This window comes from Actinokineospora bangkokensis (assembly GCF_001940455.1).
Taxonomy (GTDB): Bacteria; Actinomycetota; Actinomycetes; order Mycobacteriales; family Pseudonocardiaceae; genus Actinokineospora; species Actinokineospora bangkokensis.
In genome coordinates, this window is sequence record NZ_MKQR01000017.1 from 283752 (window position 1) to 341422 (window position 57671).

Genomic DNA, 57671 nt, shown 5'->3' on the forward strand with positions numbered 1-57671 from the left:
ACCACCAGCACCATCGAGATGGCGTTGCGCGCGGCGCTGGCGGCCACGTGCCCGGCCAGGATCGCCGTGGCGCCCACGTCCATCGAGCGGAACCGGTCGATGATGCCGCCGGTCATGTCGTTGCAGACGCTCACCGCCGTCAGCGCCGACCCCAGGCCCGCGCACAGCACGAGCACCCCGGGCACGACGTAGGTCACGTACGGCACGCCGACGTCGATCGCGCCGCCGAAGAGGAACACCGTCACCAGCATCAGCACCACGGGCAGCAGCAGCGAGGTCAGCAGCGCGTCGACCGTGCGCAGCGACAGCCGCACGCTGCGGGCGACCATCACCGCGGCGTCGCGGCGCAGCACGGCGGCCGCGCGCGGCGGGGCCGCGGCGCGGGGCAGGGTCAGCTCAGGCATGGGCGGGCTCCTCGGTGGCGCGGACCGCGGTCCCGGTCAGGGCCAGGAACACGTCGTCCAGGGTCGCGGTGTGGACGCTGAAGCGGGCGACCGAGCGGCCGTCCGGGTCGAGCTCGTCGAGCAGCGAGCGCACGTGCGCGGCGCTGCCGTCGGTGGGCACGCCGAGCACCAGCTCGTGCGGGTCGGCGTGCAGGGCGCGCGCGCCCAGCCGGGTCACCAGCAGGTCGAACCGCTCCCGGCTGGTCGCGACCAGGTCCAGCCGCTCCCCGGCGACCTGGTGCTTGAGCTCGGCGGCGGTGCCCTCGGCCACCACCCGGCCGCCGTCGAGCACGGCGACCCGGTCGGCGAGCTGGTTGGCCTCCTCCAGGTACTGCGTGGTCAGCAGCGCGCTCACCCCCGAGCGCACCAGCTCGGCGACGACCTCCCACAGCGACTGCCTGCTGCGCGGGTCGAGGCCGGTGGTGGGCTCGTCGAGGAAGATCACCGACGGCCTGCCGACCAGGCCCGCGGCGATGTCCAGGCGCCTGCGCATGCCGCCGGAGTAGGTGCCGACCCGCCGGTCCGCCGCGGCGGTGAGGTCGAAGCGCTCCAGCAGCTCGTCGGCGCGGTTGTGCGCGGCGCGGCGGGAAAGCCCGCACAGGCGGCCCACCATCACCAGGTTCTCCACGCCGGTCAGCGGCTCGTCGACCGCGGCGTACTGCCCGGTGAGGCTGATCGTGCGGCGGACCTCGTGCCGCTGGGACACCACGTCGTACCCGCCGACCCTGGCGCTGCCGCCGTCGGCGGCGACCAGCGTGGTCAGGATGCGCACCGTGGTGGTCTTGCCCGCGCCGTTGCTGCCCAGCAGCGCGACCAGGGTGCCCGCGGCGACGCGGAGGTCGACGCCGTCGAGGACGCGGACGTCCCCGTAGGACTTCGTCAGGGCGGCCGCCTCGACCGCCCACCGCTCCACCATGTCAGCTCCTCGCGCCGTGGGTGCAGTGGTTCCCGTTGTACGGGGCGGGGAACGGGGCGCAGAAGGCGCGCGGGGCAGGACTGGGTAACTGGGTAGTGGGCGCCGAGCGGTGCTCACTATCCGTTGCGACCGCCCTGACCGGGGAGCACCGCGCCGAGCGGGCCCCCGCACGCCGGATCGACTGCGGCGCAGGTCACAGCGCCGAGTTGAGCCTTTCAGACCACGACCGCCTAGGCCCCCCGGGTGACTCACTAGAAGTGATCCGAGCGCGACGGGGAGCCACCGCGGCGCCACTAGCGTCAGCCACGCCCACCCAGCCCGGTGCGGTCGCCGTGTAGCGGAAGGATGTTGCCTTGTCCAGCACGCAGGTCGATCCCGTCGCCACCCCCGCGTTCCAGCGCCCCGTGCTGCCGGTGGAGCGGTGGTTCCTGGCCTACCCGCGCGGGCGGGAGGCCGTCGTCCAACTCGTCGTCGAGGGCACGGGGGTGCTCGACCCGGAACAGGTGCGGGCCGCGGTGCGGGTCGCCGCGCAGGCCTGCCCCGGCACCAGGTTGCGCCGCCGCGGCGGCCGCTGGGAGGCCACCGGCCCGGTCCCCGCCGTCGTCGCCGTCGACGGCGACGCGCTGGACCGCACCACCTTCGAGGGCCTGCCCGAGCTGCGCGGGCTGCCCGCCGGGCCGAAGGGCACCACGTGCGAGGTGCTGCTGCTCACCGGGGCCCGCCCCGGCCTGGTGTTCCGGGCCGACCACGCGGTGATGGACGCGGGCGGCTGCGCGCTGTGGGCGGCCGCGGTGTTCCGGGCGCTGCGCGGCGAGGCCGTCGAGCCCGCCGACTCCACCGCCACCTACCTCGACCTGGTGCGCGCCGCCGGGCCGGTGGAGCGGCCCGGCGAACTCGCGCGCGAGTGGCCGCCGCCGGTGCCGATGCCGCAGCGGCGCACCGGGGTGCTGTGGCGGCGGCGCACCGTCGACGGCACGTTCCCGGCGGTGACGGCCAAGGTCGCGCAGGCGGTGGCGGACGCGACCGGGTTGCCGCGCAGCCGCTTCGGCGTCTCGGTGGACATGCGCCGCCACGACCGCTCGATCCGCTCGACGGCGAACTTCTCCAAGATCGTCACCGTCGACGCCGAGGCGGGCGGGGACTGGCAGGCCGTCTACACCGACCTGCTCGACGTGCTGCGGCGCAAGCAGGAGATGGTGGTGCTGCCCGACACCTTCGGCCAGCGGCTGCCCATCCCGGTGATGCGCGGGGCGATGGACGGGCTGGAGAAGCTGGCCGCCAAGCGCGGGCACCTGGCCACCGGCACGCTGACCCACCTCGGCCGCTTCGAGCTGGCCGAGTGCAGCACGCCCACCTTCGAGGCGCTGTCGGTGCTCACCCTCACCACCCCGGCCCCCGGCAGCGCGCTGGAGCTGGACATCGTCGAGAGCGGCGGGCACACCGAGCTGACCCTGGGCTGGTGGGCGGGCGGGTCCGACGAGCTGGCCGACGAGCTGCTGGACGCGGTGGTGGAGGCGCTGTCGCCGCGCGAGCTGCGCGAGTGGGCGGGCAACGACACCGACCGCGAGCTGCGCGACGCCCGCACGGTGGTCGAGCAGTTCCGCGACCAGGTGGCCCGCACCCCGCACGCGCCGGCCGTCAGCTCCCGCACCGAGGACCTGTCCTACGCCGAGCTGGACCGCCGCTCCGACGCGGTGACCGAGGCGCTGCTGGCGCGCGGCGTCGGCCCCGGCTCGGTGGTGGGCGTGCTGGCCGACCGGTCGGTGCTCGCCGTCGTCGCGGTGTGGGGGGTCATGAAGGCGGGCGCGGCCTACCTGCCGCTGGACGCCAAGCACCCGGCGGAGCGGGTGAAGTGGTTGCTGGGCAGCGCGGGCGCCCCGGTGTGCCTGGCGCAGCGACCGCACGACCTGGGCCTGGAGGTGCCCGAGGGGTGCGGGGTGGTGATCCTCGACGAGCTGCCGCACGCACCGCAGGAGCCCGTGCCCGCGGTGGTGCCCGCCGCGGCGGACCTGGCCTACGTCATCTACACCTCCGGCTCCACCGGCCAGCCCAAGGGCGTGGAGGTGCCGCACGACGCGCTGGCCAACTACGCCGAGTGGTGCGCCGACGAGTACGGCGTGGACGCCACCAGCCGGTTGCCGCTGCTGGTGTCGCTGTCGTTCGACGTCTCCGGCATCTCCCTGGTGGTGCCGCTGGTGCGCGGCGGCGCGCTGCTGGTGATGCGCGAGGAGCTGAACCACCTGGCGCTGCAGGAGGTGCTGGACGCCGGTGCCAACGTCATCGCGCTCACCCCCTCGCACCTGGACCTGATCAGCAGGCTCGACCTGTCCTCGGACGCGGTGCGGGTGCTCATCGTCATCGGCGAGCAGTTCCGCCGCTCGGTGGCGCTGCGGGCGCGCGAGCTGTTCGGCCCCGGCTGCCGGGTCGCCAACCACTACGGGCCCGCCGAGGCCACCATCGGCGTCACCAGCCACGACTTCGACCCCGACGCCGACACCGGCCCGGTGGTGCCCATCGGCAACCCCGGGTACAACACCACCGCGTTCCTGCTCGACCCCGACGGCCGGTTCGTCGAGCCCGGCGAGCCCGGCGAGCTGTACCTGGGCGGGGTGCAGCTGGCCCGCGGCTACCGCGGCCGCCCGGACCTGACCCGCGCCCGCTTCACCCGGCTGGCCGACGGCCGCCGCGTCTACCGCACCGGCGACATCGCCCGGCTGCTGCCCTCCGGCGAGCTGGAGGTCACCGGGCGCATCGACGACCAGGTCAAGATCCTGGGGCACCGGGTGGAGCCCACCGAGGTGTCGCAGACCCTTGAGCGCCACCCCGGCGTTGGCCGGGCGACGGTGGTGGTGCGCAGCCGCGGCGCGGCCAAGGTGCTCGCCGCCTACGCGGTGCCCGCCGCGGGCGGCCCGGTGCCCGAGCCCACCGAGCTGACCGCGTACCTGTGCGCCCGGCTGCCGGAATACATGGTCCCGGCGACGATGCAGCTGGTCGACGACATCCCGCTGTCGGTCAACGGCAAGGTCGACGCCAAGCGGCTGCCGGTGCCCCCGGGCGCCGAGCAGCAGGCCGGGCCCGCCGGGGTCACCGACGAGGTGGAGCTGGCGGTGCGCGCCATCTGGGCCGACGTGCTCGGCGTCGAGGCCGACCGGATCGACCGGGAGACCGACTTCCACCACCTGGGCGGCACCTCGCTCACCCTGCTGGCGATGGTCGGCGCGGTCGCCGGGGCGCTCGTCGCGCCCGAGGCCGAGGAGGCCTTCACCGCCCGCATCGCCGAGATCACCCGCGACCCCAGCGTCCGGCGGGTGGCCGACCTGGTGCGCTCCGCCAGCCCGGTCAGCACGCACGCCTGACACCCCCAGCGCCAGGAAGAGGAAGGCACATGAAGCTGCACGTCATCGCCATCGGGTCCACCGGGGACGTGGCGCCGTTCACCGGCCTGGGCGTGCGCCTGCGCGACGCGGGCCACGACGTCACCGTCGCCACCCACGCCCTGCACGAGCGCCTGATCCGCGACGCGGGCCTGGGGTTCAGCCTGGTCGCGGGCGACCCCCGCGACGTCAGCAACACCGACGAGGGCCGCGAGTGGCAGAGCAACGGCCAGGGCGCGGGCGGGCTGTTCAAGTTCCTCAAGCTCATGCAGGACGAGGTCCGCCTCTACAACGCGGGCATCGAGGAGGCCATGCTCCGCGCCGAGACCGACCTGTTCATCCTCTCCGGCACCTCCATCAACGGCTACCACGTCGCGGAGTCCCTGGGCGTGCCCAGCATCTGCACCACCCTGGTCCCCACCCTCCCCGCCGCCGACTTCCCCCCACCCCTGATGTCGGCCAAGTCCCTCGGCCGCCCCCTCAACAAGGCCGCGTCCTGGGCCATGACCGTCGGCTTCTCCCGCATGCTCGGCAAGCCCACCAACGAACTGCGCACCCGCCTCGGCCTGCCCCCCGTCACCGCCACCGGCCTCCTGCGCGAGTGGAAGCGCAAGGACTGGCCCGTCCTCCACGGCGTCAGCCCCCTGGTCGTCCCCCGCTCCCGCGAATGGCGCCCCGGCATGCAGGTCACCGGCTACTGGTGGCCCGAACGCCCCTCCGGCTGGGCCCCGCCCCCCGACCTGCTCGACTTCCTCGCCGCGGGCCCCCCTCCGGTCCTGGTGAGCTTCGGCAGCAACATGCCCAAGAACGCCGACAACCTCAGCGAGGTGGTGGCCACCGCCCTGCGCACCGCGGGCGTGCGGGGCATCGTGCAAGCGGGCTGGGCTGGGCTGGAGGCCCTCGACGACGACGTGCTGTCCATCGGGAACGTGCCGTACGACTGGCTGTTCCCGCAGTTGGCCGCTGCGGTGCACCACGGTGGGGCGGGCACAGCCGCCGCGCTGCTGCGCGCGGGCGTGCCCTCGGTACCGGTGCCCGCCATCGTGGACCAGGCCTTCTGGTCGGAGCGGTTGCGGCTGCTCGGCGTGAGCCCGGGTCCGATCCCGGCCGACGAACTGGACGCGGAGAACCTGGCGGCGGCGCTGCGGGTGGTGCTGGAGGACGGTCGCTACCGGGCTCGGGCGCTGGACGTGGCGGAGCAGGTGCGGGCAGAGGACGGGGCTGGGGTCGTGCTGCGCGTTGTGGAGGATGTGCTGGGGGTTGCTGCTGGGTGAGATTGCCCCGCCTCGCCTTCGGCTTCGGCGGTGGGAAGAGCCCGGTCGTTTGTTTGCTGGCTCGATGTGGTGGTTGCGCTTGACCGGGGCCCCTGCGGCGATCATGTGCTCGGGGTGGGGAAAAGGTGAGGCCTGCGGCCCCACCCCCCGCCGTGGGTAGCACATGATCGCCTCCCCCGGTCAAGCACAACCACCACATCGAGCAGGGCCGTAGCCGGGCCGCCGGATCCGTAGGTGGGTGCGCTGCTTTTGCTTTGCTCACAAAGCAACCACCCGCTAACCGGCGGCCCGGCTACGGGGGTGCTCGATGCGGTGGACTTGTTTGGGTGGGGAAGGCGATCATGAGCTACCCTGTCCGGGTTGAGCGGGGCTCTTTTGGCCCCAGCTTTTCCCGCTCTCTCAGCTCATGATCGCCGTAGGGGCCCCACCCAAACAGGTCCACCGCATCGAGCCCGCCACCGAACGACCGGCACTCAACGCCCGAAGCCGAAGGCGAGCAGCACCCCCTCTCCTGTAACATCCTGAAACACCCAGGAGAGGGGCAGCATGGAGAAGCGAGCCACGGTCCGCGAGGTGGCGGCGGCCACCGGCATGTCCATCGCCACGGTGTCCCGCGTGCTCAACGGCCAGGCCAACGTCGCCACCCACACTCGGGACCGCGTCCTGCAAGCCCTCCGCGAGCTGGGCTCCAACGCCCCCCAACCCCGCGCCACCCACCCCTCCCCGGGCTCGGTCTACGTCCGCTGCCCCTACCTGCTCACCGACTACTTCGGCCTCGTCGTCACCTCCATCGCGGAAACGCTCGCGCTGCACGACCTGGAAGTGGTGTTGGACTCCGGGGTGTCCAGCCAGAGCGCGCCCGCCCTCTCACGGCTCGCGGGCAGGCCGGGGACCAGCGGGGCCATCCTCGTGCTCCCGCCCGAGCCCGCGGAAGCGCTCGACGTCCTGCGGGCGGCGGAGGTGCCGCTGGTGGTGGTCGACCCGCGGGTGGAGCTGCCGCGGGACGTGGTGTCGGTGTCGGCGGCGCACTTCGCGGGGGCGCGCAAGCTCATGGCGCACGTGGTGGGGTTGGGGCACCGGCGGGTGGGGGTGCTGGGCGGGCCGCGGGAGTGGTTGGCGAGCGACGGGCGGTTGGCGGGGTACGCCGCGGCGCTGGCGGACGTGGGGGTGTTGGGGGCGCCGGAGCTGGTGCGGCACGTGCCGGAACCGACGGAGGAGTGGGGGCGGCGGGCGGCGGGGGAGCTGCTGGACCTCGGGGAGCGGCCGACGGCGCTGGTGGCGTTCAACGACAAGATGGCTGTGGGGGCGCTCAAGGCGGCGCGGGAGCGGGGGTTGGACGTGCCGGGGGACGTGTCCGTGGCGGGGTTCGACGACCTGGACCTGAGCCGGGCGACGACGCCGGGGCTGACCACGGTGCGGCAGCCGCTGCAGGAGATGGGGCGGATGGCGGTGACGCTGCTGGTGCGGCTGCTGCGGCGGCACGAGCTGGAGGCCACGCACGTGGAGCTGGCCACCGACCTGATGGTGCGCGGGTCGACCGGGCCCGCGCGGGGGTGACCGGTTCACCGGGCGACCGGGGCGGCGGTGGAGGGTTGACACCGACCCCCCGCTGTGTTTCTGTGATTTCTCAGCTCCGTTCCAGGTTTGTTTCACTTGTTACTCAAAGGATCCCGGGTCTGTCCCAACCCGGACGTCGTGAGAGGAGACCGCGGTGCCCCTGCACCACCGCGCCCTGCTCGGCGCGGGCCTCGCCGCCGCCTGCGCCGCCGCCACCCTGATCGCCTCGCCGCCCGCCCTCGCGGCGGGCGAGCAGGTCAACCTCTGGCTCACCACCACCTCCGACGGGGGCGGCCGGGCCGTCACCCGCGGTCTTCAGCAGCAGACCCCGTTGCAGTTCAGCTCCAGCAGCGGGGGCGCCACGCACACCATCACCGTCAACGAGGGCACCACCTACCAGCAGTTCGAGGGCGGCGGCGCGTCGATCACCGACACCACCGCCTACCTGTTCCGCGGCGGGCCCATCTCCGCGGCCACCCGCGACCAGGTGATGCGCGAGCTGTTCTCCCCCACCGACGGCATCGGGTTGTCGTTCGTGCGCAACCCGATCGGCGCCTCCGACCTGTCCCGGCCCGGCAACGTGTCGCTGGACGACACCTGCTGCGACCTCAACGACTTCGCCACCAACGGCTACGACGACGGCGTGCTGGCGCTGACGAAGCAGGCCCGCTCGCTCAACCCGCAGCTGACGGTGAAGGCCGTGCCGTGGAGCGCGCCCGGGTGGATGAAGGACAACGGGCGCATGGACCAGATGGGCTGGCTCAAGTGGGAGCACTACCCCACCTACGCCCAGTACCTCGCCAAGTACGTCCAGCGCTACAAGGCCGCGGGCGTGCCGGTCAAGTACCTGTCGGTGCAGAACGAGCCCAACTGCTGCCAGGCGGGCAACCCCACGGCGATGAACTACCCCGGCATGAGCTGGAACCCCTCGGGACTGGTGGAGTTCACCAAGAACCACGTCTTCCCCGCCCTGCGCGCGGCGGGGCTGGACACCAAGGTGCTCGTGCACGACTGGAACTACGGCGACTACGCCAACTTCGGGGCGGGTGTCCTCGGGGACCAGGGCCTGCGCGCCGACCCCCTCTTCGGCGGCATCGCCTGGCACGGCTACGGCGGTGACCCGGCGGTGGGCACCCAGGTGCACAACCAGTTCCCGACCGTCAAGCAGTTCTCCACCGAGCACTCCGGCGGCACCTGGGTGTCCAACCAGCACGACGAGGACATGGCCGACATCGTCAACTACGCCCGCAACTGGAGCGGCAGCCTCGTCAAGTGGAGCCTGGCGCTGAACCAGAACATGGGGCCGCACAACGGCGGGTGCGGGACCTGCACCGGCCTGGTGACCGTCCAGGAGGGAGGGTCGCGCGCGGGCCAGGTCGACAAGACGATCGAGTACTACACCACCGGGCACCTGACCAAGTTCGTCAAGCCCGGCGCCTACCGCATCGACTCCACCGCGAACAGCACCGTGCAGAACGTGGCGTGGAAGAACCCGGACGGCTCCAAGGCGCTCATAGTCCACAACAAGGGCGGTTCCGGCCAGTCGGTGAAGGTGAACTGGGGCAACCAGTCCTTCACCTACACCCTGCCCGCGCACACCACCGCCACCTTCACCTGGGCGGGCACCCCCGGCACCGGCACCCCGCCCGGCGGCACCGGTGGCACCATCACCGGCCTGGCGGGCAAGTGCATCGACGTCGCGGGCGCGTCCAGCGCGGACGGCACCCCCGTGCAGCTCGCCACCTGCAACGGTTCCGCCGCCCAGAGCTGGACCCGGCCCGGCGACGGCACCCTGCGCGCCCTCGGCAAGTGCCTGGACGTCAAGGACCAGTCCACCGCCGACGGCGCCCAGCTCCAGCTCTGGGCCTGCGGCGGCACCCCCAACCAGCAGTGGTCCTACAACGCCGCCACGCACGACCTCGTGAACCCCGCGGCCGACAAGTGCGCGGACGTCACGGGCAACACCTCGGCCGACGGCACCCGCCTCCAGATCTGGACCTGCACCGGCGCCGCCAACCAGAAGTGGACCGCCAACTGATCCCCCTGGTGCGGCAGGCCACCCCGGCCTGCCGCACCGGCCACCTCCGCCGGGCGAACCACCGGCACCGCTGCCGACCCGCCTCTGTCGTTCCCCCGTGGTACTCATAGTTCCTCGAAGCACACACGGGAACAGCCACAGGAGGTCGGGGCATGGCTGAGGCCACCGCGGTGGGCGAGCGGCGCGTGGTGGGCAACGTGCTGCGCGGCTCCATCGGCAACCTGGCCTCCGTCGCCACCTCCGACAGGGCAGGTGGCCGAGGTCGCGTACTCGCCGCCGACCGACAGGCCCTGCGTCAGGCGCGCGACCACGAGCAGGACGGGCGCCGCCACGCCGACCGTCTGAAGCGCGGGTTCTACTCCAGCTTCCAGTACGTCACCCTCTACACCTTCGCCACCTACAGCCAGAAGTTCCTGGAGAACACCGCGGGCATCCCGCGCAGGCAGGTCACGGTCATCCTGTTCCTGGCGATCCTGGTGGCGGCGGTGATGCAGCCGCCGGCGGGCAGGTTGTCCGACGTGGCCATCTTCGGCGGCACGGCGGAGCTGATCGCCCAGGCGCTCAAATCGGCCGGGCTGGAGCCGGTGTTCTTCTTCTACGTCGCGGGCACGGCCCTGGTGTCGCTGGTCGTCTACACCACCATGCGGGAGACCTCGCGCACCTCGCAGCTGCGGGGGGACCGGGAGGGGTGAGCACCGCCGACGTCCGCCGCCTCACCCTCGACGACCTGGGGGCGTGCCTGGACCTGACCGCCGACCGCGACTGGGCGCGCGACGAGCGCAAGTGGCGCCTGCTGTTCCGGGTCGGCCACGTGGTCGGCGTCGACGCGCCCGGCGGCGGCCTGGCGGCGGTGGCCGTGGGCAGCCGGTACGGCGAGCGCGCCACCGCCGTCGGCATGGTGCTGGTCGCCCGCGCGCACGAGCGGCGGGGGCTGGGCAGGCGCGTGGTCGAGCACGTCCTGGCGGGGTCGGGCACGCCGACCGCGTGGCTCACGGCGACGGAGATGGGCAGGCCGCTGTACGAGTCGATGGGCTTCCGGACGGTCGACCACCTCTCCACCTACACCGGCGTGCCGACAGGCGTGGCGAAGTCCGGGGTGTCGCGCGCCTGCACCGGCGCCGACCTCGACGATGTGGCCGCCCTCGACCGCGCGGCGTTCGGCGCACCCCGGTCTGCCCTCGTGGCCGCCCTGCCCGGATTCTGCGACGACCTGCGCGTGGTGGACGGGCCGGGCGGCTACGGCGGCACGTGGCCCAGCACCGGGGTGACCGTGTTGGGGCCCGTGGTCGCGGCCACCCCCGAGATCGGCGTGGGCCTGCTGTCCGACCTCGCGGCGGGGACGACCGGGGTGGTGCGCCTCGACGTCGGCGACCACCGGCCCGAGGTCCACGCCTGGGCCCGCGCGCACGGCCTGGAGCTGCGCCTCACCAGCGATGTGATGCTCCTGGGCCCGGACCTGCCGCCCGGCCCCGCCCGCACCACCACCGCCGCCATGCAGGCCCTGGGGTGATGGCGCGGGCCGGTGGTCAGCCGCGGGAGGCCCGGATCATCTCCTCGCGCTCGACGACCTTGATGCGCTCGCGGCCGTGCGGCACACCCAGGGAGCGCTCGTAGGCGTCGAGGTTCTTCCACCCCTGCCAGGTGGTGAACTCGATGCCGCGGTCGTGCAGGAAGGACAGCACCGCCGAGGGGTCGGGGTGCGGGGCGGGCCGCAGGGTCGGGGCGTCGGCGAGCAGCGACGCGACGGTCTCCGACGAGCAGCCCTTGGTGTGGCCGATGAGGCCGATGGGGCCGCGCTTGATCCAGCCGGAGACGTACACCCCCGGCACCAGGTCCTCGTCGACGTCGAGGACGCGCCCCTTGCTGTGCGGGACGGTGCCGGAGACGTGGTCGAAGGGCAGCTCGGCCAGGTGCGAGGACAGGTAGCCCACGGCCCGGTACACGGCCTGGACGTCCCAGTCGTGGAACACCCCGGTGCCGCGCACATCGCCGTCGCCGGTCAGCTCGGTGCGCTCGGTGCGCAGGCCGGTGACCTTGCCGTCCGCCCCGAGGACGGCGGTGGGGGCGTGGAAGAAGTGCAGGTGCAGCCTGCGCGGGCGGGTGCCGACGTCGCGGATCGCCCACTCCTGCAGGGTCTTGACCACCATGTCGACCTGCTTGGACGCGCGGATCGCGGCGATCGACCCCTCGTCGAACTCGATGTCCTCCGGGTCCACCACGACCTCGACGGTGGGCGAGTGGTCGAGCTCCCGCAGCTCCAGCGGGGTGAACTTCGCCTGCGCCGGACCGCGGCGGCCGAACACGTGCACGTCGGTCACCGCGCTGGCGGCCAACCCGGCGTGGACGTTGTCCGGGATCTCGGTCGCCAGCATCTCCTCGGCCGACTTGGCCAGCACCCTGGCCACGTCCAGCGCCACGTTCCCGACCCCGAGCACCGCCACCGACCGAGCGGTCAGCGGCCACGCCCGCGGCGCGTCCGGGTGCCCGTCGTACCAGGACACGAAGTCCGCGGCGCCGTGGCTGCCGTCCAGCCCGATCCCCGGGATCTCCAACGGCCGGTCCTCCACCGCCCCGGTGGAGAACACCACGGCGTCGTAGAACTGCCGCAACTCCTCCAGCTTCACGTCCCGCCCGTAGTCGACGTTGCCGAACAGCCGCACCCCCGGCTTCTCCAGCACCTTGTGCAGCGCGTCGACGATCCCCTTGATCCGGGGGTGGTCCGGCGCCACCCCGTACCGGATCAACCCGAACGGCGCGGGCATCCGCTCGAACAGGTCCACGCTCACCTCGGCCCCGGACTTCACGAGCGCGTCAACGGTGTAGATCCCGGCGGGTCCGGCACCCACCACGGCGATACGCAGCGGACGGCTCACGAAGGCTCCCGGTGTCAGGTCGGCGGTACTCCAGACCATCGTAGGTAAGCCTTACCTAAGAAAATTGTGACCCGCGCAACCCGTCCGCATCACCGCAGGTGGGACCAGGTGCCCCAGCCCACCGCGTCACCGGCCTCACACCCGCCTCGTCCGCGATCCCGACATTCGGACCCGCCGGTGTGCCGATCCGGACCACCAGGGAACGCCGCCGACCCGGGTGGGGCATACCCGGGTCGGCGGCGTGGGTGGTGAGGTGAGAGGTGGGCCTAGTCGTCGTCGCGGGGGGTGATCACCTGGGGCGACACGGACAGCTCCTCCTCGTGGTCGTGGAAGATGCCGTACTTGCGCTGGTGCTCCTTGTCCCCCTCGCCGCGTGCCCCGGCACCCATCGCCCCCATCGGCATCCCGCCGGCGGCGGTGCCGTTGCCACCGGAACCCGTGGCGGAGCGGGACGGCTGCGTGCGGGCCTGCGCCTTGGCGGACTCCACCTCCCGGGCGCTGACCAACCGAGCGCCGGTCCCACCTCCCTGGTGCGAGCCCACCGCACCACCGGTGAACGGCACGCCCCCGCCGACGGGAGCCGACGACACCCCGGCCCCGCCGCCGCCGGAGAACCCGGTGGAACTCGGGGTGTACGGGGTGATCGGGGAGAACGCGCTGCTCGACCGGGTGGTCTCCGGCATCTCGAACGAGCCGAGCGAGGAGGTGCGCGGCGGCACCGCGGCGGACACGCTCGGCGTGTACCCGGACGACCCCGATGACCCGGACGGCGCGGAGGCACCGCTGTAGGAGGACGGGGCACCTGGGGAACCCGAGCCCGACCCCGCCGAAGCGCTCTGCGTCGAGGCGGTGCCCTGGGCCCAGTCGTCGACCTGGTCGACGGCCGCGGCGGTCCCGGCGCCCTTCTGCTGGGCGCCCTCCCCCGCCGACGCGGCGGAGAAGGCGGCCTGGTCGGTGGCGGTGTCGGTGCTCTGGCCGCTGATGCTGGTGAGGGCCTGCTGGATCATCTGGACGACGGCCATGCCGCCCTGCACGATCTTGAGCAGGTTGTCGCCGCTGGCGAGCAGGGCGGCGAGCTTGGCGGCGATGCGCAGGGCGTACTCCACCGCGATCGCGATGCACGGCGGGATGGCCTCGACGACGCTCTGGCCCATCGTCTCCGCCGCCCTGGCGATGGCCTGGGTCATGATGGGCACGATCTGCGAGACCGCTTCGGCGATCAGCTCCAGCACCTCGGCGATGGCCTGGGCGACGACCTGGCCCGCGCCGATGATGGCGTTGCTGACCGAGGTCGACGCCTGGCCCAGGCCCGCGACGCCCTCGGCGTGCTGGTCGGCGGCGGTGCGGTACTGCTCGGCCGCCGGGCCCTCCCAGCCGCTGGTCTGCGCGCGGGTGGTGGCCCGGTACTCCTCGGCCACGTCCCCGATGCCCCGGCCCGCCTGGCCGAAGTCCTGGGAGCCCGACGACACCGAGGAGTGGTCGCCGCCCTGGAGCTGGGTCAGGCCGTCGCCGAGGAAGGAGACCATGGGGATGAACCAGCTCAGCCCGGCGGAGGCGAGGGCGCCCAGCGGGTTGGTGGCGGCGGTCAGCAGGCCCATCGGGGCCCCGGGCACGCCGAGGCCGGGGGCGACCCAGCCCTTGGCGTTGACGGCGTCGTCGGTCGCCCGCAGCCGGGCGACCATCTGCGCGGTGTCGCGGTCGGTCATCGGTACTCCCGGTCCAGCGTGGTGGCGTTGCCGCCGTCGGTGCCCTGGTAGCCCGCCGCGGTGCGGGCGATGCCGGTGCTGACCTCGGCCACCGAGGACGAGGCGGCGGTGACGGTGTTGGCGGTCTGGGTCATCGCGCCCTGCAACCCGACGGCGAGGAAGTTCGCGAACAGGCCCAGCGCGAGGTCGGACAGGCCGCTGGGCAGCCCGCCGCCGATGGCCGAGAGCCGGTCGGCCACCTCGTCGAGGCTGGTGGCGTGCCCACGCAGCTGCGTGGTGTCGACGTCGAAGTGCGTCATTTCGTGATCTCCGGGGGGTTGGCGAAGTAGTCGTCGTCGTCCGGGGCTCCGGCGGGGCGCACCCCCGCGGGCAGGAACTGCTTGATGACGTCGAGCGCGGGGCCCTCGCCGAAGTGCTCGGCGGAGATGCGGGCGACCTGCGCGCTCGCCGCGCGCCGCGCCTTGCGGGTGGTGTCGAGGATCAGCCGGGCCAGCTCGTCGGCCTCCAGCGCGCGGGCGGCCGGGGTCAGCCGCAGGTCCTCCAGCACCCCGCTGGCGCCCACCCGCACCTCGACCTCGCCGCGCCGCGAGGTGGCGCGCCCGCCGACCTCGCGCAGCCGCGCGTCGGCCGCCGCGGCGCGGGCGGCGACCTCGCCCACCCGCTGCTCGTACTGCTGGAGCCACTGCTCAGCGTCCATCGTCGTCCCTCCTGGCGATCGTTGCCACGGTCGTGAGCGCGAGGCCCAGGTCCTTCGGCCGCAGCGGGTTCACGCTGAACCAGCCGTCGGCGGTGCGGTCGACGCGCACCCGCCCGCGCGGCCCGTCCAGCCAGGACAGCTCGGCGCCGCGGCGGGTGGACCCGTCGGCGCCCCGGCGGGTCGCGCCGAGCTGGCCCGCGCCGGTCAGCTCCGGCAGCACCGCGGCGAGCTCACCGAGCACCGCCGGGTCCGCGCCGCCCGGCATGGCGGTGACCGGCTCGACGGTGATCGGCATGGTCACCGCCCCCTCCACCACGGGCACGAGCGCGGTCAGCTCCTCGACGAGCGAGCCCTGCGCGACGCGGCGCACCGACACCCCGTTCGCCGCGAGGTCACCGCTGACCTGCTGGGTGCAGATCAGCGCCCACGACCGGTAGACCAGCACCAGCACACCGAGCACGCCGCCCGGGCTGGTGAGCACCATGTCGACGGTGGAGCGGTGGTGGCGCAGCGCGCTGACCACCTCGGCGGCCACGCCCAGCGGGCCCCGCTCCCCCGCCAGCCCGCGCGAGCGCAGCGTCACGCCCGCGGCGGCCAGCAGCACCTCGCGCTCGCCCTCGATCCGCCCGAACCGCGGCACCCGCAGCGGGAACGGGAACGGGGTGCCCGCGTGGGTGGCCAGCAGGTCCAGCTCCACCAGGCTGAACCGGACACCGGTGTCCGGTGGCCGGGTGGCGGTGGCCGCGGCGGTCACCGGCCGGTCTCCTGCTCGCTGAACCGCCAGCCGATCTCGCGGTCGCCGTCCTGGTAGCGGCGCACGGTGTCGCCGAGGGCCTGGTGGTAGCTGGCCAGCTCGCCGTCGGCGGCGGTGACCTCGCCGGTGAGCCCGGCGGGCCCGGCCGCCTCGCGCAGCCGCGCCGCCAGGTGCAGCGCGGGCGGGGCGGTGCCCAGCAGCGGGGTGCGCTCGGCCAGCGCGCCCGCGGAGCCGACCAGGCCGGTCGTCTCGTCGCCGATGCCGACCAGCGCCCGCACCTGGCCCACCAGGGCGTCGGTGAGGACCTCGAAGCCGGGCTGGGGTGGCTGCTCAGAGACCAAGGTCGGGCTCCCTCTCCACGATGGCGCCGATCACCGGGTCGCTGGCCCGCTGGTCGAGCGCGAACAGGCCGGTGTCGACGTTGGGCAGGCGGGTGCGGTGCGCCTTCTCGTCGTCGGTGGTGGGGCGGGCGGCCATCGGCCCGCCCATGAACCCGCCGCCCGCACCGCCGCGGCGGGCCGCGGCCTCGGCCAGCGCCGCGCGCTCGGCGGCGAGCAGGCTGCCGACCGGGTTCGGGGCGGCACCGGCGAACCGGCCGCCCTCCAGCGCCCCGCCGCCGGTGCCGGGCGCGCCGCCGACGAGCCGCGACCAGGGCACCCCCGCCCCGGCACCGGTCCCGGAGCCGAGGGGGCCCGCGCCGACCGCGGTGGCGCCCCCGCCCCCGGCGCCCGCCGCGCTGGTCGAGCCGTCGAGGCCGTCGACCTGGTAGGAGCGGTAGCCGCCCGCGGCCTGCGAGGGCACGACCTGGGCGCTGCTGCTGTGCAGGGTGGACTCGTAGCGCTGCATCACCCGCACGGCCTCGGCCTTGGACACCCCCGCCACGGCGTCGGCGGTGAAGATGCGCGCCCCGCCGATGAGCACGGCGGCGATGGGGTTCATCGGGCCCGCGCCGACCGCGCTGGCGGCCAGCGTCATCGGGTCGGGGGTGGGCTTGGGCATGGTGTTGCGCGCGGTGGCCAGCGCGTCGCCCGCGTCGGCCGCGGCCTTCTGCACCGTGCCCGCCCTGGCCCCGGCGTTCCAGATCCGGTCCGACAGGTCGGCCAGCCGGTCGGCGGCGGACTCCGCGGCCCGGCCCTGCCAGTTGGCCCGCAGCGCGTCGGCCTCGCGGCGCAGCGCCTCGGCGTAGCTCGTCAGGGCCTCGCTGTGCTTGCCCCAGTCGGCGGCGACGGACCCGACCTCGCCGACGTCGGCGTCCTGCCAGAGCATCCCGTAGAGCTGCTCGTGGCTGTAGGCGTTCCAGTGGGTGCCCCCGGGCGGGGTCGGGGAGCCGAAGAACTCCGCCCACACGGTGTCCAGCGCGGTGGTCAGGGTGTGCGCCAACCGCCCCAGCGGCCCGTTCGGGCTGAGCACCGAGGTGACCGCGCTCGTCAGGTCGTCGACAGAATCGAACACACCCGCCACGGTGGCCCGGCGCCCGCGCGCGCACCAGGACAGCGACCGGCCACTTGTGGCCGATGGGGAAATTCCCAGGTCAGCGCGCGGTCCGGTGGGACTCGCGGATACCGCGGCGGGGCGGGGCGGACCGCCGCCTCCGGTGCGCCGGGGAACGGCGCCGTGCCGCGATGCCGAAACCGAGGCGCAGTCGGGTGTGGCCGCGGCGCCACCGGTCCGGCGGGGGCCGTCCCAGGTGCACCCGTTCGCCGGATGGCCAGGGTCGGGGGCTGCGGTTGTGATGGGGGTGTGATCAGCGCGGAGGCGGTCGTGCAGGGGCTCCCGTGGAAGTGGCGGGTGCAGGGTCAGGTGTTCCTGGTCGGGGGGCTCGGGTTCCTGTTCGACGCGTGGGACGTGACGCTCAACGGGTTCCTGGTCCCGCTGCTGGCGGCCGAGTGGGGGACCTCGCTGTCCACGGCGGCGTGGCTGGGGACGGCGAACCTCGCCGGGATGGCCGTGGGCGCGTGCTCGTGGGGTGTGGTCGCCGACGCGCTCGGACGGCGGCGGGCCTTCGCGGTGACCCTGCTGGTGTTCGCGGGGTTCTCCGTCGCCGGGGCGTTCGCCCCCGACCTGGTGACCTTCTGCGTGCTCCGGTTCTTCGCCGGGGTGGGGCTCGGCGGGTGCGTGCCGGTCGACTTCGTCATGGTGAGCGAGTTCACCCCGGCGAAGGTGCGCGGGCGCGTGGTGGCGGGGATGGACCTGTGGTGGCCGGTGGGCGCGACGATCGCGGGGGTCGTCGCTGCCGCGCTGCAACCCAACTGGCGGGCCATGCTGCTCTGCATGGTGGCTCCCGCGCTGCTCCTGTTCTGGTTGCGCCTGTCGGTGCCGGAGTCCCCGATGTACCTGGCCGCCAAGGGCCGGGAGGAGGAGGCGCGGCGAGTGGTCGACGACCTTGTGCGGCGCACGGGGGCCACACCGCGGCCGTACTCCGTCGCGGCGCCCGCGGGCACGGGCACGGTGAACCCGTTCCGCGGCCTGGTGCAGCTGTGGCGGGAGGCGCCGCGGACGACCGGGGTGCTGTGGGCGCTGTTCGCCGGGGTGTTCCTCGTCTACTTCGGAGCGCTGACCTGGCTGCCGTCCATCCTCAAGGCCCAGGGGTACGGCACCTACGCCGCGTTCCTGTTCACCGCGCTGATGAACGCCATCGGCATCGCGGGCGTCGTGGTGAGCGCGCTGCTGGTGGACGTGGTGGGGCGCAAGCGCTTGATCGGCATCAGCGGACCGGTCGCGGGCGCCGCCCTGGTGCTGTTCGGGCTGGCGCTGGACCTGCCGTGGTTGGCCCTGGTGTGGCTCGGCGTCTACGGGTTCGTCATCGAACTGGCGATCCCCGCGCTCTACGCCTACGCCACCGAGGTGTACCCGACCCGGCTGCGCGGGGCGGGCTTCGGCTGGGCGTCCACGGCCAGCCGGGTCAGCGCGGGCGTGGTGCCGCTGCTGCTGGGCGCGGTGCTGTGGCCCGCGCTCGGCATCGCCGGGGCGTTCGCCGTGCTGACGGTGGCCGTGGTGGCGGCATCGCTGTGGTTGGCCCGCGGCGGTGTCGAGACCGCGGGCGCCGAGCTGCCCGGCTCCGTCCCGGTTGGACAGCCGGAGGTCAGCTGAGCAGCGGCTCGACGCGGGACAGGGTCTCGCGCAGGTTGTCCTCGCTGATCAGCTCGTAGGCCTCGGGCATGGCCACCCAGCGCAGCGGGGCGGTCGGCTTCTCCGGCCGCGCCGCGCCCGGGGTGCCGGTGGCCAGGACGAACCGCAGGTCGGCGTGCTCGTGCGCGGCCTCCTTGGGCGACTCGGGCACGGGGACGACCACGACGTGCCGCAGCGCCGCGTCCGGCCACGGGCTCAGGTCGGCCAGGCCGGTCTCCTCCTCGCCCTCGCGCAGCACCACCGCCAGCGGGTCGACCTCGCCGGGGTCGCCGTGGCCACCGATCTGCAACCAGCTGCCCATCTTGGCGTGCCAGCGCAGCAGGACCCGCGACGAGGCGGGGTCGACGATCACCGCGGAGGCGGTGAGGTGCAGCGGGACCTCGCGCGACCACGGGTCGTCGGCGGCGGCGATCATCTCGCGGATGCGGGCCACGTCGGCGGCCTCGGTGTCGTCGGCGGGGCGGTAGGCCTGGAGCAGGGCGTCGGCGCTGCGCGGGGTCGACATGGGGGTGAGTCTAAGGTGCTCGCGGCTGGCCTCGCCTCCGGCACCGCGCGCGCCGGAACCGCTCACCCCTGCCCGTTGCCCGGCCGGAGGCAGTCGTAAGGGCGGTCGGTCGCGGGCTGGGCGAGGTAGGCCGCGGTCAGTTCGGCCGCCCCCGCCAGCGCCTGCGCCCAGGGCACGCCCGCCACCCGCGCCTCCAGCAGCGCGGCGAAGTGCACGTCCCCCGCGCCCACGGTCACCACGTCCCGCAGCGGGCGCTCCACCCGGTGCACGACAACGCCGTCGATGCCCGGCCCCACCGCCAGCGACCCCTCGGCGCCCAGCGTCACCACGACGTGGCCGTCGCCCGCCAGCTCCCGCGCGGCCGCGGCGGTCTCCCGGTGGTCGGGCAGGTCCCGGCCCGCCCACAGGCACAACTCCCGGTGGTTCAACGCCACCAGGTCGGCCCGGGAGCCCGGCACCAGCTTCGACACCTCCTCCGGGTCGGCCGACAGCAACCAGAACGGCTTGCCCGCCTCAGCCGCGGTCCGCCGCAGCCACGCGAGGTTGTCCGCGTGGGAATCGGTGCCCGAGGCGACCACGGCGGACTCCGCCACGTGGGCGACCACGTGCTCCCCCACGGCCCGCGGGGTCAGCGCGTCCAGGGCCTCCTGGCCGATGAAGTGCATGGCGGACACCGAACCGTCGACCAGTTCGGCGTGGAAGACCGGCAGGGGCGAGCGGACCGGCGCCGGGCGCCACACGGCGCCGTTGGTGGTGAGGTGGGCCTCGACGGCGGTGCGGAGTTCACCGGTGTAGTCGGCGGTGATGAACACGGGCCGGGTGCCGCGGGCGCCCAGCGCGCAGGCGACGTTGTTCATGACCCCACCCCAGCGCAGCGTGGCGGGGGCGCGGCCCGCGCCGAGGGGGCCCTCGTGCAGGAAGTCCAGCGCGACCGTGCCCACCAGCAGCGGGTGTTCCCGCATCAGGCCTACCCCCGGGTTCGGTGTGGAGTCGACGACCAGCCGGAAGATCATCCCACACCCGGGGGCCGGGGGGCGCGCGTCGGTCGCGGCCTGGTCGGGCGCGCCGGGGCCGTGCTAGCTTCCGAGCGGTTCCCAGACGGGGAGGACGAACGTGAAACGCTGGTCCACCAAGGATTTGACGGTCGTGCGGGAGCCCACCGACGGGCGCCCCGGGGAAGGGGTGATGCGCTTCTCCGACCGGTACTCGGTGTTCGACTTCGGGGTGCTGCCCGACGAGGTCCCGGGCAAGGGCGCGGCGTCGTGCGCGATGGCGGTGCGCTCCTTCGAGCTGTTCGAGGCGGCCGGGGTGCGCACGCACTTCCTGGAGCAGGTGGCCGACGACGCCATCCGCATCCGGCTGCTCGACGTGGACACCGACGGGACCAAGGGGCGCACCGGGCCGGGGCGCACGATCCCGCTCCAGGTCATCTACCGCCTGGCGCTGCCCAAGGAGTCCTCGGTGCACCGCCGCGCCCGCGCGGGCACCCTGGACCACGCCACCGTCCCGGCCTACGCCGACGCGGGCGCGCCCTGGCTGTCGCGGCCGATGGTGGAGTTCACCACCAAGTACGAGGAGACCGACCGGTTCATCAGCCGCGCCGAGGCCGAGCGGGTGGGCGCGGTGGACGCCGCCGACATCGCCGCGGTGGCCGAGCTGGCGGAGCGGGTCGCCGGGGTCGTCGACCGGCACTGCGCCGAGGTCGGGCTGACCCTCGTCGACGGCAAGGCCGAGTTCGGCTACGACGCCGACCGCGAGCCCATCCTCATCGACCACGCGGGCACCCCGGACGAGAACCGCTTCTACCTCGGCGGTGTCCCCGTCTGCAAGGAACTGCTGCGCTACCTGCACCCCGGGCTGCGCGAGGTGGTGCAGCGCCTGGTGGCCGACGGCGTGCCGCGCGCGCAGTGGCCCGCCCAGCCGCCACTGCCCGCCGAGTCCGTGGCCGCCACGGCGGAGGTGTACGCGCGGTTGGCCGAGGTGTGGACCGGCGGCGACCTCGACCGGCTGCACGAGGCCGTGCGCCGGTTCCAGGCCGCCGCGGGCTCCGACCTCGACGACCGCACCGGCCTGTGACCGCGGCGGACACCCCCGGCACGACTCCACACCGACAGGAGGAACGCGCGATGGCGCACGCCGAGCGGTTCGGCCCCGAGGGGTGGGCGGTGCGGGTCACCGCCCCCGCCAGGCTCAGCTTCACCCTGATCAACCTCGACGGGGAGTCCCTGCGGCGCAACGGGATCGCCGCCATGTCCGTGCGCGACCCGCACCTGGTCGCGCGCGTGGCCGCCGTCCCCGGCGACGGCGCGGGCACCGGCGGCGTCGAGGTCGTCGGCACCGAGGAGGAGACGGCCGTCGAGCTGGCGGGCAAGCTCGCGCAGCTGCGCGAGCTGTGGGACGGGCCCGCCGTGCGCGTCGACGTCGAGCGCCCGCTGCCCCAGCACAGCGGGTTCGGCTCCAAGACCACCTCGCTGCTGGCCATCGGCCACGCCTACGGCATCGTGTGCGGGCAGGACGTGCCGCTGCGCGAGCTGTCCCGGTTGCTCGGCCGCGGCCGCACCTCCGGCGCCAGCACCGGGCTGGCCGCCACCGGCGGGTTCCTCGTCGACGGCGGGCACCGCAACCCGCCGGAGTTCTTCGCCGCCCCGCAGGAGTTCCTGCGCCCCAGCCGGTTCGCCACCCCGGTCGCCCCGCCGGAGCCGGTGGTGCGGCTGCCGTTCCCGCCGTGGCCGATCCTGGTGCTGCTCACCGGGGGCAGGCACCTCGGCGGCACCGAGGAGCTGGAGTGGTTCAAGTCCGTCACGCCGATCCCGCACGCCGAGGCCGCCCGCACGGCGCAGCTGGTCTTCCTGGGCCTGGCCCCCGCTGTGGCCGAGGCCGACTACGACGGGTTCTGCGCCGCGGTCGACGCCATCACCTTCGGCAGCCACTTCAAGCGCGAGCAGGTCAAGGTCGCGGGCAGCGCGGTCGGTGACGTGCTCGACGCAGGCCGCGCCGAGCCGTCCATCGACGCCATCGCGCTCAGCGTCACCGGGCCGTCCTGCTTCGCCTTCACCCGCGACCCCGGGGCGGCGACGCGCTGGGCGCAGGGGCTGCGCGAGCGGGGCGCCATCCGCGACTTCTGGTTCACCACCGCGGACAACACCGGGTTGTCCGCGGGCTTCGCACCGTAGAGGAACAGATGACCACCAAGGAAACCGTCCCCGACGTGCTCGCCAGCCGGTACGCCTCGCCGGAGCTCGTCGCGCTGTGGGCGCCGCGCAACCGCGTGGTGGCCGAGCGCCGGATGTGGCTGGCGGTGCTGCGCGCGCAGGCCGAGCTCGGCGTGGCGGTGCCCGAGCGGGCAGTCGCCGACTACGAGGCGGTGCTCGACCGGGTCGACCAGGAGTCGATCCTGCGCCGGGAGCGGGTGACCCTGCACGACGTCAAGGCGCGCATCGAGGAGTTCAACGAGCTCGCCGGGCACGAGCACGTGCACAAGGGCATGACCTCGCGCGACCTCACCGAGAACGTCGAGCAGATGCTGGTGCGCGAGAGCCTGGCCGCCATCCGGGTGCGCGCGGTCGCGGTGCTGACCCGCCTGGCCGCGCTGGCCACCGAGCACGCGGGCACCACCATCGCCGCGCGCACGCACAACGTCGCCGCGCAGGCCATCCCGCTGGGCAAGCGGTTCGCCACCGCCGCCGACGAGCTGCTGCTGGCCGTCGAGCGCGTGGAGGACCTGCTGCGCCGCTACCCGATGCGCGGGATCAAGGGCCCGGTCGGCACCCAGCAGGACATGCTCGACCTGTTCGACGGGGACAAGGCCAAGGTCGCCGCGCTGGAGGACCGGGTGGCCGAGCACCTGGGCTTCGAGCGGCGGCTGACCAGCGTCGGGCAGGTCTACCCGCGGTCGCTGGACTACGAGGTGGTCTCCGCGCTGGCCCAGCTCGCCTCGGCGCCCGCCAGCCTGGCCAAGACGGTGCGGCTGATGACCGGGCACGAGCTGGCCTCGGAGGGCTTCGCCGAGGGCCAGGTGGGGTCCTCGGCGATGCCGCACAAGATGAACCCGCGCAACAGCGAGCGGATCAGCGGGCTGGTGGTGCTGCTGCGCGGCTACGCCTCGATGGCGGGCGAGCTGATGGGCGACCAGTGGAACGAGGGCGACGTCAGCTGCTCGGTGGTGCGCCGGGTGGTGCTGCCGCAGTCGTTCTTCGCCATCGACGGCCTGCTCCAGACCACGCTGGCGGTGCTCGACGGGTTCGCCGCGTTCCCGCGGGTCATCGCCGCCGAGCTGGACCGCTACCTGCCGTTCCTGGCCACGACGAAGATGCTCGTCGCGGCCGTGCGGACCGGGTTGGGCCGGGAGAAGGCGCACGAGCTGATCAAGGAGCACGCGGTGGCCGCGGCGCTGCGGATGCGCGAGGGGCAGCCGGGCAACACCCTGGTGGCCGCCCTGGGCGCCGACCAGCGCTTCCCGCTCGACGAGGCCGAGCTGACCGCCCTGCTCGCCGACCACACCGCCTTCACCGGGGTGGGCGTCGACCAGGTCGAGCAGGTCGTGGCCCGGGTCGCCACCCTGGTCGCTCGCTGCCCGGAGGCGGTCGACTACGCTCCGGAACCGGTGCTGTGACCGCCTGCCACCCCCGCGGGCGGGCTGAGGAGTCTGGAGGGCGGACCGGGTGAACTACCTGCGCATCCTGCGGCGGGAGCACTTCTTCCGGGTGTTGTTCGGCAGCTGGGTCGGACGGCTGCCCACGGCGATGGCGGCGGTGGCGATCCCGCTGGCGCTGCGCGACTCCGGTGCGGACTTCGTCTTCATCGGCCTGGTCGCGGGCTGCTTCGCGATCTCCTCCGCCATCGCGGGGCCGGTCATCGGCCGGGTGGTCGACCGGGTGGGCCAGCCCAAGGTGCTGGTGCCGACCGCGCTGCTGTCGGCGGCCGGGTACGTCACCATCGCCGCCGCGCCCACCGCGCACACCGCGGTGGTGGTCGGCGCGGTCCTCGCGGGCGCGCTCACCCCGCCGCTGGAGCCGTGCCTGCGGGTGCTGTGGCCGAGCATCGTCGACGAGGACGAACTGGACAACGCCTACGCGGTGGACTCCGCGGCGCAGGAGATGGTGTTCGTCGCCGGTCCGCTGGTGGTGACGCTGTGCGTGGCGGTGTTCGCGCCGATCACCGCGCTGTGGGCGCAGGCCACGCTGACCCTGGTGGGCGTGCTGGTGTTCGCCACGGCGAAGCCGTCGCTGCGCTGGCGGCCCGAGCAGGTCGGGGAGCGGCACTGGCTGGGCCCGCTGCGCAAGCTGGGCCTGGCGCTGCTGCTGCTGGCCCCGGCCGGGATCGGCTTCGCCATCGGCACCCTGAACGTCCTGGTGGTCAGCTACGCCGAGCGCAACCCGCTGCCCGGCGGCGCGCCGGTGCTGCTCACGCTGAACTCGTTCGCCTCGCTGGTGGGCGTGCTCATCTACGGCGCGATCACGTGGACCTGGGAGCCGCGCACCCGCATCCTGCTGTTCGCCTGCGGGCTGGTGGTCGGCTACGGGATGCTCGTGCTGGTGCCGGGTCCGCTGGCGATGGCCGGGCTGATGCTGCTCACCGGGTTCTTCCTGGCCCCGATGCTGGCCGCGGTGTTCGGGCTCATCGGGGACCTCGCCCCGCGCGGCACGGTCACCGAGGCGTTCGCGTGGCTGGTGACGCTGTTCGCGGCGGGCAACTCCTTCGGCGCGGCGGCCGTGGGCCCGCTGCTCCAGCGCGACGAGCTGCACACGGCCGCGGCGAACGCCAGCTACGGTTCGGTCGCCTGCCTGGTGCTGGTGATCCTGGGCTACCGGCTGATGAAGCCCACCCCGGCGGCGGTGCAGGCCGCCTGACCGACGCGCGTCGGCCCCGGGACCACTGTGGTCCCGGGGCCGACGTGCGTCGTCGTGGTCAGCGGGTGCGGTGCTGTGCTGCAGGTGTCCGCGCGCGCCGCGGCGGTCAGAAGTGGTCGAGCAGCTCGGGGAAGGTGCGCAGGGTCAGCACCCGGTCGTCGCCCTCGTCCAGCTCGTCGTGCTCCAGGCCCCAGGTGTTGTCGTTGGGGATGAACACCGCGCACATGCCCACCGCGCGGGCGGGGCGGATGTCGGACTTGGGCGAGTTGCCGATCATCCAGGTCTGCTCGGGCTCCAGGCCGTGCTCGGAGACCAGCGCCGCGTAGGTCTCGGCGTTCTTCTCCGGCACGATGTGGATGTGCTCGAAGTGGTCGGACAGGCCCGAGGCGTCCAGCTTGCTCTGCTGCTCCTCGGTGTCGCCCTTGGTCAGCAGCAGCAGGGTGTAGCGCTTGCCCAGCTCGGCCAGGGTGTGCTCGACCCCGGGGATCAGCTCCACCTCGCGGCGCACCAGGGCCCCGGCCAGCTCGTCGATGGCGGCGCGCTCGCGCTCGTCGGCGGGGCGCTCGCTGAGCTTGGCGAAGCAGTCGTGCAGGCTGCGCAGCAGCATCTTGGCCCCGTAGCCGTGCGTGACGGCGTTGGCGGCCTCGATCTCGTCGAGCACCGCCCGCACCTGCGCGCGGTCGAGGGTGGGGTGGGCCAGCCAGTCCAGGAAGCCCTCGATCACCCGCTCGAACAGGACGTTGTTCTCCCAGAGCGTGTCATCGGCGTCGAAGATCAGCACCTTGGCTGATGCGGTCCGGCTCACTCGGTAGACGGTACCAAAGCGACCCCGGGCCCGGCACGCTGGTTTCGCCGTCCCCGCACCGGAAGCGGGCCCGGCGCGAGGAGGGGGAAGGGCAGTGGAGCGAGCGCGCACCCTGGTGCTCACCGGGGCGGCCACGGTGTTCTCCGGCGACCTCGCCGCACCCGTGCTGCCCGGCGTCGACACCGTCGCCTGCGCCGACGGGGTGGTCACGGCCGTGGGCACCGCCGCGGACCTGCGCGCCGAACTGGACACCGCGGACGTCCACGTGGACCTGCGCGGCGGCACCCTCGCCCCCGGCCTGATCGACTCCCACGGCCACGTCACCTTCGGCGACTACAGCCCCCGCCAGCGCGCCGTGGACTACCTCGCCAGCTACCTGCAGGGCGGCATCACCACCACCATCTCCGCGGGCGAGGTCCACGTCCCGGGCCGCCCCCGCGACCGCGCGGGCGTCAAGGCCCTCGCCGTCGCCGCCCACGCCAGCTACCGCACCTACCGCCCCGGCGGCATGCGGGTCCGGGCGGGCGCCCTGCTCATCGAACCCACCCTGCGCGAACCCGACTACCGGGAGGTCGCGGACGCGGGCGTCCACCTGGCCAAGTTCGGCTTCGGCGCCTTCACCTCCGCCCACGAGGGCGTCGACCACGTCCGCTGGGCCCAGCGCGCGGGCCTGACCGTCATGTGCCACGCGGGCGGCGCCAGCGCCGCGGGCGGCGCCTCCATCGGCGGCCCGGAACTGCTCGCCCTGCGCCCCGACGTCTGCGGCCACGCCAACGGCGGCCCCACCGCCCTGCCGGAGGACGCCGTCGCGGCCCTGTTCGACGAGACCGGGATGGCCCTGCAGGTGGTGCAGGCGGGCAACCTCCGAGCAGCCCTGCGCATCATCGACATGGCCCGGGAGCGCGATGCCCTGCACCGCGTCGTCATCGGCTCCGACACCCCCTCCGGCTTCGGCGTCATGCCCCTGGGCGTGATCAAGACGGTGGTGGAGCTGTCCGCACTGGGCGGTCTGCCCCCCGAGCGGTCCTGGGCGCTGGCCACCGGCGGCCCCGGCCGGGTGTGGGCCCTGCCCGAGGGCGTGCTGCGGGTGGGCGCCCCAGCCGACCTGCTCTGCCTCGGCGCACCGGCCGGGTCCCAAGCGGACACCGCCTCGGAGGCCATCTCGATCGGCGACATGCCCGCCATCACCGCCGTGGTCACCGACGGAGCGGTGCGCGCCGCCCCCGGCCGCAACACCCCCAAACCCGCGGTCCCCGTCACCATCACCGGCCACCACCCCGCCGCCGCACCGGACCACGCGTAGCCAGGATTCACCTACCGCCCTGGTTCTCCGCTTCCCGCCCGAGGATCACCCAGTGCTCGACCGGAACAACGCGGCCACCGAGGCCTCGTAAGCAGCGCTCACCTCGAACGCCTTCGCCGCCAACGCGAACCGCCGCTCCTGCGACACCCCTTCCGGCGACCCGCCCGCGGCGGCCAGTTCCGCCACCACCCCCGCGTAGTCGTCCGGGTCGCACAGCGGGACCACGTGCGCGCAGTTCTTCCCCGCGGCCCGCAGCATCGCGGGACCGCCCACGTCGATCTTCTCCCGGAACTGGTCCATCGACGACGCCGCGGCGGGCAGCACGTAGTAGTTGCAGGCCACCAGGTGCACCCGCTCGACCCCGTGCTCGGCCAACTCCGACAGGTCGGGCTCGGCGTCGCGGGCCAGGATGCCCGCCATCACCGACACGGTCAGCGTCTTGACGCGCCCGCCGAGCATCGTGGGCACGCCCGCCAGGTCGGAGACGGCCCCGACGGACAGGCCCGCCTCGGCGATGGCGCGGCGGGTGCCCTCGGTGGCCACGACGTCCCACCCGAGGTCGAGCAGGCCCCCGGCCAGGACCTCGATGGAGCGCTTGTCGCTCACGCCCAGGACTGCGAGCACGGTGGGACTCCTCAGCTGCGGGTGCGGGGGCCGCGGTCGATCAGGGCGTCGCGGTGGGCGCCGACCGAGACGAAGCGGACGTAGGTCTCCAGCAGGGACTCGACGCGCTCGACGTAGGCGCGCGCGGCGGCGGGCAGGTCGTCGTAGGAGCGGGCGCCGGTGATGTCGTCGTCCCAGCCGGGCAGCACCTCGTAGACCGGGGTGGAGCGCTCCAGGACGGCCGGGTCGGGGGTGAACGACGTGGTGCGGGCGCCGTCGCACTCGTAGGCGACGCACACCTTCAGCTCGCCGGTGCCGGTGAGCTGGTCGAGGTTGGTCAGGGCCACCTCGTCGGTGCCCTGCATGAGCGCGCCGTAGCGGGTGGCGACGCCGTCGAAGGCGCCGAGCCTGCGCGGGCGGTTGGTGGTGGCGCCGAACTCGCCCCACAGCTCGCGCAGCCGGTCGCCGGTCTCGGTGTCGAACTCGGTGACCAGCGGGCCCGCGCCGATGCAGCTGGAGAAGGCCTTGGTCACCCCCACCACCCGGTCCAGGCGCGCCCACGGCACGCCCATGCCCACCGGGGCGTGCGCGGTGAGGCAGGTGGAGGAGGTGGTGAAGGGGTAGATGCCGAAGTAGATGTCCTTGAGCGCGCCGAGCTGGCCCTCCGCGAGGACGGTGGCGCCGCGGGCGAGGGCGTCGCCGAGCAGGGTGGTCACGTCGCGCACGTGCGGGCGCAGCTGCTCGCGCAGGCCCGTCACCCAGTCGTGCACCTCGGCGACCACCAGCGGCTTCGCGCCGTAGATGGTGGTGAGCCTGCTGTTGGCCCAGTCGAGCACCGAGGTGAGCCTGCGCTCGAGGTTCTCGTCGTCGAACAGCTCGCGCACCAGCAGGGTCTTCTTCATGACCCGGTCGCCGTAGGCCGGGGAGATGCCCATCCGGGTGGAGCCGTAGCCGTCCTTGCCGAGCCGGACCTCCTCGGCGGCGTCGAGGTCGCGGTGGAAGGGGAAGCACACCGACGCCGCGTCGGAGACGACGACGCGCGCCGGGTCGCAGCCGTGCTCGACGACCGAGGCGACCTCCTGCAGGAAGGTCTCCACGTCGACGACCATGCCGGGGCCGAGCACGCTGGTGGTGCCGGGGCGGAAGACGCTGCTGGGCAGGTTGTGCAGGCTGAACTTGCCCTCGTCGACGACGATGGTGTGCCCGGCGTTGCCCCCGCCGTGGTAGCGCACGACGAACTCGGCGTCGCCGCCGATGGCGTCGACCATCTTGCCCTTGCCCTCGTCGCCCCAGTTGAGGCCCGCCACGGCGGTCAGCACAGAACTCCCCCTCCTCGGCCCGCGGCGGCGCGGGCCACGTGGTCACACGACGAAGTGGCGCCAGTCCTCACCCGCGCGGACCACGACCGACGCGGAGGAGATCTTGAGGTAGTCCACGTCGTCGCCCAGCCCGGCGGGCACGCCCCCCTCCGCGAACGCCTTGACGGCGTCGAGCAGGAAGTGGCGCGCGCGAACGATACCAGTGTCGCTCTTGCCGGGGTTCTCCCGAGTTCGATCAACGACCGGGCCCATGCTCTCCTGCACCGCGATGTCCTGCATGGCCAGCCCCCGGATGCCGGAGAAGCTCTCCCCCGAGCGCATCGCCGCCCGGTCCTGGCCCCACCGGTTGCCCCGGTCGAAGCCCTCGCGGAAGTTGTCCGGGTTCATCCCGTCGAGGTCCAGGCCGAACTGCGCGGCGAAGTAGGCGGGGTCCACCGGGCGGTCGAGGTTGTACCACAGGTACCAGAAGATCGTGCGGTGCTCGTTGACCGGCACCCAGGCGTGCCAGAGCCGGTCGCCGTTGGGCAGCTCGGGCACGATGGTGTACCACGGCATGACCATGGGCTTGACCCGCACCAGCTTGTCCCCTGTGGACAGCTTGCGGATGGCGGCGTAGCGGATGCCCCAGTCGGTGGGCTCGATCTCGTCCACCGGCGCGCGGTCGTCGAGCAGGTCGCGCAGCGGGCCGGCGGCGGCCTCGGTCTCGTGCAGCAGGGACACGTGCGCGGAGTCCACATCGGCCTCCAGGCCCTGCACCCAGTTGCACTCCAGGTCCGCGACGATGGCGAAGACGTTCTCGCTGGGCAGCTCGGTGAAGGCGAACCGGGGGAAGGGGCGCGCCGCGCGGCCGGGGCCGCCGACCCACACCCAGATCACCCCGCCCGCCTCGACGACCGGGTGGTGGCGCAGCTTGACCCGGCCGGCGAACCGGCCGCCGTCCTCCTGCTCGGACGGGGTCTCCAGCACCTCGCCGGAGGTGGAGAACTTCCAGCCGTGGTAGATGCAGCGCAGCGCGCAGTCCTCGTTGCGGGCCAGGGCGAGCGAGGCGCCGCGGTGCGGGCACGCCTCGTCGAAGCAGCCCAGCGAGCCGTCCTCGCCGCGGAAGACGACGTAGCGCTCCCCCAGCAGCTCCACCGGGACGGGGTCGCCGCCCGCCACCACGCGCTGCGCGCGCAGCACCGGCATCCAGTACTCGCGCAGGAGGTCGCCCATCGGCGTGCCCGCCGCCACGCCGGTCAGGGTCTCGTTGACGGACCTGGTCGCCATCGCGCGACACCTCTCTCGTGCATCGGGTACTACCACTGTGGACAGTCGGATCCGGGGGCGCCCTGGGCAGGGGACGACCGGGCGCGCGGGCCCGGGTGCGGCGGGGGTGACGTGGACCGCCCGCACCGCAACTGTAAGCGCACCAGGCGCACCGGCAACACCCCCGGCGCTTGCCGGTGCGCGCCGCGGGCGGTCATCCTGGGTGGGCGCCTGCCCCTCGGCACGGCCGCCAGCCCCCCACTCGACCCGGAGGTCCTGCGAACAATGCGACCCACCGTCGTCATCCTCGGCGAGCTCTACGACCCCGCCGCGGAGGACCACATCGCCGAGCACGCCGAGCTGGTGAAGGTCGACCCGGACGACGCGGCGGCGGTGGCCGCCGCGCTGCCGCGCGCGCACGGGCTCATCGCCAAGTACCCGGCGCCGATCACCGCCGAGGTGCTGGCCGCCGCGCCGAACCTGGTGGCGGTGCTCTCCAGCGGCCGAGGCGTGGACAACATCGACATCCCGGCGGCCACCGCCGCGGGCGTGGTCATCGCCAACAACCCCGGCCTGGGCGGGCGCCCGGTGTCCGAGCACGCGCTGGGCCTGATGATCACCATCAGCCGGGACCTGCACGCGGTGACCCGGCTGGGCATCGAGGGCGCCTGGGAGCGCAGGCTGACCACGACCCGGGTGGAGCTGGCCGACAGCACGCTGGGCATCGTGGGCCTGGGCAACGTCGGCAGCAACATGGCCCACCGGGCGGCGCGCGGGTTCGGCATGACGGTGCTGGCCTACGACCCCTACGTCAGCGCCGAGGAGATGGCCGAGCACGGCGCGACCAAGGTCGACGACCTGTTCGAGATGCTGGGGCAGGCCGACTTCGTCACCTGCCACCCGGAGATGAACGACGAGACCGAGCACATGTTCGACGACGCGGCGTTCGCGGCGATGAAGCCCGGCGCCTACTTCGTGAACACCTCGCGCGGTCGGGTCGTCGACACCGACGCCCTGGTGCGGGCGCTGCGCAGCGGGCACCTCGCCGCGGCGGCGATGGACGTCTACGAGGAGGAGCCGCTCGACCCGGCCAGCCCGCTGCTGGGCATGGACAACGTGGCGCTCACCGCGCACGTCGCCGACTTCACCGTGCAGACCAAGACGGCGCTGGCGTTCTCGGCGGCCACGAAGGTGCTGGGGGCGCTGGCGGGCGAGGTCCCGCCCAGCGCGCTGAACCCGCAGGCCTGGGACGCCGCCGACCGCAGGCGCAAGGAACTGCTGGGCGGGTGAGCCGCGGGGCGCGCACCGGGTCACCGGTGCGCGCCTCACCGCTCGACCAGCTTGGCGACCGCCGTCTCCACGACCTGCACCGCGCCCGCGTCCACCAGCGCGGTGATGGCCTCGGCCAGGCCCACCAGCGGGTAGGGCGCCTGGGCGACGACCACCCCCTCCTGGCCGCCCAGCCGCCACCAGCGGGCGGGCAGGAGGTCGCGCACGGCGTCCCAGCGGTCGGCGGGGGTCAGCACCGTGAGCAGGGTGTGCTCGGCGGCGGCCGTCGCCGCGCCCAGCAGCGCCGAGAGGCGGTCGATCGCCGCGCGCCTGCGCGGGTCGCCCCACGCCTGGGGGTTGGCGATCAGCCGGGGGACGCAGCGGCGCACGGTCGCCAGCTCGCGCAACCCGTTGTGCCGCAGCGAGGTCCCGGTCTCCACGACCTCCAGCACCGCGTCGGCCAGGTCTGGCACCTTGGCCTCGGTGGAGCCGTGCGAGTGCACGACGGTGACTTCTAGCCCGAGCCGCTGGAAGTGGTTGCCCGCCAGGGTCGGGTACTCGGTGGCGATCCGGGTGCCCGGCGGCAGCTGCGCGATCGTGGTGGCCGGGTGGTCGACCGGGACGGCCAGCACCACCCCCCAGCCCGCCTCGGTGGCCTTGGAGTAGTTGAAGTCGCGCACCGGCTCGACCTTGGCCCCGGTCTCCTCGATCCAGTCCGAGCCGGTGAGCCCGAGGTCGAAGACCCCGTCGGCGACGAAGCCGGGGATCTCCCTGGGCTTGCAGAACACCACCTGCCGCACGCCGGGGAAGGCGATGGTGGCCCGCAGCGAGCGCGCCGAGACCCGGCGCACCGCCAGCCCGGCGGCGTCGAACAGGCGCAGGGTGGGCTCGGTGAGCGACCCGGTGGGCAGGGCGAGGGTGACCACGGCTCCATCCTCTCGACGGGGGTCCGGTGCGCGGGCGGGTCAGACGTGCAGCAGGCGGTCGATCCCGGCCACCGGGGCGCCGGGCAGCCGGGCGGGGCGGAACTCGACCTCGCCCACCACCAGGTCCGCGGGCATCCGGGTGACCAGGTCCGCGACGAACCGCCCCACCGAGTCCGTGGTGATCTTGGTGGGGGCGGTGTCGTCGTCGAAGTTCGCGATCGCGCCCGGCGACAGCAGGCACGCGCGCACCCCGTGCGGGCGCTCCTCCAGCAGCAGCGTCTCCACCAGGCCTTTGAGCGCGGCCTTGGTGGCGCTGTAGGCGGCCCCGCCCTCGAAGTAGTGGGTGGCGGCGTGGCTGCCCATCACCACGAACAGGCCCCGCCGGGCGCGCAGGGCGGGCAGCGCGGTGCGCGCCAGGTGGAACACCGAGCTGAGGTTCACCGCCACCTGCCGGTCCCAGTCCGCGGCCGACATCTGCGCGACCGGGGTGAACACCCGGTCGACGGCGTTGGCCACGCACAGGTCGAGCCCGCCCTCCTCCTCGACCACCCGGCCGGTGGCGGCCACGACCGCCCCGGCGTCGGCCAGGTCGCAGGGCAGCTCCCCCAGGTCGGGGTCGCCCAGCGGGGTGCGGTTGAGCGAGCGCACCCGGTACCCGGCGGCCAGCAGCCCGCGGGCGATGGCCAGCCCGCTGCCCCGGTTGCTGCCGGTCACCAGGGCCACCGGCGCCCCCGGCTCAGAGCCCATCGAAGGCCCGCTTCCACTGCTCGACCAGCTCCTCGGCGGTGGCGCCCTGGCGGAACAGGTCCTTGTCCAGCGGCGAGCCGTCGGCGTGGCGCAGCCGCATGCAGTCCTGCGACACCTCGGAGTTGAGCACCAGCTCCCCCGCGGCGTCGAAGCCGAAGATCAGGCAGAAGTCCCACACCTGCAACGGCGCCAGCCACTCCCGCAGCACGTCGTTGACCAGCAGCGACTTCTCCCGCATGAGGTCGACCGGCAGGTCGAGCACGCGCAGGTAGTCCTCCCCGATCGGCTGGTCCTCCGGGTCGGTGCGGTAGTCGAACTTCACCACCGGCCGCGGCAGCGGGGCGCGGTCGGGGAACAGGCCGGGGTACTTGCGGGTGGTGGAGCCGTTGGCCACGTTCTTGACGATCACCTCGAACGGCGGCCCCGGCGCCCACTCGGCCAGGTAGGCGATCTCGCCCACCCGGCGGTGGAAGGCGCAGCGCACCCCGGCGGCGGTGAGCTTCTCGGCGGCCTTCTCGTAGAAGGCCAGCCGCAGCGGGCCGGTCTCGTCGACCAGCTCGTCGCGGTCGTAGCTGAAGCTGCGCAGGCTGGGGATGAGCTCGACCAGGCACTTGCCGTCGTCGAGGCGCCAGAGCCGCTTGCTGCGGCCGACGATGTCCGGTGGACGGCTGTCCACCACCCCGGCGAGGGGCTCCGGGCCGGGCAGCCGGTCTCCCGCTGTGCTCACCTGATCTCCCTCCCCGCGGTGGTGGACGGCGCCCATCAGCCCTGCGCCCTGGCCTGCTCGACGACGGCGCCCACGGCGGCGTCGAAGGCCTCGGCGTAGGTGTCGACCTCCTGCTGGCCCATCGGGGTCGACACGCAGCCCAGGCCGCTGTCACCGATGAGCACGCCGTTGAGCAGCAGCTCCTGGAACAGCAGGTGGCCGAGGCGGGCGGAGTTCACCGAGGAGTCCGGGACGGTGCCGGTGACGACCCGGAACAGCGACTCGACGCCGTTGACCTCCCAGTCCAGGCCGTTGTCGGCGATGGTCTTGCGCATGGTGTCGCGCAACTGCTCGCCGAGGCCGCCGATGCGCTTCCACTCCGCCTCGGTGAGCAGCCGCAGCGAGGCCACGCCCGCGCTCATGCTCACCGGGTTGGCGTTGTAGGAGCCCGAGTGCGGCAGCTTCGGCTTGCCCTCGCTGGGGTCGAACACGGCCATGACCTCGGCCTTGCCCACCACCGCGCCGATCGGCATGCCGCCGCCGATGACCTTGCCCAGCACGGTCAGGTCGGCCACGCCGCCGATGGCGTCGATGGCGCCGTGGAAGCCCGCGCGGAACGAGCCGACCTCGTCGGAGACGAGCAGGACCCCGGTCTCGTCGCACACCGCGCGCAGGGCGGCGATGTACTCGGCGGTCGCGGGCACCAGGCCCGAGCGCCACGGCACCGGGTCGATGAGCGCGCAGGCCAGCTCGCCCGCGTGCGCGCGCAGCACCTCGGTGGCGCCCTCGGGGTCGTTGAACGGGATGATGATGGTGTTGTCCAGCACCGCCTGCGGCATGCCCGCGGTGTGGCTGTGGCTGATCAGCGAGCCGGAGCCGTCGTTGTTGACCGCGACCGAGTCGTAGGCGCCGTGGTAGGAGCCCGCGCACTTGGCGATCTTGGGCCTGCCGGTGTGCGCCCGCGCGGCCTGCACGGCCATCATGACCGCCTCGGTGCCCGAGCTGGTGAACCGGGCGCGCTCGTAGGCGTCGCTGCGCGCGCACAGCGCCTCGGCGAAGAGCACCTCGGCCTCGGTGGGCAGGCCGAAGCAGGTGCCCCTGGCCGCGGCCTCGGAGATCGCGGCGACGATCTCGGGGTGGGCGTGGCCGTGCACCAGGGTGGTGCTGTTGCCCAGGAAGTCCAGGCGCGAGGTGCCGTCGAGGTCGACGACCCGGCAGCCCTGGCCCGCGGCGGCGTAGATCGGGTACGGCGAGTTGTAGACCGCCGTCCGGCTGTTGCCGCCGGGCAGCACGGCGCGCGCCCGCGCGTACATCTCCTTGGACGCGGTCGACACGGCCTCGTAGGTCACGGCGCTCACGGTGTTCCTCTCCTCGTTCCTCGTGTCCAGGCGTCGGTGCGGATGTCCCGCTGGTCAGCGCGGGGCGGTGAAGTACCGGGTCTCGAACTTCACCGCCGCCCCCGGGGCCACCCAGCCCGGCACCGCCGACAGCGGCACGCCGTCGGGCTCGCCGACGGCGGTGGCCAGCCGGGCGCCGAGGCCGGGGGCCAGCGGCGCCGCGGCCATCGCGACCGCGCGCACCGCCATCAGCTCCAGCGCCGCGCAGGTGCGCGCCAGGCCGGTGCCCGGCATCGCCTCCTGCACGTCCGCGCTGACCTCGGCGAAGTCCTCGGCGCGGGCGACCAGCTCGCGCAGCCCGGCCAGCACCGCCCTGGCGCCCGCCCGCTCGGGGCGCAGCTCCAGCGCGGCGGTGGCGCACAGCCGGGCGATGTGGCCGTAGAAGCGCTCGGCCTCGGCGTTCCAGGCGCCGCCCTCGGGGGCGACCCCGGCGAAGTGCTCGGCCACCCGCGACCCCACACCGTCCAACCAGGACTGCCACCGGCCCAGCTCGCCGGTGCTGAACCGGGCGTAGCCCTCGGCGGTGAAGTCGCGCCGGCGCACGTCCGGCGCGGTGGCGGTCAGGTAGAGCCGCAGCTGGTCGGCGGTGTCCTCGGTCAGCGCCTCGCGCGCCCAGACGGCGTGCTTGCGGCCGGTCGAGAACTTCTGCCCGTCCAGCAGGTAGAACTCATTGCACACCAGCGTGTCCGGCAGGGCAACCAGGTCGGTGAAGGCGCCGAGCACGGCCGGGAAGGCGAACGCGCGCAGGAAGGCGTTGTCGAAGCCGAAGAACAGCGCGGTGCGCGGGCTGGTGGCCGCGGCGTAGGCGGCCCAGCCGTCGACGCCCTCCTGCCGGGCCAGGTGCTCCAGGGCGACCAGGAACCGGGCGACCAGCTCGAAGGCGGAGTACATCCGCTGCTCGGCGTGCGCGGGGTCGGCGCCGTCGACCTGCTCGACGCGGATCGGGATGCCGGAGTCGGCCGGGGTGCTCACCGGCAGGTCGGGCAGCGGGTGGGCGATCACCCGCTCGACGTAGCCGCGCAGCCGGGAGTGCATCGCCGCGCCGCGCAGGTACCCGGTCAGCCGCTCGCGCAGCGGTTCCAGGGGCAGGAAGTAGCGGGTGAGCGGCACCTGCTCGGCGGGGGCGCCGCAGGTGGCGCAGCTGGGGTCGACCAGGTCGCGGTCGTGGTAGGGCAGCGCGCACACCTCGCACTCGATGCCCGCGGTCTGGTCGGAGCCGCAGTGCGGGCAGCGCCCGGCGACGAACGCCTCCAGCAGGAACCGCCCGCACGGGGCGCAGTGGTTGGTCGGCTCGGTGCGGGCCACCACGGCCCCGTCGGCGAGCAGCCGCTCGAACACCTCGCGGGCCAGCCCGGGGTAGGTCTGGTCGGAGGGGCGCACGAACACGTCCCACTCCACCCGCGCGGCGCGCAGCCCCTCCTGGATGGCGTCGGTGTTGCGCTCGGCCAGCTCGTAGAAGGACAGGCCCTCGGCGGCCGCGGCGGCGGCGACCTGGCTCTGGTGGCCGACCGTGCCGAGCAGCAGCTTGGCCTGCTCCCCCGCGGCCAGCAGCGCGCGGCGGCAGGTGTCGGCGGTGAGGAACGGGCCCGCGATGTGGCCCAGGTGCAGCTCGCCGTTCGGGGTGGGGAACGACGGCAGCAGCAGCACCGGCCGCCCGTCGGCGCGGGTGGCGCCCGCGCGCTGCCGCTCGGCGTGCGCCTGCTGGAAGCCCGCCATGTCCTCCCACCAGATCGAGAAGAACGACAGCGGCCGGTCGGTGGCGATGTTGCGCAGGGTGTGCGGGGCAAGCGGGGGCAGGTAGACGCTGTCGCCCGCCCGCAGCGGGCGCGTCAGCCCGTCCCAGCCGACCTCGCCCTCACCGTCGAGCACCACCCACACCTCCAGGTCGTGGTGGTTGTGCGCGGCGGTGACCTCCCCGGGGCGCAGGGTGACCCGGCGGACCTGGAACGGCGGACGCGCGTGCGCCGCCCAGTCCGGGGGCGCGCTGCGGACGAACCCTTCGGCGGCGAGGTCGGCCACCTCGCGGGGGACACCACTGGTGATCATCGGGGTCGGCACTCCTGTCGACGTGCTGGGGCTGTGGAGCTGGTGGAGCCGGGTGGCGGGCCCGCGCGGGGCCCGCCGACCGCTTACCGGTGGCCGAGCACGGCCATCGGGACGTCGTGGTCGGGGTCGGCGTCGGCCGCCGGGTGCCCCACCCAGTCCAGGGCGGCGCGCACGGCACCGGTGTCGTAGCGCTCGAAGCCCAGCAGCGAGTTCGCGATGGTGGCGCTGCGCCAGGCCAGCAGGCTCAGGTTCGGGTCGGCGACGCCGAAGCGGTGCCGGGCGGCGTTCTGCACGTACACCCGGTTCTGCTCGGGCCCGCGCCACTCCAGGCTGAAGTCGGCGCGCACGGCCAGTTCCCCGCCGGGCACCAGCAGCTCGCGCAGCCGGTGCAGCGGGGCGGGCAGGTCGTGGCGGTAGCCGGTGGCGCAGATGACCACGTCGACGTCCTCGGTGAGCCCGCTGCCGTCGCCCGCCAACCAGCCGGTGCGCAGCGCGCCCGCGGCGTCGGTGACCGAGGTGAGCCGGTGGCCCAGCAGCACCCGGCACGGGCGGTCCAGGCCGTCGAGCTCCTCCAGGTCGTAGAGCCGCTGGTAGATGGCCTCCAGCAGGGACGCCGACACCCCGTCGCTGGCCATCCGCTGCCGCTCGACGAGCGCGGCGCGGCGGGCGGCGGGCAGGCCGTGGAAGTAGGTGCTGTAGTTCGGCACGAACAGCTCGTCGACGAACGGGGTGTCGTCCAGCGGCAGCAGGTTGTCCCGGGAGGTGCCCCAGAGCACCGCCGCGGGCCGGTCCGGGGTGCTCAGCAGGTGGTGCACGACCTCGGCGCCGCTCTGCCCGCCGCCGACGACGGCCACCCGCAGCCCGGTGAAGTCGCGCGGCTGGGCGAGCACCTGCGAGGCGTGGAACACCCGGTGCGGCTCGAACCCGGTGGCGCAGGCGGGCAGCTTCGGGTCCAGGCCGGTGCCGGTGACGACGTTGCGGGCGCGGTAGGTGCCCTCGCCGGTCTCGACGGTGAACAGCTCGCCGTCCCAGTCCACCGCGCGCACGTCCACTCCGAAGCGCAGGTTGGGCACCCGCTCGGCGGCCCACTGGCAGTACTGCTCGAACTCCCGGCGCGGCACCTTGGAGCGGCCGGTGACCAGCAGCCGGTAGAACCGCTTGTTCTCCACCAGGAACGCGGGGAACGAGTACGGGCTGGTCGGGTCGACCGGGGTCACCAGGTCCTTGAGGTAGTGCACCTGCATCTGCACGTCGGGCAGCATCAGCCCGGCGTGCCAGGTGAAGCGCTCCGCGCGGTCGAGGAACACCGCCCTGACGCCGTCCCCGCCGGGGGCGCCGGGACCGGCGGTGCGCTCGGCGCCCGCCAGCAGCGCGGCGAGGCTGAGGTTGGACGGGCCGATGCCGATGCCGACCACGTCGAGCACCTCGCCGGTGGGCGGGGCGGTCGGGTCGGGGGTGCCCGGGTGCGGGCTGCTCATCGGGTGCGTGGTCATCGTGGTGCGCCTCCGGTTCCGGCGGCGCCCGGGGACGCCGGTGCGGTGTCGCCGCCGTCGGACGACCAGCGCACGCCCAGGGCGGCGAGGTCGGCGGTCAGTCGGGTGAACAGCTGCGGGGTGGTGGCCAGGTGCGGGCGGACCCACCCGGTGCCCGCCACCGCGCCCTCGGCGAGCGCGGCGGTGGCCCAGGCGAGGGTGAAGCCGGTGGTGCGGGCCATCGCGGGGAGCCCGGTGGCCGGGTCCTGGCGGTCGACGAGCAGGGCGCGCAGGGCGAGCACGCGGCCCTCGGCGTCGGGGCGGCCGCGGCCGACGACGTCGAGCACCACCAGGTCGCGGTCGTCGGGCCCGGCCCGCAGGCGGGGCGCGAGCACGTGCTCGACGACCCGCTTCGGGGCCACGCTGACGCCGTCGACCTCCAGCGGCCGCTCGTCGAGCAGCCCGAGGTCGGCCAGGCCGGTGACGGCCGCGGCGAACCCGGGCCAGCGCAGGGTCTTCTGGGTGCAGTCGGCGCCCGCCAGCGCCGGGTGCTCGGCCAGCCAGGGCACCATGCCGTCGTGGTAGGCCTCCAGGGTGCCCACGCCGGGCACCGCCACCTGCTCGACGCCGGAGAACCGGGGGTGCTCCACGACCGCCCCGCCCGCCACCGCCAGCGCGGCGCGCTGCGCGACGGGCAGGTGGTTGGCCAGCTCCCCGCCGAAGAACGCGGTGTAGCCCCAGGGCGGGCGCGGGGCGTGCGGGACGCCGCCGCAGCGCACCTCGACCGCCGCGGGCCCCTCCCCGGTCAGCTCGACGATCCGCCGGGCGACGTCGGTGGCGACCAGCTCGGTGAGCCCGGGCTCCAGCCCGATCGGCAGCAGCACCGGGACGCGGCCGTCGGCGGCGGCGTGCAGGTCGGCCAGCTCCTCGGTGGGGGGCCGGGTGATGCTGGCCAGCGGGACCCCGGCGGCGGCGGCCTCGGCCACCGCCGCCCGGGTGGCCGACCAGGGCACCGCCGCGGCCACCGCGGCGCACCCGGGCAGCGCGGCGGCGAGGTCGTCGGCGACCCGGACCCGGCGGCCGGTGCCGTCGAGCCACCGGGCGAGCCCGGCCGCCCGGTCGCGGTCCCGGTCGACGAGGGTGATGCCGCTGGTGCGCGGGTCGCGCGCGAGCGCGTGGGCGGCGCCGCGGCCCATCTGGCCGCAGCCGAGCAGCGTGACCTCCACCTGCCTGCCTCTCCGGTCGGCGGTGCTGTCGTCGTGGGTGTTGAGGTGTAGGTGCTGGGGTGTGGTGGTCCGGGGTGTGGTGCCGGACCTCAGCCCGCGGTGACGCGGGCGGTGACGACCTCGGGCACCGCGTCGAGCAGCGCGTCGAGACCCGCGCGGTGCACGTGGCGCGCGCACACCGCGGCGACCCGCTGGCTGCCGAAGTCGGCGGGCGGCAGCTTCACCGCCGCACCCACCGGCACCTCGGTGAAGACGTGGTCGTAGCCGGGGGCGTCGACCAGCTCGGCCACCCCGTCCAGCCCGGCGTAGGTGCCCGCGGACCCGGCCAGCACGAACCGCAGCCCCGCGTGCAGGTCCCGGTCGGGGGTCAGCCGCAGCGGCTCGCCGGTGGCGACCCGGATGACGTTCTCGAAGAACGGGATGCCGGTGGCGGCGGGCACCAGGTGCGAGCCGATGTAGTCACCGGCGGGCCGGGCGGCCACCTCCAGGAACCGCATGCCGCGCTCGCCCCACTTGGCCTCCAGGTGGAAGGCGCAGTTGTCGAAGCCCAGCGCCCGCACCACCTCGCCCGCCTGCCTGCTGATCGTGGCCTGCGCGTCGGTGGGCAGCGCGCTCGGGAAGCGGTGGGTCAGCTCCAGGTGGAACGGGTCGGTGGTCACCTTGTCGGTGATGCCGACGACGTGCACCTGCCCGGCGGCGACGAAGCCCTCCACCGACAGCTCCACCCCGTCGAGGTACTCCTCGACGATGAACTCGGCGCCGAACTGCTGGAACACCGGGTCGAAGCCGGGGTCGGCGATGCGCAGCAGCTCGGTCATCGCCGGTTCCAGGTCGGCCTCCGAGCGCAGCTCGAAGATGCCCTTGGACCCCGAGGCGCCGGTGGGCTTGACCACGGCGGGCAGCCCGATCCGCTCGACCGCGGCGCGCAGCCCGGCCAGGTCGGTGACCCGCTCGTAGGCGGGCAGCACGTCGACCTTCCCGGAGATGGCCTGCTTCATCACGTACTTGTTGCGCGCGGCCAGGGCGGCCTCGGCGGGCAGCGCGGGCAGCCCGAGGTCGGTGGCGATCGCGCTGACCAGCCGCACGTCGACCTCGGTGAAGTTGGGCACGCCCGCGATGTCGTGCTCGGCGGCCAGTTCCCTGGCCAGCTTGACCGACCGCTCGGTGTCGTAGGTGTCGACCTGGTGGAAGCTGTCGACCAGCGGTTCGGCGAACGCGGGCAGCGCGCGGCCCAGCACCACCACCCGGTACCCGAGCGCCCGAGCGGCGAGCAGGGCCTCCTGGCCCTCCCGCTTGATCCGCCTGAGGTTCACGAACAGGACACTGCGGCTCACCGGTTCCTCCAGTAGACGTCGTGCGCGCCGGTGCGGCGCCGGCCGTCGATGATCTTCACCGGCACCTCGCCGAGTCAACCACAGCGCCCACCCCCCACCAACCCCGGCTCCACTGTGGACGCCTTGCGCCGCTCGTCCCCGGCCGGCTATCTCTGGGGTCCGGGGCCTGAGCGGGCGCCCGTCGCCGACGCGGGAGGAACTGACATGCGGGTCGTCACCATCGGAGCGGGCGCCATCGGCACCGCGACCGCCCTGCGCCTGCGCCAAGCGGGCGCCGAGGTCGTCCACGTCGCCGCCACCGCCCCCCGCGACACCCTGTCCGCGCACAGCTTCTCGTGGGCCAACGGCATCGACGAGGGGTCCGAGGCCTACTGGCACCTGAGCCTGGAGGCCCTCGCCGCGCACCGGCGCCTCGCCGCCGAGACCGACCCGGCGTGGCTGGGCACCGGCGGCAACCTGCACTGGGCCGCCGACCCCGCGGGCGAGGAATCCCTGGCCACCGCGGCGAAGGGCTACCGCGCCCTGGACTACCCGGTGCGGGAGCTGACCACCGCGCAGGCGCTGGAGCTGGAACCGGGACTGCGCCTGGACGACGCGGTGGGCCCCATCCGCTTCTACCCCGACGACGTGTTCCTCCACACGGACCTGATGCTCGACGCGGTGGCGCGGGCGGCGACCGGGCTGGGGGTGCGGCAGCGGTTCGGCGAGCCGGTCGCCGGGATCGCCGCCGACGGCCGCGGCGTGCGGCTGGCGTCGGGGGAGGTCGTCGGGGCCGACGCGGTGGTGTGCTGCGCGGGCAGGGGGAACGCGGAACTGCTGGCGGGGTTGGGGATCACCCTCCCGCTGCTGGCGCCGGGCAGCCCGCGGCGGCTGACGCACGGGCTGATGGTGCGCACGACGCCGGTCGAGGCGGGGGTGCGGCGGGTGGTCCACGCGCCGCACCTGAGCATCCGGCCCGCGTCGGGGGGCGCGCTGATGTTGCACTGCCACGACCTGGACTGGTTGTTGAACGAGGGGGCCGACCCGGGGGAGCTGGCGGAGCGGGTGGTGTCGCGGCTGCCGGGGGTGCTGCCCTCGGCGGGTGGGGCGCGGGTGGCGTCGTACCTCGCCGCCGTGCGGCCGGTGCCGGTGGACGGGATGACGATCGTGGGGCCGGTGGCGGAGGGGTCGGCGGTGTCCGTGGTGGCCACGCACAGCGGGGTCACGTTGGCGGCGGTGCTGGCGGAGGTGGTGGTGGGGGACCTGGTGGGGCGACCGCACCCGCTGGCTGATGGGTTCCGGTTGTCGCGGTTCGGGTGAGGTGGAGGCTCGTCTGGGCTTTGGCTTGGCGGTCGCCTCGCCTTGCTTCGGGGGGTGGAGGGGTCGCCTCGCCTTCGGCTTCGGCGGGTGATTTCGGGATTTTGGGGCTGGCTCGATGTGGTGGTTGTGCTTGACCGGGGCCCCTGCGGCGATCATGTGCTCGGGGTGGGGAAAAGGTGAGGCCTTCGGCCCCACCCCCCGGCCGTGGGTAGCACATGATCGCCTTCCCCGGTCAAGCACAACCACCACATCGAGCAGGGCCGTAGCCGGGCCGGCGGGTCCGTAGGTGGTGCTGTCTTTGAAGGGAAAGGACAGTGGGGGGTGGGGCTGGGGAAGGCTTGGGGGGCTTGGGGTTGGGGGTGGGCTAGCTGTCCAGGGCGGTGCCCAGGCCCGCGAAGCGGTTGGCGATGAAATCGCCCCAGGTGGGGTCGAGGGTCTTGAGGCCATCGGGGCCGATCTGCCACTGCTTCGCGGCGTGGGGCGGGTAGGCGAACATGACCGAGGACATGCGGACGTACTCGCCGTCGCCGAAGGGTTGGGGGGTTTGGAGGGTGGAGCGGTGGACGCGGTGGGTGGAGGGGCGGAAGCGGTTCTCCGAGGCGTGGGTGAGCATGCGGCCGACGTTGCAGAGCAGGACGTCGGTGCCCGCGATGATGGGTTCGACCCAGGTGCCGTCGTGCAGGACGTACTGGAGGCCGCCGTCGGACGGGGGGAGTTGGAGGCCGAGCATCTGGATGCCGGAGTGCTCGTGGGCGAGGACCTCGCGGTCGCCGGTGCCGCGGTAGTGGATGACGCGCAGGTTGGTGGCGCCGCGGTCGAGGTCGAGGCTGGGGGCGCCGTCGGGGAGCATGCCGCGGATGACGTCGCTGAAGGTGGTGATGACCTGGAAGGCGGTGTCGAACACGGCGCGGGCGTGGCCCGCGAACTCCGGGAACGCGCGCAGCAGGGCGTCGGCGCCCTCCGGGCGGTTGTCGAGCATGCCGCCGGAGACGTGCACGAACTCCTTCGGGTCCGGCACGCCCTTGGCCAGGCGGGGGATCTCGGAGTTGTACGGGAAGAACCCGTGGGTGCCGCCGTTGGACAGCTGGGGGGTGCGCTCGTAGGCGTAGTCGTCGAGGGACGGGTCGGTCGACAGGCAGGCGTCGCGGAAGCTGGACATCATCGCCCGCACCCGGTCACCGATCCCGGGCACCTCCACCGACATGAAGCCCCAGCCCTCCAACTGCTCGCGGATCGGGTCCGCGGCCGCGGTCAGGTCGGCGCGCACGTCGGTGGCGCGCACCACCGGCACCGACCCCGCGAGGGGGAAGGCGGTCACGTTCGCTTCGGTCTCCACTGCATCCATGGTCGCTCCAGGGGGACGTCGGTCCAACGGCAAGGGGGTCGCGGCGCTCAGGCGGTGCGCTCGTCGAGGTGGTCGGCGAACTGCGCCCACGCCTCGGCGCAGTCCCTGGCGATGTCGGCCACCGCGGTCGCGCAGTGCGCGGGGGTGTTGTCCGCGATGCGCTTCCAGGTGGCGGGGGTGATCGAGTGCAGGTCGAGCAGGCGCAGCAGGGCGCGGCCGCACTCGCTGAACCGCAGCGACGGGTCGCGCCGCAACCGCTGCAGGTCCAGCGGGCGGTTGGCGGTGCCCGCGTCGGCGGCGCGCTGCGCGCCGCGCACCCGCACCGGCCGCTCCTCGGCGGCCGGTGCCACCGGTTCCGGCGCGGGCGCCGGGCGGGCGGGCACCCGGCGGGTGCGGCCGTCGCGGCCGACCCGCCCGGTCGACTGAGGAATTTCCGCACTTGACCGCGCGCGCACCGCGCCCGCGGTCTTCGGCGACAGCCCGGTGGCGGCGGCGACCCGCCGGTCGGACCACTCCGGGAACGACCGCAGGATGCGCGCCGCGGCGGCGGTGCGGTCGGCCAGGGTCAGCGGCAGGCCGTGCTCGACGTTGGCGCGCACCGACTGCACGAACGCGGCGGCCTCGTCGCCGTCGAAGAACAGCACGGCGATGTCGGTCGCGCCGCGCAGCTGCGCCGCGCGCAGCCGGTGCACCCCGTCGAGCACGCGCATCGTCTGCCGGTGCACCAGGATCGGCGGCAGCGCGGGCAGCACCTCGGCGAGCGCGCGGACGTGGCCGTCGTCGAGGCCCGCGCGCCGGGGCGAGCGGTCGTAGGCGAGCGCGGCGATGGCGACCCGGGTGCCCTCCTCGGCCACCCTGGTCGGAGCGGGTTGCCCGGTCCGCTGCGCGGGGACCGCGGACAGCAGGCGGGACTCGGTCAGCTGGTTCACGGCGTGGTTCCTCGATGCTGCTCGGTGCTGCTCGGGGTGGATCTGCTGCTCGGGGTGACCTGCGGCTCTGAGTGGATCTGCGGCTCTGAGTGGATCTGGCAGCGGCACAGCGGGACCCGGGGCGACCGGGTCCCCCACCCGCGCCGGGCGGGTGCGGGCGCGTCAGCGCGCGGCGGGTTGCGGGGCGGGCAGGCCCAGGTGGTCGCGCAGCGTCGTCCCGCTGTACTCGGTGCGGAACAGGCCGCGGCGCTGCAACTCGGGCACCACCAGGTCGCAGAAGGCGGTGACGGAGCCGGGCACGTGCTCGGGGTAGACGTTGAAGCCGTCGGCCACCCCCGTCTCGAACCACTCCTGCAGCACGTCGGCCACCTCCACCGGGTTGCCCACCACCGGGTAGGCCAGCTGGGTCGGGGTGGCGTGCACCAGGTCGGCGTAGGTGATGGCCCCGGGGCCGCGCCGGGTCAGCCGGGTGATCTCACCGAGCCTGCGGGCCCCGTCGGCCGACACCGCGGCCAGCACCTCGCGCGGCACCACCTCGTCGAGGTCGCGGCCGCGCACGTCCACCCCGAACGCCCGGGAGGCCGAGCTGAGGTTGCGGCGCAGGCCCTCCCCCATGCCCCCGGCCCGGACCAGCTCGCCGGGCTCCTGCTCGGGGTCGAGCACCAGCAGGGAGTTCAACCGGTCGTAGAGCGCCACCGCCTCCTCGGTGGTGGGCGCCACGACCGGCGCCACCCCGGGCAGCACGGCCACCCGGTCGGCGCGGCCGTGCGCGGCGGCGCGGGACTTGATGTCGGTGTAGTAGTCCCGGCGCGCGGCCACCGTCGGCTGCGGCCCGGCGAAGACCAGGTCCGAGGCGCGCGCGCCCAGGTCGCGGGAGCGGTCGGAGGTGCCCGCGTTGAGCAGCACCACCCGCCCCTGCGGCGGGCGCGGCACGTCCAGCGGCCCGTCGACCTGGAAGAACCGGCCGCGGTGGTCGATGGAGCGGGCCCGGCCGCCGGGCTCGGCGGCACCGTCCCAGAGCGCCCAGACCACCTCCAGGGTCTCCTCGGCCCAGTCGTAGCGGGTCTCGGTGTCCCAGTGCCGGTCGCGGCCGAAGTTCAGCGCCGCGGCGGGGTCGGCGCCGGTGACCAGGTTCCAGGCCGCCCGGCCGCCGCTGAGGTGGTCGAGCGAGGCCAGCATGCGGGCGGTGGTGTAGGGGTCGGAGTAGGTGGGGTTGGCGGTGACGACGACGCCGATCCGCTCGGTGGCCGCCGCCATGGCCATCGCGGCGGTGTAGGGCTCCAGCCGGGAGATCTGCGCGGGGTTGCTGTGCTGCAGGGCCGGGTCGCTGGCCAGCCGGTCGCCCAGGAAGACGAAGTCCAGCTTGGCGCGCTCGCAGGCGCGGGCGACGTCGGTGAGGACGTCGAGGCGGTAGGCGGCGTCGGCGGCGGCGTCGGGGTGGCGCCAGCCCGCGGCGTGCGTCCCGGTCGCCCAGAACATCAGCCCGAGGGACATCCGGCGCTGGTCGGTCGGCTCAGGCGGAGTCGGTGTGGTGGGCATGTGCGGTGTCAGCTCCTGGCCGTGGCGAAGCGGTTCTGCGGTCGGGACAGCCCGAGCCGGGCGCGCAGCGTCGTGGCACCCGGTGCGGTGGCGCCCGGGGGGCGCAGCCGGGGCAGCACGTGGGCGGTGAAGGCGCGCACGGCGGCGGCGTCGGTGGGCCGCACGAGCAGGCCGCGCACCCCGCGCCCCCGCTCGGCGAGCTCGTCGGCGACTGCGCCCGGTCCACCCGGCACGGCCACCTCGTCCGGTGTGGAGGGTGCGGTGGCGAACGGCCGCACGCCCAGCAGGACGGTGCCGGGGTCGGCGCCCGGCGACGCGGCGACCACGAGGTCGGCGGCGGCGGCGACCGGCCCGTCCGAGGCCGCGGCGAGCACGACGGGGTGGCCCTGCGGGGGGCGGATGACGTTGAGCGGGCCGCGCACGCGCAGCGCCGCGCCCTCGTGGTCGACGGGGTGGATGCGGGCCGGGTCGACGAACTGCCCGGTCGCCTTGTCGTGCACGAAGGCCCCGTCCTCCCAGCTGTCCCAGAGGGCGCGCACGACGGGCACGTGCTCGGCGGCGCGCACCGCGCGGTCGGCGGTGGGGCGCGGGTGGTTGGCGTCGGCGTCGCGGGTGGTGGCGGAGGTGGCCCACCACCCGGCGCGGCCCCCGGTGACGTGGTCGAGCGAGGCGACCATGCGCGCCAGGTTGTAGGGCTCGTGGTAGGCGGTCGAGGCCTCGACGACGAGGCCGGGGCCCGCCGCGCGCCCGGCGGCCAGGGTGGCCAGCAGCAGCGCCGAGGGCGGGCCGGGCACCCCGGTGGGGGTGGCCGGGGAATCGGGGAGCACCAGGAAGTCGACGCCCGCCGCGGCCGCCGACTGGATTATTCCGAGGATATCGGACAACGCCCCGCACAACGCCTGAACGGGCAGTGCGAGACCGATCGGAAATGCGGCGGGCGCGGTCACCGTCGAATTCCGCGATGATCGGGAGAGGGGCAGCAGGACATGCTCGTCCTCCTCGGGTGGGGTGGGTTGTGCGCGGCCGGGCCCGGCTCCTGGCTCGGTGGGCGGTGCGCTCGGCGGGCGCGGCCAGCCCCCGCCGTCGACGGCCGCAGGACTGAGTCAACCAGCCACCACGGGGCCCTGCAACTTGTCAACCTGCGCGTACACCGGCGATCGGGCTCACCCGCGACACCGGTCTAAGATCAACGGCACGATCCGTGACCGGGGCAGCGGGGTGTCCTCGTCCGTCCGGAGGGGTCCCTTGCCGAGTGGGACGGCGGCCGTTCGGCCGCTGCCGGGCACCGCGCGTGTCCGCTTGCTCCAATGGGGGGAAGATATCTCGACAACGTTAAAGCTTGCCCCGGCCGAATGCGCCTGTATACCTTCCGCGACGGACTCCCACCGGCATTCGGAAAGGAATCGCAGTGGCGCACGCGACGCAGAGCGGCATTCCCACCCCGGCGGCGGACGTGGTGGTGGTCGGGTCGGGCGGGGCGGGTCTGCTGGCCGCGGCCGTCGCCGCCGACGCGGGGCTGCGGGTGGTGGTGCTCGAGCGCACCGGCCTGCTCGGCGGCACCACGGCGGTCTCCGGCGGCATGATCTGGGCCCCCGGCAGCCCGCTGCTCACCGACGACTCCCCCGACGACGCCCTGCGCTACCTCACCGCGGTGGGCGAGGGCTCGGTGGACGAGTCCGTGGTGGAGCACTACGTCAAGACCATCCCCGAGGTGGTGCGGTGGATGCTGGAGCGCACGCCCGTGCGGCTGTTCCCCATCGACCGCCCGGACTACCACTCCGACTGGCCGGGGGCGCGGGACTTCGGGCGCTGCCTGGACAACGAGCCGTTCGACACCTCGTCGCGGCCCGGCCTGGCCGACCGGGTGCGGCGCGGCCCGCAGTTCCCGCCGCTGACCTACGACGAGCGCCACCGCTCCCGCTTCACCGGCCCGGACCAGGACCTGGTGGCGCGGCGGCGCGAGCGAGGCGTCCTCACCGTCGGCGCGGCGCTGGTGGCCGCCCTCGTGGCGGCGTGCGACGACCGGGGCGTGGAGTTCGCGACCGGCGCCCGCGCCGTGGGGCTGCTGCGGGAAGGTGAGGCCGTCACGGGTGTGCGCACAGAGGACGGTCGCGACTTCGCCGGGCGCGCGGTCGTGCTCGCCAGCGGCGGGTTCGAGTGGGACCCCGCGCTGACCCGGGCGTTCCTGGGCGACACCCCCGTGCTGCCCGCCAGCCCGCCGGTCAACCACGGCGACGCCCTGCGGATGGCGATGGCGGCGGGCGCCGCGCTGGAGCGGATGAACCAGGCGTGGTGGGTGCCCGCGATCGTCGGGGTGCCCGAGGAGTACGAGGGGCACCCGCTCACCCGCCACCTCGTCGGCGAGCGGTGCCTGCCCGGCTCGATCCTGGTGGACCGGCACGGCAAGCGGTTCGTCAACGAGGCGGTGAACTACCACGACATCACCCGCACCCTGTTCAACTTCGACGCCGACGCCCACGAGCCCGCCCACCTGCCCGCGTGGCTGGTGTTCGACGAGCGCTTCCGCACCAGCTACCAGGTGGGCCCGGCCGCCCCGACCGACCCCGCCCCGTCCTGGTTCACCACCGCGCCGACCCTGGCCGGGCTGGCCGAGCGGCTGGGCGTGGACACCGCGGCCCTGGAGGTGACCGTCGCCCGGTTCAACACCCACGCCCGCACCGGCACCGACCCGGACTTCCACCGCGGCGAGACCAGCCACGACCGCTACTACGGCGACCCCCGGCACACCCCCAACCCGTGCCTGGGCGAGCTGTCCACGCCGCCCTTCCACGCCGTGCGCGTCGCCCCCGGCGCGCTGGGCACCAAGGGCGGGCCCGCCACCGACCTCGACGCGCGCGTCCTCACCCCCGGCGGCACGCCCATCCCGGGCCTCTACGCCTGCGGGAACGTCGCGGCGGCGGCGGCCGGTCCCGGCTACCCCGGTTCCGGCGGCACGATCGGCCCGGCCCTGGTGGCCGCCTACTCCGCCGCCCGGTCGCTCGTGGACAAGCGCTGACCGCTCCCCCGCCCGCTGATCCCCCTGGCCGGTCCCCCGCTGACCGTGCCCTTGGGGCAGGGTGAACGCCCTTGACCCTGCCCCAAGGGCAGGCGGTCAACTCGGTGTGCACGCCACAACACCGACATCGGGGGAGCTTCCCGCATGAAACGGAACCACCTGGGCCGAACGCTGGCCCTGGCGGTCGCGCTGGGCCTGACCGGCTCGCTCGCCGCCGCACCCGCCACCGCGCAACCCGCGCCCACCACCCGGCCGCAGTGGGGCCCCTGCCCCGCGGACGTCGCGTCCGGCGCGGTCGTCCTGGAGTGCGCCACCGTGCCCGTCCCGCTCGACTACACCGACCCGGGCGGCACCGCGATCGACATCATGATCTCCCGCCTGCCCAGCACCGACCCGGGGAAGCGGCGCGGGGTGCTGCTGCTCAACCCCGGCGGGCCCGGCGGGTCGGGGCTGTCCCTGCCCGCGACCCTGTCGCGCATGGGGATCCCGGACAGCGTGCTCGACGCCTACGACCTCATCGGGATGGACACCCGGGGCATCGGCCACTCCGCACCGGTCAGCTGCGGGTTCACCGTCGACCAGGACTACCGGGGCAACGTCCCGCCCTACGCCGTCGACGACGCGGCCGTGCTGCGCGAGGCCGAGAAGGCCAAGGCCGTCGCCGACCAGTGCGCCGCGCACGACACCGGCGACCGCCTGCGGCATCTGACCACGGCGAACACGGCCCGCGACCTCGACCGCGTCCGCGCGGCGTTGGGCGAGGAGAAGGCCAGCTACCTCGGCTACTCCTACGGCAGCGCGCTGGGCGCAGCGTACGCGTCGCTGTTCCCCGACCGCACCGACCGGGTGGTGCTCGACAGCAACATCGGCGACACCTACTCCAACCGGGAGTCGGTGCGCCGCTTCGCCCTCGGGTTCGAGCAGACCTTCCCGGACTTCGCCAGGTGGATGGCCGACCGGCACGGCGCCTACGGCCTGGGCCGCACGCCTGAGCAGGTGCGCGCCACCTACTTCCGGCTGGCGGAGAAGCTGGACGAGCAGCCGTTGCCCGACGTCGACGGCCCGTTGTTCCGCTTCGCCACGTTCTTCGCCCTCTACGGCAAGACGAGCTACGGCCTGATCGCCCAGCTGTGGCAGCACGCCCAGAACGCCACCGCCACCGCCCCTGCCGCGCAGGCCCCGGGCCAACTGTCCCCCAACGACAACGGGTGGGCGGTGTACCTCGCGGTCACGTGCAACGACAGCAACTGGCCCGAGGACATCCGCACCTACCAGCGCGGCGTGGCCGAGGACCGCCGGAAGTACCCGATGTTCGGCGCGTCCCCGGCCAACGTGACGCCCTGCGCGTTCTGGCACCACGAGCCGTCCGAGCCGCCGGTACCGGTCAACGACAACGGCCCCACCAACATCCTGGTGGTGCAGAACCTGCGCGACCCCGCCACCCCCCTGCTCGGCGGCAAGCTCACCCACGCCAAGTTCCCGCACCGCTCCCGCCTGCTGCCCGTCGACGCCAGCGGCCACGGCGCCTACGTCTTCGGCGACAACGCCTGCGCCCTGAGCACCACCACGGCGTTCCTGGTCGACGGCAAGCTCCCGGCCAGGGGCAAGACCTGCGCGGCGACCCCCTCGGCCTTCGACACCGCGACCCAGCGGCAACGGGCGGAGGTGCCGGGCGGCGTGCTGACCCCGTGACCCGAGCGCCGGGGGCGGGCCCACCCGCCCCCGGCGCCCCGCTCAGGAAGCGAGGTAGCGGAACAGCAGCCGCAGGTCGTCCTCCACCGCGTTCAGCAGCTTGGCGTCGTTGATCACGCTCTTGCCGGGGTAGTGGTCCTTGCCGTTGGTCTGCTTGCCCTCGCGGGAGAGCAGCGTGCTCGTGGTCCGGTAGGTGCCGTCGTCGGCGACCTCGAAGAACAGGTGGTTGGCCACCGCGCGGGTCACCGTGAAGTGGCACAGGTGCCACTCGTCGCTCTTGGGGTTCTTGGTGAGCGGCTTGGTGATGGTGAGGTGCGCGTCGTACTCGGTGCCGTCCAGGGTGAGCTCGATGCCCTCCAGGTACAGCCACCCCCCGTCGGACTTGCGGTCGTAGTCGACCTTCGGGGTGGGCACGGACAGCACGCGCAGGTTCACCGGCGGGGGCACGGCGTCGATCGCCTCCCAGAGCTCGATCGTCCTGCTGACAGAAGGCATCGGGATCCCACCTCTCGTCGGGCCCTCCCGTGGAGGGCCGCACACCGAGGTGGTCGGCGGTGCCCGCTCCGGCGTTATACCCCCGGCGGTTATCCGACCTGGTGCGCGCGGTTCGGCGCGTCAGCTGTCGCGGGGGTAGAGCTTGAGGACCTCGCCCTTGAGGGTGGCCTCCAGGTAGGCACCGCCGTAGTCGTCGCTGAGGTAGAGGCGCAGGGACGGGGTGTCGTCGATGATGTCGCAGGACACGATGAAGTAGCGGAGGGTGGGCTTGGGCACGCCGAGTTCCTTGGCGGCCCGGTCCCACAGGGCGGGCAGGGCGTCCCAGTTGACGTCGTTGAGGTCGAGGACGGCGCGGTCGGGGTCGACGCGGTCGGGGCCCTCCCGGGTGGCGGTCCCGTCGCGGTACTCGAAGTCGTCGAAGCCGTTCTTGACCGCGGGGGTGGGGGCGGACGCGGAGGCGTGGTCGTCGTAGACGGTCATCTCCGCGACCTTCGTGCCGCCGATGACCCCGGTGAGGGCGCCGACCACCTGCCGCGCCCCGGCGGGGCTGAGCAGGTCGTCGGTCGCGGCGGCAGCGGTGGTGGCGGGCGGGGCGGCCGTGGTCGTCGGCGCGGGCGTGGCACCGCCCGCGGTCCCGGGGTCGACCGGGGCGCCCACCCGCTGCGTGGTGGCACCCGTGCTCGGCGCGCCCGCGCGGGTGCCCGCCGGGTCGTCGTCGCCCAGGCCGCGGACGACGAGGCCGACCGCCAGCACGGCGGCCAGCGAGACCACGGCCACCACCGCGGCGATCGCGCGCCTGCGCCCCGGCGGCGTCACCGGCCGCGACGCCTGCCCGGGTCGCGCCCACTGGGTCGTGCCGGGGCCCGGGCTCGGGAACCCGGTGTGCGGCGTCGGGAACCCGGGGTGCGGCGGGGCGGGGAAACCCGCGGGGGTGGGCGGGCCCAGCGGGGCCGCGAACCCGGCCGGGGTGGGCGGGCCGAAGGGGGCGCCGCCGTGCTCGACGGCGGCGAGCATCCGGTCGAAGGCCTCCCCGGTGGGCCGCGCCGCCGGGTCGGGCACCAGGACCGCGGCCAGCGCGGGGCCCAGCGGCCCGGCGCGCCGCGCGGGCGGCACCGGTTCGGTCATCACCGCGGCGAGGGTGGCCATGGTGGTCGCGCGGCGCAGCGGGTGGTGGCCCTCGACGGCGACGTAGAGCAACATCGCCAGCGACCACAGGTCCGAGGCGGTGCGCGTCTCGTCCCCGCGCAGCCGCTCCGGCGCGATGTACTCCGGCGAGCCGATGACCTCGCCGGTGGCGGTGAGCTGGCCGGAGTCGTGCAGGGCGGCGATGCCGAAGTCGGTGAGCACCGCGCTGCCGTCGGTGCGCAGCAGCACGTTGCCCGGCTTGACGTCGCGGTGCATCACCCCGGCGGCGTGCGCGGCCCGCAGCGCCGCGAGCACGTCGCGGCCGATCCCGGCCGCCTCCGCCGGGGTCAGCACGCCCTCGCGCAGCCTGCCCTCCAGCGAGGTGCCGCGGACGAACTCCATGACGATCCACGGGTACGGCGAGTCGTCGGACTCGATGATCTGGTAGATCGAGACGACGTTGGGGTGCTGCAACCGGGCCAGCGCGCGCGACTCGCGCAGCACCCGCTCCCGCTGCTGGGCGGCCAGCGCCGGGTCGTGCTCGTGGAGCGCGGCGTCGACCGGCCGCACCTCCTTGATGGCGACCTCGCGCTGGAGGCCGACGTCCACGGCCCGCCACACGGTCCCCATGCCACCGCTGCCCAGCGGCGCCAACAGCTCGAACCGGCCACCCACCACGCGCCCGGTCTGCTCTCCCTCAGACACCGCGCCACGCTAGCAACCACCCCCACCGCCCCGGCCCCCGACAGCCACCTCTTCGCACAGGTGAACCGCCCCGGTCGCCTATCGTGCGCGGCAGGGACCCGCGGCGGGCGGGGCGGCAGGGGGAGGTGGGGTGTGCCCGGACCCGAGCTGCGCCGTCGCCTGAGCACGTCCGACGCGGTGGTCATCGGCCTCGGGGCGATGGTCGGGGCGGGGGTGTTCACCGCGTTCGCCCCCGCGGCCCGCGCCGCCGGTGCGGCCCTGCTGCTGGGGCTGGCCGTCGCCGCCGTGGTCGCCTACTGCAACGCGGTGGCCTCCGCGCAGTTGGCGGCGGTGTACCCGACCTCCGGCGGCACCTACGCCTACGGCCGCGAACGGCTCGGCGACTGGTGGGGCTTCACCGCCGGGTGGGGCTTCGTGGTGGGCAAGTCGGCGTCCTGCGCGGCGATGGCCCTGACCTTCGCCACCTACGCCGTGCCGGGTCCGCCCTGGGCGCAGCGGGTGGTGGCGGTGGCGGCTGTCCTCGGGGTGGCCGCGCTCAACCTGCGCGGTGTCACCCGGACGGTCGCGATGACCCGGGTCCTGGTCTGCACCAGCCTCGCCGCCCTGGCCGCGGTGGTCGTCGGCGTCCTCGCGGGCGGCCGGGCGGACCCGGCGAACCTGACCGACTGGGCGGGCGCGAGCCCGCTGGGCGTGCTGCAGGCGGCGGGCCTGCTGTTCTTCGCCTTCGCGGGCTACGCGCGGGTCGCCACCCTGGGCGAGGAGGTGCGCGACCCCCGGCGCACCATCCCCCGCGCCATCCCGATCGCCCTGCTGATCACCGTGGCGGTCTACCTGGTGGTGGGCGTGGTGGCCCTGCTGGTGCTCGGCCCGCAGCGCCTGGCCTCCGCCGCGGCCCCCCTGACCGCCGCGGTCGAGGCAGGCGGCGTCGGCGGCTTGGCCCCGGTGGTGCGGGTGGGCGCGGCGCTGGCGTCGCTGGGCGCGCTGCTGGCCCTGGTCGCGGGCATCGGCCGCACCGCCATGGCCATGGCCCGCCACCGCGACCTGCCCGCCCCCCTGGCCGCCGTCCACCCCACCCGCCACGTCCCGCACCGCGCGGAGGTGGCGGTCGCGCTGCTCGTGGCGCTGGCGGTGTCCCTGGTGGACCTGCGCGGCGCCATCGGCTTCTCCTCCTTCGGCGTCCTGGTCTACTACGCCATCGCCAACGCGGCGGCGTTCACCCTGCCCCGCGAGCAGCGCCGCTGGCCGCGCTGGCTGTCGGTCCTGGGGCTGGTCGGCTGCGCGGCCCTGGTGGTGACCCTGCCCTGGCAGTCCGTGCTGGCGGGCGCGGCGGTGTTCGCCGTGGGCCTGCTGGGCCGGGCGGTCGTGCGCCGCGGGCGGGGGTGATCGGGGATCACGCCGCCCGCGCGCGGACCACGCCGAAGGCGACCAGGGCGGCCGCGGCGAGGGTCAGGACCACGCCGGAGAGCACGGCGGCCTGGTGGAACTCGGCGGCTTGGCCTGCGGTCCAGTGGGCGGCGGTGATGGAGCCGGTGAACAGGGCGGCGAGGGTGGTGCCGGTGACGGCGACGCCCGCGGCGGAGGTGACCTCGGTGGCGGTGTCGGTGAGCGCGGCGCCGATGGTGGTGCGGTTGTCGGGCAGGCCGCGCAGGACGTTGACGGCGGCGACGGCGCCGACGACCCGCATGCCCGCGGCGACCAGGGCCAGGGCGACGGCGACCCACGGGTAGCCCAGGCCGCCGAGCAGGGTGTAGACGGCCAGGCCGAGCACCACCGAGGACGCGCTCAGCCAGGCGGCGCGGCCGAGGCCGAGCCTGCGGACGACCGGGCCGACCAGGGCGCCGCCCGCGATGAGGACCACGACCTGCGGCAGCAGGCCGAGGGCGGCGCGGGTGGGCGACCAGCCCCAGGCCAGTTGCAGGTGCAGGGTCACCAGGTAGCCCAGCCCGGCGGTGGCCAGCGCGGCCGCGGCCTTGTAGACCAGACCGCTGGCGACCAGCGGCCGGGCGACCAGGCGCAGGTCGAGCAGGGGGTGGCGGGCGGTGCGCTGGCGCCGGGTGAACAGGGCCGCGCTCGCGGCGGCGCCCGCGGTGGCCGCCCACGGGGTCCAGGAGCCCGCGCCAGCCTCGACGAACAGGGTGGGGGCGGTGAGGGCGAGCACCACGGTGAGCGTGCCGAGGACGGCGCCGGGCACGTCGACGGGGTCGCGGTGCAGGTCGGCCGGGTCGTCGGCGGCGATGCCCGACCGCACGCCGAGGACGGCCAGGGCGGCGATGGGGACGTTGGCCAGCAGCAGCACCTGCCACGGGGCGACGGCGAGCACGGCGCCGCCGAGGGTCGGGCCGACGGCGAGCCCGACCAGGCCGACGGTGGAGATCAGCGTCGTGGCGCGCACGCGCAGGTCGTCGTCGGCGAACAGGCGGAAGGCCAGCGCCATCGAGCCGGGGGTGGTCATCGCCGCGGCGACGCCGGTGGCGGCCCGCACGGCGATCAACCCGCCCGCGGTGGTGACGAAGGCGGTGGCCAGGCTGGCGGCGCCGAGCAGCACCAGCCCGACGAGCATCACCCGCCGCCTGCCGAACCGGTCGGCCACGGCGCCGAAGGCGAGCATCAGCCCGCCGAAGACGACCGCGTAGGCGCTGGTGACCCACTGCAGGGCGGTGGTGGAGGTGTGCAGGTCGCGCCCGATGGTGGGCAGGGCGACGGTGAGGATCGAATTGTCGAGCATCTCGAACAGGAAGACGGCGGACAGCCCCGCCAGCGCCACCCACGCCGCGCGCAGCGTCTGCGGGCGGGCGGGTCCAGGCGGTTCTACGGGCTGTTCGTGCAGGTGAGCGGTCATGGGACGCCTCTCGGATCGGTGACGAACACCGTTCTACTCCGGAACAGTGTTCGTGACAAGACGAGCGCTGTTCAAAGTGGTTCGGAACACTGTTCGCGAGCGGCTAGACTGCGCCCATGTCACCGACCCCGCAGCAGCGCCGGGCCGCACGCCACCAGCTCGCCACGGGCCCGGTCGCCACCCGGCGCGGCCCCGCGGGCGCGCGCAAGAAGCCGATCACGGTGGACCTGATCGTCGACACCGCGTTCGCGATCGTGGCCGCCGAGGGCTACGACGCGCTCACCATGCGCAGGCTCGCCACCACCCTGGAGACCGGCCCGTCCTCGCTCTACGCGCACGTGGTGAACAAGGAGGACCTGGACGAGCTGCTGATCGGCAGGCTGTGCGCGCGGGTCGCCCTGCCCGAGCCCGACCCCGCCACCTGGCGCGACCAGCTGGTCGACGTGTGCACCCAGCTGCGCGAGCAGTACCTGCGCTACCCGGGCATCTCCCAGGCCGCCTTCGCCGCCGCCCCCACCAACCTCGACACCCTCCGCCTGGCCGAGGGCCTGCTGGGCATCCTGCTGGCGGGCGGCGTGCCCCCGCAGACCGCGGCGTGGGCGATCGACGCCCTGGTGCTCTACGTCAACGCCCACACCCTGGAGGTCTCCCTCGCCCGCCGCCGCCCCGCCCGCGACGACGACACCTGGGTGGTCAGCCGCGACGAGGTCCTGCGCCGCTTCGCCGCGCTCCCGGAGACCTACCCGCACACCAAGCGGCACGCCGACGAGCTGACCACGGGCACCCCCGAGGACCGCTTCGCCTTCACCGTGCGCCTCATGGTCGACGGCCTGGTCGGCTCGGCGCAGGGGTGACGACGCTTGTCCACCCGGGACAGGCGGACCGCCGCTGGGCGTTGGGGCGCAACGCGTTGCGCCGGTCGGCCCAGCGGGGCGGCGGCAGAGCGGCCGCTCCTCGCCGCGCGCCGTGTGATCGTCCGGCGCCGGGGGTAGGTGGAGGGCACTCGTGTCCCACGGAGGAAGGCGGCGCGCAATGCCTCGCGTGCAGCAGCACCGGCGCAGGCTGCCGGGGAGTTGGTTCCGGACCACCAGCGTGCGGAGCCACTACCGGAAGTCCCCTGCCCTGATCCCGACCATCATCGCGGTGGTCCTCGCCCTGGTCCTCCTGGCGGTCC

48 protein-coding genes and 1 pseudogene (2 of these 49 cut by a window edge) are annotated in these 57671 nt (G+C 74.5%); 19 read left to right on the forward strand and 30 right to left on the reverse strand.

Annotated elements, in window-relative coordinates:
* Both BJP25_RS17995 and BJP25_RS18000 read right to left on the reverse strand, forming a co-directional pair.
* Nucleotides 1-404, reverse strand: partial view of an ABC transporter permease gene (locus tag BJP25_RS17995; protein ID WP_084794133.1) — the 5' portion only. Its footprint begins 397 nt before the window's first position; only the first 404 of its 801 coding nucleotides appear in the window; its start codon is at nt 402-404; its stop codon lies off the left edge, out of view.
* Nucleotides 397-1359: an ATP-binding cassette domain-containing protein gene (locus tag BJP25_RS18000; protein ID WP_075976105.1), complete on the reverse strand. Its 963-nt coding sequence runs from the start codon at nt 1357-1359 to the stop codon at nt 397-399. The genes BJP25_RS17995 and BJP25_RS18000 overlap by 8 nt, the downstream gene beginning before the upstream one ends.
* 353 nt (nt 1360-1712) lie before the next feature.
* Between BJP25_RS18000 and BJP25_RS18005 the strand changes: the two genes are divergently transcribed.
* The 6 genes and pseudogenes from BJP25_RS18005 to BJP25_RS18030 all read left to right on the forward strand — a co-directional run bounded on the left by BJP25_RS18005 (nt 1713) and on the right by BJP25_RS18030 (nt 11112).
* Nucleotides 1713-4715 (forward strand): non-ribosomal peptide synthetase, encoded by a 3003-nt coding sequence (locus BJP25_RS18005; protein WP_084794134.1) that lies wholly within the window; start codon nt 1713-1715, stop codon nt 4713-4715.
* Nucleotides 4716-4744: 29 nt separating this feature from the next.
* Entirely contained in the window at nt 4745-6007 is a 1263-nt protein-coding gene (locus BJP25_RS18010) for a glycosyltransferase (protein WP_075976106.1), read from the forward strand.
* Nucleotides 6008-6553: 546 nt separating this feature from the next.
* Nucleotides 6554-7564, forward strand: a complete 1011-nt coding sequence (locus BJP25_RS18015) for a LacI family DNA-binding transcriptional regulator (protein WP_075976107.1) — start codon at nt 6554-6556, stop codon at nt 7562-7564.
* Nucleotides 7565-7718: 154 nt separating this feature from the next.
* A complete protein-coding gene (locus BJP25_RS18020) occupies nt 7719-9602 on the forward strand; it encodes a ricin-type beta-trefoil lectin domain protein (protein WP_084794135.1) in 1884 nt (627 codons plus the stop codon).
* Nucleotides 9603-9976: 374 nt separating this feature from the next.
* Nucleotides 9977-10294, forward strand: a pseudogene (locus BJP25_RS32740) (hypothetical protein); the annotation flags it as partial.
* Nucleotides 10291-11112 carry a GNAT family N-acetyltransferase gene (locus BJP25_RS18030; protein ID WP_075976109.1) on the forward strand — a complete coding sequence of 274 codons (822 nt, stop codon included), beginning with the start codon at nt 10291-10293 and terminating at the stop codon, nt 11110-11112. The pseudogene BJP25_RS32740 and the gene BJP25_RS18030, both read left to right, overlap by 4 nt.
* A gap of 16 nt (nt 11113-11128) precedes the next feature.
* Here BJP25_RS18030 and BJP25_RS18035 read toward each other — a convergent pair whose 3' ends face one another.
* From BJP25_RS18035 to BJP25_RS18065, 7 genes are all read right to left on the reverse strand, one after another.
* Nucleotides 11129-12448: an FAD-dependent oxidoreductase gene (locus BJP25_RS18035; RefSeq protein WP_075976207.1), complete on the reverse strand. Its 1320-nt coding sequence runs from the start codon at nt 12446-12448 to the stop codon at nt 11129-11131.
* A 293-nt stretch (nt 12449-12741) separates the two neighbouring features.
* A complete protein-coding gene (locus tag BJP25_RS18040; protein WP_075976110.1) occupies nt 12742-14181 on the reverse strand; it encodes a WXG100 family type VII secretion target in 1440 nt (479 codons plus the stop codon).
* A complete protein-coding gene (locus tag BJP25_RS18045) occupies nt 14178-14480 on the reverse strand; it encodes a type VII secretion target (RefSeq protein ID WP_075976111.1) in 303 nt (100 codons plus the stop codon). The genes BJP25_RS18040 and BJP25_RS18045 overlap by 4 nt, the downstream gene beginning before the upstream one ends.
* Nucleotides 14477-14878: a YbaB/EbfC family nucleoid-associated protein gene (locus BJP25_RS18050; protein ID WP_075976112.1), complete on the reverse strand. Its 402-nt coding sequence runs from the start codon at nt 14876-14878 to the stop codon at nt 14477-14479. The genes BJP25_RS18045 and BJP25_RS18050 overlap by 4 nt, the downstream gene beginning before the upstream one ends.
* Nucleotides 14868-15632 (reverse strand): ESX secretion-associated protein EspG, encoded by a 765-nt coding sequence (locus BJP25_RS18055; protein ID WP_075976113.1) that lies wholly within the window; start codon nt 15630-15632, stop codon nt 14868-14870. Before BJP25_RS18055 ends, BJP25_RS18050 begins: the two co-directional genes overlap by 11 nt.
* Complete coding sequence (locus BJP25_RS18060; RefSeq protein WP_075976114.1) at nt 15629-15973, reverse strand: hypothetical protein; 345 nt, start codon at nt 15971-15973, stop codon at nt 15629-15631. Before BJP25_RS18060 ends, BJP25_RS18055 begins: the two co-directional genes overlap by 4 nt.
* Complete coding sequence (locus BJP25_RS18065) at nt 15963-17084, reverse strand: WXG100 family type VII secretion target (RefSeq protein ID WP_143219156.1); 1122 nt, start codon at nt 17082-17084, stop codon at nt 15963-15965. Before BJP25_RS18065 ends, BJP25_RS18060 begins: the two co-directional genes overlap by 11 nt.
* Nucleotides 17085-17372: 288 nt before the next feature.
* Between BJP25_RS18065 and BJP25_RS18070 the strand changes: the two genes are divergently transcribed.
* Nucleotides 17373-18722: an MFS transporter gene (locus BJP25_RS18070; protein ID WP_075976116.1), complete on the forward strand. Its 1350-nt coding sequence runs from the start codon at nt 17373-17375 to the stop codon at nt 18720-18722.
* Here BJP25_RS18070 and BJP25_RS18075 read toward each other — a convergent pair.
* Entirely contained in the window at nt 18715-19266 is a 552-nt protein-coding gene (locus tag BJP25_RS18075; protein WP_075976117.1) for an NUDIX hydrolase, read from the reverse strand. The two genes, BJP25_RS18070 and BJP25_RS18075, sit on opposite strands and share 8 nt — an antisense overlap.
* A 62-nt stretch (nt 19267-19328) precedes the next feature.
* A complete protein-coding gene (locus BJP25_RS18080) occupies nt 19329-20228 on the reverse strand; it encodes a PfkB family carbohydrate kinase (protein ID WP_075976208.1) in 900 nt (299 codons plus the stop codon).
* A gap of 184 nt (nt 20229-20412) precedes the next feature.
* Here BJP25_RS18080 and BJP25_RS18085 point away from each other — a divergent pair, with 184 nt between their 5' ends.
* Genes BJP25_RS18085 through BJP25_RS18100 form a run of 4 tightly spaced genes read left to right on the forward strand, consistent with a single transcriptional unit; the run spans nt 20413 to nt 25115 of the window.
* Entirely contained in the window at nt 20413-21342 is a 930-nt protein-coding gene (locus BJP25_RS18085) for a phosphoribosylaminoimidazolesuccinocarboxamide synthase (protein WP_143219158.1), read from the forward strand.
* A 50-nt stretch (nt 21343-21392) separates the two neighbouring features.
* Nucleotides 21393-22439 carry a beta-ribofuranosylaminobenzene 5'-phosphate synthase family protein gene (locus tag BJP25_RS18090; protein WP_075976119.1) on the forward strand — a complete coding sequence of 349 codons (1047 nt, stop codon included), beginning with the start codon at nt 21393-21395 and terminating at the stop codon, nt 22437-22439.
* Nucleotides 22440-22447: 8 nt separating this feature from the next.
* The gene (gene purB / locus BJP25_RS18095; protein ID WP_075976120.1) at nt 22448-23878 is read left to right on the forward strand and encodes an adenylosuccinate lyase; all 1431 of its coding nucleotides are present in this window, start codon (nt 22448-22450) and stop codon (nt 23876-23878) included.
* 49 nt (nt 23879-23927) lie between these two features.
* Nucleotides 23928-25115 carry an MFS transporter gene (locus tag BJP25_RS18100; protein WP_075976121.1) on the forward strand — a complete coding sequence of 396 codons (1188 nt, stop codon included), beginning with the start codon at nt 23928-23930 and terminating at the stop codon, nt 25113-25115.
* 106 nt (nt 25116-25221) lie between these two features.
* On the opposite strand, the gene BJP25_RS18105 is transcribed toward BJP25_RS18100, so the two are convergent.
* Nucleotides 25222-25920, reverse strand: coding sequence for an HAD family hydrolase (locus BJP25_RS18105; RefSeq protein WP_075976122.1), 699 nt, complete (start codon nt 25918-25920; stop codon nt 25222-25224).
* 94 nt (nt 25921-26014) lie between these two features.
* Between BJP25_RS18105 and BJP25_RS18110 the strand changes: the two genes are divergently transcribed.
* The gene (locus BJP25_RS18110; RefSeq protein ID WP_075976123.1) at nt 26015-27223 is read left to right on the forward strand and encodes an amidohydrolase family protein; all 1209 of its coding nucleotides are present in this window, start codon (nt 26015-26017) and stop codon (nt 27221-27223) included.
* A 45-nt stretch (nt 27224-27268) separates the two neighbouring features.
* On the opposite strand, the gene BJP25_RS18115 is transcribed toward BJP25_RS18110, so the two are convergent.
* The 3 genes from BJP25_RS18115 to BJP25_RS18125 are packed head-to-tail and all read right to left on the reverse strand — an operon-like array spanning nt 27269 to nt 30411.
* Complete coding sequence (locus BJP25_RS18115; protein WP_075976124.1) at nt 27269-27847, reverse strand: phosphoribosylaminoimidazolecarboxamide formyltransferase; 579 nt, start codon at nt 27845-27847, stop codon at nt 27269-27271.
* A gap of 11 nt (nt 27848-27858) precedes the next feature.
* Complete coding sequence (locus BJP25_RS18120; RefSeq protein ID WP_075976125.1) at nt 27859-29145, reverse strand: adenylosuccinate synthase; 1287 nt, start codon at nt 29143-29145, stop codon at nt 27859-27861.
* Between the two features lie 42 nt (nt 29146-29187).
* A complete protein-coding gene (locus tag BJP25_RS18125; protein ID WP_075976126.1) occupies nt 29188-30411 on the reverse strand; it encodes a Rieske 2Fe-2S domain-containing protein in 1224 nt (407 codons plus the stop codon).
* 264 nt (nt 30412-30675) lie between these two features.
* Here BJP25_RS18125 and BJP25_RS18130 point away from each other — a divergent pair, with 264 nt between their 5' ends.
* A complete protein-coding gene (locus BJP25_RS18130; protein WP_075976127.1) occupies nt 30676-31680 on the forward strand; it encodes an NAD(P)-dependent oxidoreductase in 1005 nt (334 codons plus the stop codon).
* 35 nt (nt 31681-31715) lie between these two features.
* Here BJP25_RS18130 and hisG read toward each other — a convergent pair whose 3' ends face one another.
* From hisG to BJP25_RS18170, 8 genes are all read right to left on the reverse strand, one after another.
* Nucleotides 31716-32585 carry an ATP phosphoribosyltransferase gene (hisG, locus tag BJP25_RS18135; protein WP_075976128.1) on the reverse strand — a complete coding sequence of 290 codons (870 nt, stop codon included), beginning with the start codon at nt 32583-32585 and terminating at the stop codon, nt 31716-31718.
* A 39-nt stretch (nt 32586-32624) separates the two neighbouring features.
* Nucleotides 32625-33332 carry an SDR family NAD(P)-dependent oxidoreductase gene (locus BJP25_RS18140; protein ID WP_075976129.1) on the reverse strand — a complete coding sequence of 236 codons (708 nt, stop codon included), beginning with the start codon at nt 33330-33332 and terminating at the stop codon, nt 32625-32627.
* Entirely contained in the window at nt 33322-34059 is a 738-nt protein-coding gene (locus BJP25_RS18145) for a phosphoribosylaminoimidazolesuccinocarboxamide synthase (protein ID WP_198943535.1), read from the reverse strand. The genes BJP25_RS18140 and BJP25_RS18145 overlap by 11 nt, the downstream gene beginning before the upstream one ends.
* A 35-nt stretch (nt 34060-34094) precedes the next feature.
* Nucleotides 34095-35396: an aspartate aminotransferase family protein gene (locus BJP25_RS18150; RefSeq protein WP_198943536.1), complete on the reverse strand. Its 1302-nt coding sequence runs from the start codon at nt 35394-35396 to the stop codon at nt 34095-34097.
* 54 nt (nt 35397-35450) lie between these two features.
* Nucleotides 35451-37481 (reverse strand): class I tRNA ligase family protein, encoded by a 2031-nt coding sequence (locus BJP25_RS18155; RefSeq protein ID WP_075976130.1) that lies wholly within the window; start codon nt 37479-37481, stop codon nt 35451-35453.
* Nucleotides 37482-37564: 83 nt separating this feature from the next.
* Nucleotides 37565-38974, reverse strand: a complete 1410-nt coding sequence (locus BJP25_RS18160; RefSeq protein WP_075976131.1) for a lysine N(6)-hydroxylase/L-ornithine N(5)-oxygenase family protein — start codon at nt 38972-38974, stop codon at nt 37565-37567.
* A complete protein-coding gene (locus tag BJP25_RS18165; RefSeq protein WP_075976132.1) occupies nt 38971-40179 on the reverse strand; it encodes a saccharopine dehydrogenase family protein in 1209 nt (402 codons plus the stop codon). Before BJP25_RS18165 ends, BJP25_RS18160 begins: the two co-directional genes overlap by 4 nt.
* Before the next feature lie 89 nt (nt 40180-40268).
* Nucleotides 40269-41513 (reverse strand): ATP-grasp domain-containing protein, encoded by a 1245-nt coding sequence (locus tag BJP25_RS18170; RefSeq protein WP_075976133.1) that lies wholly within the window; start codon nt 41511-41513, stop codon nt 40269-40271.
* A gap of 204 nt (nt 41514-41717) precedes the next feature.
* Here BJP25_RS18170 and BJP25_RS18175 point away from each other — a divergent pair, with 204 nt between their 5' ends.
* Nucleotides 41718-42812 carry an NAD(P)/FAD-dependent oxidoreductase gene (locus tag BJP25_RS18175; RefSeq protein WP_075976134.1) on the forward strand — a complete coding sequence of 365 codons (1095 nt, stop codon included), beginning with the start codon at nt 41718-41720 and terminating at the stop codon, nt 42810-42812.
* 364 nt (nt 42813-43176) lie between these two features.
* On the opposite strand, the gene BJP25_RS18180 is transcribed toward BJP25_RS18175, so the two are convergent.
* The 4 genes from BJP25_RS18180 to BJP25_RS18195 form a co-directional block, all read right to left on the reverse strand.
* Nucleotides 43177-44157, reverse strand: coding sequence for an isopenicillin N synthase family oxygenase (locus tag BJP25_RS18180; RefSeq protein WP_158075676.1), 981 nt, complete (start codon nt 44155-44157; stop codon nt 43177-43179).
* A gap of 47 nt (nt 44158-44204) precedes the next feature.
* A complete protein-coding gene (locus tag BJP25_RS18185) occupies nt 44205-45086 on the reverse strand; it encodes a ParB/RepB/Spo0J family partition protein (RefSeq protein WP_233158133.1) in 882 nt (293 codons plus the stop codon).
* A gap of 162 nt (nt 45087-45248) precedes the next feature.
* Nucleotides 45249-46625, reverse strand: a complete 1377-nt coding sequence (locus tag BJP25_RS18190) for an NtaA/DmoA family FMN-dependent monooxygenase (RefSeq protein ID WP_075976136.1) — start codon at nt 46623-46625, stop codon at nt 45249-45251.
* Between the two features lie 8 nt (nt 46626-46633).
* Nucleotides 46634-47509 carry an LLM class flavin-dependent oxidoreductase gene (locus tag BJP25_RS18195; RefSeq protein ID WP_158075677.1) on the reverse strand — a complete coding sequence of 292 codons (876 nt, stop codon included), beginning with the start codon at nt 47507-47509 and terminating at the stop codon, nt 46634-46636.
* Between the two features lie 524 nt (nt 47510-48033).
* Here BJP25_RS18195 and BJP25_RS18200 point away from each other — a divergent pair.
* Nucleotides 48034-49641 (forward strand): FAD-dependent oxidoreductase, encoded by a 1608-nt coding sequence (locus tag BJP25_RS18200; RefSeq protein WP_198943537.1) that lies wholly within the window; start codon nt 48034-48036, stop codon nt 49639-49641.
* Between the two features lie 144 nt (nt 49642-49785).
* A complete protein-coding gene (locus tag BJP25_RS18205; protein ID WP_075976138.1) occupies nt 49786-51333 on the forward strand; it encodes an alpha/beta hydrolase in 1548 nt (515 codons plus the stop codon).
* Between the two features lie 42 nt (nt 51334-51375).
* Here the strand turns inward: BJP25_RS18205 and BJP25_RS18210 are convergent, their stop codons facing one another.
* The gene (locus tag BJP25_RS18210; RefSeq protein ID WP_075976139.1) at nt 51376-51828 is read right to left on the reverse strand and encodes a hypothetical protein; all 453 of its coding nucleotides are present in this window, start codon (nt 51826-51828) and stop codon (nt 51376-51378) included.
* 120 nt (nt 51829-51948) lie between these two features.
* On the reverse strand, nt 51949-53658 hold the full coding sequence (locus BJP25_RS18215; RefSeq protein ID WP_075976140.1) for a serine/threonine-protein kinase: 1710 nt from the start codon (nt 53656-53658) through the stop codon (nt 51949-51951).
* Nucleotides 53659-53790: 132 nt separating this feature from the next.
* Here BJP25_RS18215 and BJP25_RS18220 point away from each other — a divergent pair, with 132 nt between their 5' ends.
* Nucleotides 53791-55041 carry an APC family permease gene (locus tag BJP25_RS18220; protein ID WP_075976141.1) on the forward strand — a complete coding sequence of 417 codons (1251 nt, stop codon included), beginning with the start codon at nt 53791-53793 and terminating at the stop codon, nt 55039-55041.
* A 7-nt stretch (nt 55042-55048) separates the two neighbouring features.
* On the opposite strand, the gene BJP25_RS18225 is transcribed toward BJP25_RS18220, so the two are convergent.
* The gene (locus BJP25_RS18225; RefSeq protein ID WP_075976142.1) at nt 55049-56497 is read right to left on the reverse strand and encodes an MFS transporter; all 1449 of its coding nucleotides are present in this window, start codon (nt 56495-56497) and stop codon (nt 55049-55051) included.
* Between the two features lie 116 nt (nt 56498-56613).
* Here BJP25_RS18225 and BJP25_RS18230 point away from each other — a divergent pair, with 116 nt between their 5' ends.
* Both BJP25_RS18230 and BJP25_RS35050 read left to right on the forward strand, forming a co-directional pair.
* Complete coding sequence (locus BJP25_RS18230) at nt 56614-57351, forward strand: TetR/AcrR family transcriptional regulator (protein WP_075976143.1); 738 nt, start codon at nt 56614-56616, stop codon at nt 57349-57351.
* 178 nt (nt 57352-57529) lie between these two features.
* Nucleotides 57530-57671: the 5' portion of a hypothetical protein gene (locus BJP25_RS35050; protein ID WP_198943538.1), read on the forward strand. The gene runs 11 nt beyond the window's last position; the window shows 142 of its 153 coding nt (coding positions 1-142); it begins with the start codon at nt 57530-57532; its stop codon lies off the right edge, out of view.

Bases quoted from the DNA above. Each gene is read 5' to 3' on its own strand.
- BJP25_RS18225 (WP_075976142.1), bottom strand. From the start codon at position 56,497: ATGACCGCTCACCTGCACGAACAGCCCGTAGAACCGCCTGGACCCGCC.
- BJP25_RS18090 (WP_075976119.1), top strand. From the start codon at position 21,393: ATGGCGCACGCCGAGCGGTTCGGCCCCGAGGGGTGGGCGGTGCGGGTC.
- BJP25_RS18000 (WP_075976105.1), bottom strand. From the start codon at position 1,359: ATGGTGGAGCGGTGGGCGGTCGAGGCGGCCGCCCTGACGAAGTCCTAC.
- BJP25_RS18130 (WP_075976127.1), top strand. From the start codon at position 30,676: ATGCGACCCACCGTCGTCATCCTCGGCGAGCTCTACGACCCCGCCGCG.
- BJP25_RS18015 (WP_075976107.1), top strand. From the start codon at position 6,554: ATGGAGAAGCGAGCCACGGTCCGCGAGGTGGCGGCGGCCACCGGCATG.
- BJP25_RS18190 (WP_075976136.1), bottom strand. From the start codon at position 46,625: ATGCCCACCACACCGACTCCGCCTGAGCCGACCGACCAGCGCCGGATG.
- BJP25_RS18075 (WP_075976117.1), bottom strand. From the start codon at position 19,266: ATGTCGACCCCGCGCAGCGCCGACGCCCTGCTCCAGGCCTACCGCCCC.
- BJP25_RS18210 (WP_075976139.1), bottom strand. From the start codon at position 51,828: ATGCCTTCTGTCAGCAGGACGATCGAGCTCTGGGAGGCGATCGACGCC.
- purB (WP_075976120.1), top strand. From the start codon at position 22,448: ATGACCACCAAGGAAACCGTCCCCGACGTGCTCGCCAGCCGGTACGCC.
- BJP25_RS18140 (WP_075976129.1), bottom strand. From the start codon at position 33,332: ATGGGCTCTGAGCCGGGGGCGCCGGTGGCCCTGGTGACCGGCAGCAAC.
- BJP25_RS18080 (WP_075976208.1), bottom strand. From the start codon at position 20,228: ATGCGGGAACACCCGCTGCTGGTGGGCACGGTCGCGCTGGACTTCCTG.
- BJP25_RS18205 (WP_075976138.1), top strand. From the start codon at position 49,786: ATGAAACGGAACCACCTGGGCCGAACGCTGGCCCTGGCGGTCGCGCTG.
- BJP25_RS18010 (WP_075976106.1), top strand. From the start codon at position 4,745: ATGAAGCTGCACGTCATCGCCATCGGGTCCACCGGGGACGTGGCGCCG.
- BJP25_RS18045 (WP_075976111.1), bottom strand. From the start codon at position 14,480: ATGACGCACTTCGACGTCGACACCACGCAGCTGCGTGGGCACGCCACC.
- BJP25_RS18160 (WP_075976131.1), bottom strand. From the start codon at position 38,974: ATGACCACGCACCCGATGAGCAGCCCGCACCCGGGCACCCCCGACCCG.
- BJP25_RS18180 (WP_158075676.1), bottom strand. From the start codon at position 44,157: ATGGATGCAGTGGAGACCGAAGCGAACGTGACCGCCTTCCCCCTCGCG.
- BJP25_RS18230 (WP_075976143.1), top strand. From the start codon at position 56,614: ATGTCACCGACCCCGCAGCAGCGCCGGGCCGCACGCCACCAGCTCGCC.
- BJP25_RS18125 (WP_075976126.1), bottom strand. From the start codon at position 30,411: ATGGCGACCAGGTCCGTCAACGAGACCCTGACCGGCGTGGCGGCGGGC.
- BJP25_RS18175 (WP_075976134.1), top strand. From the start codon at position 41,718: ATGCGGGTCGTCACCATCGGAGCGGGCGCCATCGGCACCGCGACCGCC.
- BJP25_RS18155 (WP_075976130.1), bottom strand. From the start codon at position 37,481: ATGATCACCAGTGGTGTCCCCCGCGAGGTGGCCGACCTCGCCGCCGAA.
- BJP25_RS18050 (WP_075976112.1), bottom strand. From the start codon at position 14,878: ATGGACGCTGAGCAGTGGCTCCAGCAGTACGAGCAGCGGGTGGGCGAG.
- BJP25_RS18040 (WP_075976110.1), bottom strand. From the start codon at position 14,181: ATGACCGACCGCGACACCGCGCAGATGGTCGCCCGGCTGCGGGCGACC.